Genomic DNA, 57,671 nt, shown 5'->3' on the forward strand with positions numbered 1-57,671 from the left:
GCGAGGTTTGTAACCTAGTGGGCTCGATAACTGCTCCTGCGTTATTCTAATGACTTACATCCATGTAAGAATAAGTAAAAACCGAGCAACAAAGAGTAAATAGCCCCTAGGAAGAACCCTTTGGGCAGCGCCTGTTTGGCATACATGCTACGTTATCGCCCAATTATGGGGAATAACCACACTACATAGGCTCTGCCTTACCTAAATACCAAACAGACTGCTGCAAGTTTAACCTTAAAAGTTCAACAGACCCTATCGCGTTGGCTCGCCCTTTTTTCGGTTCATAATTTTACTGGCGATACTTTGCACTGTGCCTTTTAACAAGCTGCGTTTATTTTCAAGCCTTGGCAGTGGGCGGCTAAGCTCCATTGCTTTGTAACCAATACGCGCTGTAAAAATACCGGCGCTTACACCTTGTGCAGCGCGCCCAGAAAGCTTGCCTAAAAGCTCAGCACTTAACGCTGTGGCTGCTAAATCAGATACAAGCTCAGCACTGCCTACAAACATCACTTGTTTTATAAGCATACGGTAGAGCTTAATACGGCTTGCGTAACCAAAACCAATGCCATAAATCTTACCAATTTGCTCAATCAACTTAGTACCGCGCCAAAGCACCGCCATCATGTCCACCAGCGCAAGGGGGCTTAGGGCAACAAGCAAGGCTGACTCTGTCGCAAAGCGGTTTATCAGCTTCTTAGCTTGCGTGTCTTGCGTTATAAGTAAGCTATTGGCGTAAAGGGTCATTATTTCTTTATCGCTGTGGTGGCTAGCCACTTGATTTTTAAACGCTTCGAAGTTGTCGAGCTGCTGGTGCTTATTTAGTTTTTCAAGCCAAGGTAATGCGCCGCCTACTTGCTCACTATTTAAGAGTCTGTCGGCTTCATGGCGGTGTAACTGATTGCGCTTTAAACTGCGCAGCATTTTATATTCGCGCCAAAGCATGCGCCCAATTAATAGCACACCGCTTACCACCGCCGTTAAATATACGCTGCCTAAAATAATCGACTGCTGAAATGCAAATACTAACGAATATGCAAACTCAAGCAGTACTAACACTAAAAAGCTTATAGCAAACACCCCTTTAAGCGTTTGCCACTTAGATTTTTTATATACCGGCTCTAGGTCTATTTCTTCATCAAGAAGTTCTTCTTCAGGCTCTTCAATGTAATCACTTTGACCTTGAGTAATTATTTTTGCAGGGGCAAGCGTTGCCTCAACCTGCTCATCAGCTTGGGTATCAATTCGCCTACCCGCCTGAAATGTTTGCTGTGTGTCGTTCATGATAATTTGTCTCCTAACAGGTACTGCATCACATGATCAAGGCGAATATGTTTAAGTTGCTTATCGGGGTTTGGCATAGGTGCGAACGATAAAAACTCAAAGCCCTGCGCTGGCCACTCATTTTTATGAAGCATGCGCTTTGGTGGCTGTGGAGGTAAATAAGTAAGCCAGTCTTGCTCGTTAAGTGGTTTGCCATAAATGCAATCTAACGTTTGGCCTTTATCGGCCACTTGGCGCGGCTGCGTTGCAGCAATTGACGACATGGCCATGGTTTCTATTTGTACGCCGTCAAATTTTAAGTGATTACTTTGCTCATGCACGAGTGAATCCAGCAGCAGTGCTAAGTCTTTATGATGTTTAGCACTGATATGATCTGACTTGTTAGCTGCAAAGAGTATTTTATCTATGTTGGGTTTAAATAAGCGCTTAAAAAAACCCGACTCGCCGTAATTAAAGTGAGCAAGTAATTGGTTTATAACACTACTTTGCTCTTGGAGTGTTTCGTGGCCTTCGTTTAAAGCGCTGAGTACGTCTACCAACACAATTTGGCGGTCAAAGTGTTTAAAGTGCTCATTATAAAATGGCTTAACCACTTCTTTTACATAGGCGTTAAAGCGCTTAATTAAATGCGCTAAGTTAGAGCCAGGCACTACCCCATCACTTTTTATATGCTGTGCATTTACTGGAAAAAACAACAAAAGCGGCGCACCTTGTAAGTCGCCTGGCATAAGCATTCGCCCAGGTTGTAACATGGCAAGCTTAGTATCTTTTTTAAGCCCTACCAGCATACTTTGATAAAGCGCTGCAATGTGCGCAAGTAAGCTTTCATCTACAGGGGCATCTAAATCAAGCTGTTCAAGCGCGTTTATAAATTCAGTAGAGGCGTTTACACGCGGGTACTGCAATAACAGCGGGTATTGTTGCTCGCACCACTGACTATAACTTTGCTCAAGCATGGGTAAATCAAGCAGCCATTCACCTGGGTAGTCAATAATATCTAAATACAGCGTAGATTGCGGCGAAAAATGCCCACGTAACCCTGAGGCACTTTGGTATTTAATGGCCAAACGCAGGGTGTTAATACGCTCGGTTGATGCAGGCCATGTAGGCTCCCCATCACTTGGGAGTAAGGCATTAAGCGCCCGCGGATAGTCAAATGTAGGCACTTTTAACGCCTCTTGCGGTACCACTTTAGTGGCTATGTGGCGGTGCTCTCGCATTACATCAAAAAACGGTAGGTTTTTATCATCACTTTGTGTGGTTAAGTGCTTAACAAGTGCAGTAATAAACGCGGTTTTACCACTACCACTTAGGCCGGTTACGGCCAATTTTACGTGTTGATCTAAACTACGATGAAGGGCTTTTTGGGCTGAACCTTTAATGCTTTTAAAGGTTTTTTTGGCAAATGAAGTGCTACTCATAATGGGCTAGCACTTCATTGATGCTGTTAATCACCGAATAAAGTGCTATTAAATCCTTTAAAGTTTGTTGATTTCACGGCTAACCGTAAACTCGCTTGAAGTAACATGGCGCTCCATATCTTGAAGGCGCGTGTCTATTCGCGCTAAACGCTCTTTTAAGTCTTGCAAAGCGCGGCGCGGTGGCTCGCCTTTTTGCCAAACTTTAAATTTAACCTCTAGCGGATCGTCAGTTTTAGTTGAGCTACTTGCATGTATAGTTGTGGGGTCTTTTTTATCTAAAATAAACCACGCTGCAATATACGCTACCACAAATAATGGGCCACCCGTTAGCAGTACCGCACTAACAAAAATAATGCGAACTAACCATAACTCCATATTAAAGTAGTCACTTAATCCCGCACATACACCGGCAATTTTACCGCGCTGTGGGTCTCTTAATAATTCGCGTTTGGCACTCATACTTTGCGTCTCCATTGTGGTGACTCTTGATCGAGTAATGCTTCAAGAGTTTCTACTCTGTCAGCCATTTTTTCGGCCTTGTGGGCAAGTTCCAATAACTGGCGATGTTCATGCTCACTTAACCCTTGGCTCACTTGCTTTTTGCTCCGGTAATGTAAAATTAACCACAGTGGCGCAACAAAAATCATGAACAAGATAAAAGGTGCAATTAGTATCTCTGGATCAAACATAATCCTCTCCTGACAATCCGTATTCGATGTTTAAGCAGTGGGGCACTTAAAGTACCCCTTTATAAGTTATTTATCAGCTAGCTTCTTTTTAAGTTCGGCAAGCTCATCATCTATCTTTTCATTTTTTTGTAGGTCGGCAATTTCATCAGCAAGCGACTTTTTACCTAAATCGTAAGACTCTATTTGAGATTCTAGTCCATCAATTTTAGTTTCGTAACGCTCAAAGCGATTAAGTGCATCTTCTACCTTAGAGCTATCAAGCGCTTTTTTCACTTCAAGGCGCGACTCAGCCGAACGTTGGCGTAAAATAATTGCTTTTTGACGTGCTTTAGCATCGGCTAGCTTTTCTTGTAGTGTGGTCACCTCTTGTTGAAGTTTCTCAATGTGAGACTCTACATGCTCAAGCTCAGACTCTACTGCCGCCACCGCTTCTGCCGATTTTTGCTTTTCAAGTAATGCTGAACGCGCTAAATCGTCGCGGTCTTTACTCAGTGCAAGTTCTGCTTTGTCTTGCCAGTCGCTTACTTGTGCTTTTAGTGTGTCTACACGACGTACTAATTCTTTTTTCTCAGCCAGTGTTTTAGCTGACGTAGAGCGAACCTCTACCAATGTGTCTTCCATCTCTTGGATAATAAGACGAACCATTTTTTCTGGGTCTTCTGCTTTATCTAAAATGGCATTGATATTAGAATTAACAATGTCTGCAAAACGCGAAAAAATTCCCATAACATTTACCTCTGTAATATAAACTTAGTTGGTCTGCTGTAACTAGTATCAATATGCTTGCCAACTTTTTAAAATCTAAAATACACTTTATTTTCATTAAGTTAAACTAAATATACAAATTCCTTTAGTTATCCCTGATTATGAAATACACTAACTGTTAGCAAAAATGACCAAGAGTTAGGAAAAATGAGCCAATATCGCCAACAGGATAATTTACTCGGCCAATCTGATAGCTTTTTAGCTGTACTTGATCAGGTATCGCAGTTAGCTAATTTAGATAAGCCGGTGCTTATAATTGGCGAACGAGGAACCGGTAAAGAGCTTATAGCCGCCCGTTTGCATTTTTTATCAAAGCGCTGGGATCAAAACTACGTAAAGCTTAACTGTGCAGCCCTTAACGAAAACCTCCTCGAAAGCGAATTATTTGGTCATGAAAGTGGTGCATTTACCGGAGCAAGTAAACGTCACGAAGGCCGATTTGAGCGCGCTAACAGCGGTACTTTATTTTTAGATGAGTTGGCTAATACTTCCGCTATGGTACAAGAAAAGCTTCTTCGTGTTATTGAATACGGCGAATTTGAACGTGTGGGCGGTAAACACACCGTAAAGGTAGATACGCGTTTAGTGTGTGCCACCAACGAAGATTTACCCCACCTTGCTGAGCAGGGCGAATTTAGAAGTGACTTACTTGACCGCTTAGCTTTTGATGTTATTACCCTGCCCCCACTGCGAGAGCGTCAAGACGATATTATGCTACTTGCCGAGCAATTTGCGATGAATATGGCCCGCGATTTAGAATGGGAGTTGTTTAGTGGCTTTACCCGCAGCGCCACCGAAACCCTGCTAAATTACGACTGGCCAGGTAACATTCGGGAGCTTAAAAATGTAGTTGAGCGAAGTTTGTATCGTCATGGTAATGAACATATTCCCGTTCACCAAATTATTTTAGACCCATTTGAAAGCCGGTTTAGGCCCAAAGCGCGTATTAAAGCCCCAATTGCTGCACCAAGTGCATCGCCTGAGCCTATAGTCGTTACTGCGCCTAGTAGTGAAGCAAGTAACACGCGTAGTGCCCCGATTGAGTTTCCTTGTAGCTTAAAAGAGCGCTCTAACGAATTTGAAATAAATATGATTAATAAAGCGCTTGAGCATAGCCAATTTAATCAAAAGAAAACTGCAGAAATCCTCGGTTTAACGTATCATCAATTACGTGGTTATCTTAAAAAATACAATTTATTAGAAGATAAATAGTTAGAGGTTATGCGAGTGCATAAAATACTACTTGTTTTACTAGCCAGCACACTAACCGGTTGCTTTGATAGTAAAGAAGAAATAATTGAAGAAAAAAACCAAGGCCTCGTTTATTGCGCCGAAGCGAACCCTGTATCGTTTAACCCGCAAGTAACAACCACCGGCTCAACGATTGATATTATTGCTAATCAATTGTTTGACCGTCTAATTAGTATTGACCCTGTTACCGCAGATTTTAAAAGCGAGTTGGCTACCGACTGGAAAATTAGCAACGATGGTAAGTCGGTCACTTTTACGCTGCGTAAAGGCGTTAAATTTCATACAACGTCTTATTTTACCCCTACTCGCGACTTTAATGCAGACGATGTTATTTTTACTTTTAGCCGATTGTTTGACGTGTACAACCCGTACCATTTTGTTGGCGATGCAAATTACCCGTATTTTCAAAGTGTGGGGCTAGACCAACTAATTCGTAAAATAGTACGCGTGTCTGACTATCAAGTACGCTTTGAGCTATTTCATCCAGAAAGCAGCTTTTTAACTAATATGGCCACTGACTTTGCCGTGGTACTGTCGCAAGAATACGCCATGCAATTAAAAGCCCGCGATCAAACTAATTTGTTTGATCAGTACCCTATTGGTACAGGCCCTTATATTTACAAAGAATACCGGCGCGATCACTTAGTGCGCTTTTATCGTAACCCACTTTATTGGAAGCACGATGTTGCCCTTGAACAGCTGGTTTACGATATTACGACTAACGGCACTACGCGCATTGCAAAAATGCTGACCAAAGAGTGCGATGTAACCGCGCACCCAAGTAGCGCGCAATTGAGTATCTTAGCGCAGCGAGATGATATAAACGTTGAAAAAGAAACCAACCTTAATATTGGTTATTGGGCCTTTAATACAGAGCGCGCCCCTTTTGATGACATTAGAGTACGCAAAGCCCTTGCACATGCAATTGATATAGACAAAATAATGCAAGCTGTTTATTACGGAAATGGCATACGCGCGCAATCGATTTTACCGCCAACCTCGTGGGGGTTTGAGCCACAAGAAAACATTCCTATGTTTGACCCAGAGCTGGCTAAAAAACTACTTATAGAAGCGGGGTTACCGAATGGCTTTGATATGACCATTTGGGCCATGCCGGTGAGTCGAATTTATAACCCTAATGCCCGCAAAATGGCAGAGCTGATGCAAAGCGATTTACGCAAAATTGGGGTTAACGTAAGTATTGTAGAGTACGAGTGGAATACTTTTATTCAGCGTATAGGTGAGCACCGCCACGATAGCGTATTACTTGGTTGGGCTGCCGATACCCCCGACCCAGATAACTTTTTTAGTCCATTGCTGAGCTGCACCGCCACGTTTAGCGGTAAAAACCCTGCTAACTGGTGTAACCCGCAATTTGACTTATTGCTTACCCAAGCGCTCGACACCACTGATTTAAGTTTACGTAAACAGTATTACGAACAGGTTCAAGCGCTCATTATGGATCAGCTCCCTTTAGTGCCTATTGCTCATGGCATGCGTTTTCAAGCAAATAGTGCCGATGTAGAAGGGATAACTCTTGGCCCATTTGGGGCTATTTCACTCGCAAACGCGAGGAAAAAATAATGATACTTGATTATATATTACGCCGCCTTGGCTTGTTTTTATTCATGATTTTAATGCTCAGCATATTTACCTTTTCGCTGAGCTATTTATTCCCTGGTGATCCGCTTAGTAATTTAAGTGGCATTCCTAGTGGTAATTTTTCTCAACACAGTGAACTTGAAGATAAATACATGTATGACAGTAACTACGTTATGCAGTATTTAGCGTTTTTAGGACGTATATTCCAAGGAGATTGGGGCGTGTCGTTTGCCTCAGGAGATAACGTTTTTCAGCATATTTTAGATTTAATACCCGCAACATTAGAGCTGTGTGTTTATGCTCTTATTGTATCGGTTGTGGTAGGTGTACCAGCAGGCATTTTGGCCTCAGCATACACACGCCGCTGGCCGGATAAGTTAATTAGCTCTACCACCATGATTGGCTACTCTATTCCCGTTTTTTGGTTAGCGCTGTTACTTATTATGATTTTTTCGCTCAAGCTGGGCTGGTTTCCTATGTCGGGTAGAATGGGGTTACTATTTGAAATACCATCTAATACCGGGTTTATATTAATCGATATTATGCTCGCGGGTTTCCCTTACAAAGGTGAGGCTTTTATAGATGCGCTGCATCACTTAACACTACCAACCATAGTACTGGCCATGTTTCCTACCACTGTTTTAGTGCGCTTTACCCGCGACTCTATGCTTAAAGTAATGGATCAAAGCTTTATTAAAACAGCCAGGGCAAAAGGCCTTAATCGTCGTCAGTTAATCATGCATCATGCGCTACGCAATGCATTACTGCCGGTAATAAAACAAATAGGACTGCAATTTAGTACGCTTATTACGCTTGCAATGATAACTGAAGTCATTTTTTCTTGGCCAGGTATAGGCCGTTGGCTAATCGATAGTATTTACCAACGTGACTACCCTGCTATTCAAGGCGGTTTAATGGCGGTCTCTATGTTTGTTATTATTGCCACTATTGTTGCCGAGCTTACATATACTCTGTTCGACCCAATTTCGCGGAATCAGGCACATGGTAAAGTTTAAATTATTTTCTGAAGAGTCGAATAAATCGCCGCTGGCGCGTTTTTGGCGCAAATTTAAAAATAATCATCCTGCGTTAGTGGGATTATGGATCTTTATTGCGTTTGCATTATTAGCAGCCAGTGCGCCCTTTTTAGCACCTTATGGGGTTAACCAGCAACATAGTGATGCATTACTTATACCGCCGTCATGGCGAGAAATGGGTGATGTGCGCTTTATTTTAGGCACCGATGATTTAGGCCGCGATGTGCTCTCGCGCCTAATGAATGGGGCAACCTACACGTTTGGCTTGTCGGTAGTGGCTGCATTTATTACCACCATTATTGGCGTTTTAGTGGGGACGTTTGCAGGTATAAGCCGCGGCCTTCGTTCAAGTTTTTTAAATCATTTACTTGATATCACACTCTCTATTCCTTCTTTGCTATTAGCGATTATTATTATTGCTGTTCTTGGCCCAGGGTTAATGAACACGGTATGGGCAATTATACTGGCGTTGTTACCGCAGTTTATTCACTCTATTCGTAATTTAATTGTTGATGAGCTAAGTAAAGACTATATTACCGCTTTTAGGCTTGATGGCGCCTCTAATTGGCATATATTGTCGCGGGGTATTTTTCCTAATATTTATGAGCATATTGTGGTTATTTTTACCACCGCGCTTTCTACTGCTATTTTAGATATTGCCGCTTTAGGCTTTTTAAAACTAGGTGCACAGCCGCCCACAACCGAATGGGGCGCCATATTGGCCGAGAATTTAGGCCTAATATATTTAGCGCCTTGGACCGTTGCACTACCGGGTGTATTATTATTTTTAGCGGTTTTGTCTACCAATTTAGTAGGTGATGGCCTACGAAAAGTGCTCAAAGCACGTAAGGCTGATTAAATGCAATTACTCGACGTTAGAAATTTAACCATAGAGCTGCGTACCTCTGAAACCGTAATTAGAGCCGTAGACAGAGTCAGCTTTAGCCTAAAAGAAGGTGAAGTACATGGCTTAGTGGGTGAATCAGGTTCAGGTAAAAGCTTAATTGCTAAAGCCATTGTTGGAGTACTTAACGAACGCTGGGACATAACAGCTGATAGAATGCATTGGCGTGGGGTTGATTTAATGCGCTTAACCCCAGAGCAACGCAGAAAAACAGTGAGCCAAGATATTGCCATGATCTACCAAGATCCTAGCCGCTGCCTTGACCCGACCGCTAAAATATTTGACCAAATCGCCGAAACACTGCCTGAAATATCCACCAAAGGCTTTTTTTTAAAGCGCAACAGAGAGCGCAAAGACCGCGTGAAAGCACTGATCCATAAAGTAGGGATTAAAAACCACGACGCGGTGCTTGACAGTTACCCTCACGAGCTCTCTGAAGGTGTGTGCCAAAAGGTAATGATTGCTATGGCCATAGCACGCACTCCTAAGCTACTAATTGCTGATGAGCCTACTACAGCGCTTGAAAGCACCACCCGTGCTCAGGTATTTAGGTTGCTAAAAAGCTTAAATCAATTAAAAAACATGTCTATTTTGATGATTTCTCATGAGCTTGAAGAAATAGCCGACTGGTCACACGGTATTCATGTTTTATATTGTGGGCAAATGGTTGAAGCCGGCCCAACACAGCGTATTTTTCGCCAGCCTCGCCACCCTTACACGCAAGCGTTATTAAAAAGCCTGCCCAATTATGAGCAAGGTTTAGCACATAAAGAGCCCTTTTACGCACTTAAAGGTACTATCCCTACTTTGCAACATTTACCTATAGGGTGCCGATTAGGCCCACGCTGCCCACAAGCACAAAAAGAATGTGTAATTACCCCTGCACTTACTAAGCAGCATGGACATAGCTATGCGTGTCATTTTCCACTTATCAAAGAGGTGAAATAATGCAACCAGTATTGAAAGTGCAAGCGCTTTGTAAAACTTTTAACGTGCGAGCTGGTTTATTTAGTCGCAAAAAATTTGAAGTCCTAAAAAATATTTCATTTTGTGTTGGCAAAGGCGAAACAGTAGCAGTCATTGGTGAAACCGGTGCGGGTAAAAGCACGCTCGCTAAATTACTTGCAGGGGCCGATAATGCCGACAGTGGGCAAATTTTATTAGAAAGTAATATTATTGAAGATGGTGGCGTGCGCGATAACCAATGCCGACATATTCGTATGATTTTTCAAGACTCCGCAGCATCGCTCAATCCAGGACTGACCATAGGTGAAATGCTCGATGATTGTTTACAATATAACACTGACTTTGATGAACCCGCTCGCCAAGAAAAAATAGATGCCACGCTGTCTAAGGTGGGGCTGTTAATTGATCATCAACATTACTATCCACATATGTTCAGTGTAGGCCAATTACAACGTGTAGCGTTGGCGCGAGCACTCATTTTAGACCCTAAAGTGGTTGTGCTTGATGAAGCGCTGTCGGCTTTAGACCCATCTGTTCGTGCGCAAACTGTTAACTTATTGCTTAAGCTGCAAAAAGAAACAGGCTTAACATACGTGCTAATTACCCACCACTTAAGCTTGGTACGGCACATTAGCGACCAACTGGTTGTGCTTGAAAAAGGTCAAGTCGTTGAGTACGGCGCTACAGAAGCCATTTTTAAAGACCCACAATCTAAAGTTACACAACGCTTAATCTGCTGCTAGAAACGGTTCATAAAAAAAGGCGCGTTACTTTGAAAGTCACGCGCCTTTTTTAATATTTAGTGCAATTATTCTGCTGCTTGCTCAACTACAGGTAGGTTAAGCTCAGCTTTAGCCTTTAAAGACTCAATAAACGCTGAGTAGTTTTTGTTAGCTTGCGCAATAGTAATGTTTTGCTGTAGTTGCGGGTCGATATTTGCGGTTGCTTGCGCATCGCTTACCGACTTAAGTGCAACAATGGCCGCATCACCGTTGTTTAAATCAACCACGTCTGTGCTTGGTGCATCAGTAGGACGTGGCATTTTAAACGCTTGCGTTACAATAGCAGGCGAAACCGTGTAGCTTTGACGCGTTAAACTTGCTTCTTCGCGTACAGTTAGGTTTTGCTCACTGGCAACATCGCTTAGTGTTTTACCAGCCTGAACTTGTGCAAATAATTCACGTGCTTTTTCTTTAGCAAGTGTAGATGCTTTTTCGTTAACTAAACGTGTTTTAATCTGCTCGCTTACTTGTGCAAGCGGTTTAGTCGCAGATGGCTCGTATTTATTTACACGGACTACAATAACGTGTTCATCACCTAGCTCAATAACTTCTGAGTTTACTTTATCTTCAAGTAATTCTACTGAGAATAGCTGTGAAATTACCGCAGGTGTATTAAGTGGCTCTGGCAATGCATTGCGTGCAACAAGTGGTGTGGTTTTAACTTCAACGTCTGCCACTTCTGCTGCATCGTCTAAACGGTCAGAAATCTCAAATGCTAAAGCGCCCATTTCTGTTTGCTTTTCGTAAAACGCATCCACTTTTTCAGTTTGCTCAAGCTCTGCACGTAAATCGGCTTTTACCTCGTCATACGCTTTTACTTGCTCTGGCTGTAAGTCAGTAAGTTTAATAATGTGGTAACCAAACTCTGATGCTACAACTTCTGAAATATCGCCTTTGTTTTGAAGTGCAAATGCTGCCTCTTCAAACGCTGGGTCCATTACATCGCGCTCAATCCACTCTAGGTCACCGCCCATTTCGCCACTCACAACATCATCAGATGATGTCTCTGCAAGCTCTGCAAAATCAGCACCTTGTTCTAACTGCTCATGTAATGCATTGGCTTTTTCAAGCGCGGCATCATCATCTTCGCTGTTATCAATTAAAATGTGCGATACACGGCGTTTTTCAGGCTCAATGTATTGCGCTTTATTTTGCTCATAATACGCTTTTACATCGTCTTCGGTTACCGACTCTACGTTAATATCTTCGGCTTTAAGCTCTATGTAATCAACCGATACACGCTCAGGTGACAAAAATTGTGAAGCATTTAGTTCGTAGTAATCAGCAATTTCTTGCTCAGATACGTCTACGTTTGCTTGTAACGCTTCTTTACTTAACACCAAGTAGTCTATGCTACGCGTTTGCTGCTGTAGGGCTGCAGCGCGTTTAAGCTCGTTTTCAAGTGCAAACTCAGTACCAGCAACCGCAGACACTAATTGGCTGCGTGTCATGTCTTTACGTAGGTACTCACGAAAAGCATCTGGTTGAAAGTTCATTTGACGAATTACTTGTAGGTAACGGTCGTTATTAAATTTTTCACCAATTTGAAAGTACGGAAGTTCTAAAATTGTTTTACGTACGCTGTCGTCGCTTACGCGAAGGCCTAAATCTGCCGCTAATTGTGATTGCAATTCTTGTTGTACTAAGCGGTCAATTACACCTTGACGAATTTGCGCCATGTAATTTGGATCTGCACTGATTTGTGCAAAGTATTCGCCAAATTGTTGCTCTAAACGACTACGTTCGTTTTGATAAGCACGATTAAATTCGGTTTGGCTAATTTTAATTCCATTTACTTCAGCAACGGGTTGTTCTGGGGTTTGACCTAAGTAACTACCGATCCCTGCTAAGGCAAAAGATAAAATCACCGCGCCTAAAATTATTTTGGCTACAGGACCCTGTGAGCCCTCTCTGATTTTCTCAAGCATTTGTTTATCTCTTATTGATCAAGGTATTTTACCTTGTCATATGTAAAAAAAGCGTATCTTACCAGATACGCTTTTTCACTTGAAGTAACTGGCGGTGAAGTTACTTAATTCATCGATTAGGATAATTAAGTTTATGTACACTCGCCATAACTAATCTGTATTTAAACAGTGATTAGTTTACTGCGTCTTTCAGCGCTTTACCGGCTTTGAAAGAAGGAATATTTGCCGCAGCGATTTGGATAGTTTCACCAGTTTGTGGGTTACGGCCTGAACGAGCAGCACGCTCGCGTACTGAGAAAGTACCAAAACCTACAAGTGCAACTGAATCGCCATCTTTAAGCGCTCCAGATACAGACTCGATGAATGAATCTAGTGCACGACCTGCAGCCGCTTTAGAAATGTCAGCGTCAGCTGCGATTTGATCGATTAATTGAGATTTATTCACAATATCATCCTCTTTCATTGTTATTATCAAGAGCGATTGTTTTTTAAACTAACATCACTTTTTTGAAAATTTTAGAGCAAACTTTTAATGCTCACATGATTATATTTTTCTTAAGCCTAGGCCCCGTAAGGGCTAGGCTCGAAAACCAGTGCTTAACTTATCATACCGATTAGATTTGAAAAGCCCTTTAAAGCACTTTTTTTGGGTTTTTTATTGGTTTTTCGGTGTTTCGACTGAAAAACTCTCAACAGGGTGCACTAAAGCTAACTTTAATACTTCATCAATCCATGTAACTGGGTGAACATCTAAGCCTGCCAGTACGTTATCTGGGATCTCTTTTAAGTCACGTTCGTTAATTTTAGGAATGATGACTGTTTTAATTCCACCACGGTGTGCAGCAAGTAGTTTCTCTTTTAAACCACCAATAGGCAGTACTTCACCGCGCAGTGTTATTTCACCTGTCATGGCTACATCGGCTTTAACGGGGTTACCTGTTAAGCTCGATACTAAACCCGTTACCATTGCTGCACCGGCACTTGGGCCATCTTTAGGGGTCGCCCCCTCTGGTACATGCACATGAATGTCGCGTTTTTCGTAAAAATCGCTATTAATACGGAACGTATCAGCACGATTTCGAACTACCGTCATGGCCGCTTGTATCGACTCTTGCATTACATCGCCCAGTGAGCCGGTGTAACTTAATTTGCCTTTACCTGGCACAGCCGCACATTCAATGGTCAGTAAGTCGCCGCCTACTTCGGTCCACGCTAAGCCTGTTACTTGGCCAATGCGGTCGCCATCTTCTGCTTTACCGTAGTCGTAGCGCTGTACACCTAAAAACTCTTCTAGGTTATCTTGACTGATAGTGACCGTTTTAGTCTCTTTATCTAATAAGATATTTTTAACAGCTTTACGGCATAGTTTAGAGACTTCGCGCTCTAAATTACGTACACCTGCTTCACGCGTGTAATAACGAATAATACCAATAATTGCACTGTCTTCTATTACTAGTTCAGACGGTTTTAAGCCATTGCGTTTAACTTGCTTAGTAATTAAGTGCTCTTTTGCAATGTTTAGCTTTTCATCTTCGGTGTAACCCGATAAGCGAATAACTTCCATACGGTCTAATAGTGGACCAGGAATATTAAAGCTGTTTGATGTTGCTACAAACATTACATCCGATAAATCGTAGTCTACTTCTAAGTAGTGGTCAGCAAAATGACTGTTTTGCTCCGGATCGAGTACTTCTAATAGTGCTGATGCTGGATCGCCGCGCATATCTGATGACATTTTGTCGATTTCATCTAACAAGAATAATGGGTTTTTAACGCCCACTTTTGTCATGTTTTGAATCAGCTTGCCTGGCATAGAGCCAATGTAAGTACGACGATGGCCACGAATTTCAGCTTCGTCACGTACACCACCTAATGCCATGCGCACATATTTACGACCCGTTGAGCGGGCAATAGACTGTCCTAGCGACGTTTTACCTACACCCGGTGGCCCTACTAAACATAAAATAGGTCCTTTGAGCTTATTGGTGCGTTGTTGCACCGCGAGGTATTCAATTATGCGTTCTTTAACTTTATCTAAGCCGTGGTGGTCGCTATCAAGAATTTTTTGCGCGCCTGCTAAGTCTTTTTTCACTTTAGAGCGTTTTTTCCAAGGTACGTTAATTAACGTATCAATGTATGAGCGCACTACCGTGGCCTCTGCAGACATTGGCGACATCATCTTAAGCTTATTAAGCTCAGCTGATGCTTTTTCTTTTGCTTCTTCTGGCATCCCTGATTCTTCAATTCGCTTTTTAAGCGCTTCAAATTCGTCAGGTACATCATCAAGCTCACCAAGTTCTTTTTGAATGGCTTTCATTTGCTCGTTGAGGTAGTACTCGCGCTGAGACTTTTCCATCTGCTTTTTAACGCGGGTACGAATTTTTTTCTCAACTTGCAATAAGTCTATTTCACCTTCCATTAGTGCCATTAGGTATTCTAAACGCTCTGTAACGCTTGAAATCTCTAACACTTTTTGTTTTTCAGGCACTTTTAAGGGCATATGTGCTGCCATTGTATCGGCAAGGCGAGCTGGCTCATCAATGCCTGACACAGAGGTTAATACCTCAGGCGGAATTTTTTTATTAAGTTTTACATAGCCTTCAAATTGGCTAACAGCGCTTCGAATGAAAATATCTTGTTCTTGCTCATCCACTGAGTCAGATTCGATGAACTGAGCATTCGCTACAAAAAACTCATCGTTATCTACAAATTCTTCAATTTGTGCGCGCTGCGTACCTTCGACTAAAACTTTAACTGTACCGTCTGGTAATTTTAATAACTGAAGTACAGTCGCAATAGTACCGATACGGTAAATATCGTCTTGTTCAGGTTCGTCTACAGTTGCATCTTTTTGTGCAACCAAGAAAATTTGTTTGTCTTTATCCATTGCCGCTTCGAGGCATTTTATTGATTTTTCACGGCCAACAAAAAGCGGGATCACCATGTGCGGATATACCACAACATCGCGCAGTGCTAACACTGGGATTTCGACTCGATCGGTTCTCTCAAGCGTCATTATAGTTTCTCTTCGCACTTCATTTATTTAAAAGATTACTCAAGTATATGGGGATAATCTAATTAAAGTTCAACAAATTTCCCCAACTCGTTCAAATTAATTATAAAAAAAGGAGCCTAAGGCTCCTTTTTTATACAAATAGCTTAAAAACTACTCTGATGCAGCTTTATCTTGATTATTATTTTCATAAATCAAGATTGGGTCAGATTCACCTTTTATCACGGTTTCATCTATAACCACTTTGCTTACGTCATCCATTGATGGAAGTTCATACATGGTATCAAGTAGCACGCCTTCAACAATTGAGCGAAGTCCGCGAGCACCTGTTTTACGTTCCATTGCTTTGTGAGCAATAGCGCTTAGTGCATCGTCACGGAACTCTAACTCAACGTCTTCCATACCAAACAATACAGAGAACTGTTTAGTAATGGCGTTTTTAGGTTCACTTAATATTTGTACAAGTGCCGCTTCATCAAGCTCAGTTAATGTAGCAACAACAGGTAGACGACCAATAAATTCAGGAATTAAGCCGTACTTCACTAAATCTTCTGGCTCTACGTCTTTAAATGTTTCGCTTAAAGAGCGGCTCGACGCTGACTCTTTAACGTTTACACCAAAGCCAATTCCGGTATTTTTGTGGCTACGCTGTTCGATTACTTTATCTAGGCCTGCAAATGCACCACCACAAATAAATAAAATCTTAGAGGTATCAACCTGTAAAAACTCTTGCTGCGGGTGCTTACGACCACCTTGTGGTGGGACTGAGGCAACCGTGCCTTCAATTAGTTTAAGCAGCGCTTGCTGTACGCCCTCACCCGACACGTCACGTGTAATAGATGGGTTATCTGATTTACGCGAAATTTTGTCAATTTCATCAATGTAAACAATACCACGCTGGGCTTTTTCTACGTCGTAATCACATTTTTGTAGTAGTTTTTGAATGATGTTTTCTACATCTTCACCTACATAACCTGCTTCGGTTAATGTAGTTGCATCTGCCATAGTAAACGGTACATCAAGTAAACGCGCAAGTGTTTCTGCCAGTAATGTTTTACCACTACCTGTAGGGCCAATAAGCAAAATGTTACTTTTACCTAGTTCTACTTCTTGCTTTGTAGATTGGTTGCGTAGGCGCTTGTAGTGATTGTATACCGCTACAGACAATACTTTTTTAGCATGGTCTTGACCAATTACGTAGTCATCTAAGTGATTACGAATTTCTTTTGGCACAGGTAGTTTATCAGACGAATTATGCTTAGGAGCAATGTCTTTGATTTCTTCCCTGATAATATCGTTACACAGCTCTACACATTCATCACAAATGTATACTGAAGGACCTGCAATTAATTTACGCACTTCGTGTTGGCTTTTGCCACAAAAAGAGCAGTATAACAATTTATTACTTTTGTCGCCGTCTGTAGGAGTGTCAGACATTCAGCTACCTCTTTTATACGTTGGCTGCCAAATAAGGTTGGCAACTATTTCAAATTCGCTTTTAACTATACCAAAATTTACTGGTTTTCGCATAGTAACTCAAAGTGGCAAGCAATTATTTGCTTGCCTACACGCTTACTTGCTTTCGCGATTTGTAAACACTGAGTCAACCAGGCCGTAATCTACAGCTTGTGATGCACTCATAAAGTTATCACGGTCAGTATCGCGTGAAATAACCTCTAGTGGCTGGCCTGTATGCTCTGCCATTAAGCGGTTAAGTTTGTCTTTAATAGACAGAATTTCTTTTGCGTGTATTTCAAAGTCAGATGCTTGACCTTGGAAACCACCTAACGGCTGGTGGATCATTACACGTGAGTTTGGTAAACAAAAACGCTTACCTTTAGCGCCAGCAGTAAGCAAGAATGCACCCATGCTTGCAGCTTGGCCAACACAAATAGTACTTACATCTGGTTTGATAAAGTTCATTGTATCGTAAATTGCCATACCAGCGGTTACCGAACCACCTGGTGAATTAATATATAAAAAGATATCTTTTTCAGGGTTCTCTGATTCTAAAAATAGCATTTGCGCTAAAATTAGGTTTGCCATGTTGTCTTCAACTTGGCCCGTTAAAAAGATAATTCGCTCTTTTAATAGACGCGAATAAATGTCATACGAGCGCTCACCTTTAGCTGTTTGTTCAACAACCATAGGGACTAATGCATTTAGGGGATCTGTCATACCAGTGTTCATACTTTTTTAATTCCTTATGCGCTTATGCTTTTTCTTACTAAAGGAAGCATAGTTATCATTTTTCGCAAATTATGGGGCACAAACTAAAATGGCCCGGGCACACTGCATAAACAGAGTAACACGAGCCATTTAATCGTTAGCGAGCGCTTAAGTCAATGACTTATTAAGCACCTTGCTGAGGATTCATGATGTCATCAAATGCTTTTTCAACGTCAGACACGTTTGCTTTAGCTAAAATAGCTTCAACAGCTTGCTCTTCCATTGCAACATTACGCATTTGCTGCATAAGTTGATCATTTGATTTGTAGTATTCTACTACTTCAGTTGGATCTTCGTAAGCAGATGCAACTGTAGCAATTAATGCTTCAACTTTTTCATCATCAACTTTGATATCGTTTGCTTTGATCACTTCACCTAGTAATAGGCCAGTTTTAACGCGAGTTACTGCTTGCTCGTGGAACAATTCAGCTGGAAGCTCAGGCATGTTTTTAGCGTCGCCGCCAAAACGTTGAGCTGCTTGCTGACGTAATGCGTCAACTTCTTGATCAACAAGTGCTTTAGGCACTTCGATTTCGTTGTTTTCTAAAAGACCTTTAATTGCTTGGTCTTTCACGTTAGCTTTAACCGCTTGGTCTAGCTCACGTGTCATGTTCTTTTTAACTTCTTCTTTAAGCGCGTCTACACCGCCTTCGGTAACACCGAATTTAGTTGCAAACTCTTCGCTTAATTCAGGTAGCTCTTGTGCTTCAACTTTTTTCACTGTGATAGTGAATTGAGCTGCTTTACCTTTAAGATTTTCAGCGTGGTAATCTTCAGGGAAAGTTACATCAGCAACGACTTCTTCGCCTGCTTTTTTGCCAACGATGTTGTCTTCGAAACCTGGGATCATACGACCTTGGCCAAGTTCAAGTGGGAAGTCTTCAGCTTTGCCGCCTTCAAACTCTTCGCCGTCAATAGTACCTACGAAATCAACTGTTACACGGTCGTTTTCGCCAGCGGCTGCATCAACATCAGCCCAAGAAGCGTGTTGCTTACGAAGTGTTTCTAGCATGTTTGCTAAGTCTTCGTCAGTTACTGTTACAGCTGGTTTTTCTACTGCAATTTTGTCTAAACCTTGAACTTCAATTTCAGGGTATACTTCAAATGTTGCAGTAAATTCTAAATCTTTACCTGCTTCAAGTGATTTTGGTGCAAATGATGGTGCGCCAGCTGGATTAATTTTTTCAGAAACAATTGCTTCAATGTAATTACGCTGCATTACTTCGCCAGCTACTTCTTGACGAACCGCAGGTCCAAAACGCTTGTTAATTACTGAAACTGGTACTTTACCAGCACGGAAGCCATCAATACGCTGCGTTTTTGACAGTTGTTGTAAGCGTTTTTTTACTTCGGTCTCAACGTTCTCTGCAGGAACGGTGATGGTCAGACGGCGCTCAAGGCCTTGAGTCGTCTCAACAGAAACTTGCATGATTTACCTCAATATTCAATTTTGGCGACTGTTCGCCTTCCTTACAAACAAAGTAATCTTCATGAGTCTTGATAAATTTTAAAGCGATTTTTCACTAAAAAGCATCCGTCACTACCATGAGATCCCATTGCTGCTCTGCCCTTCGGGCACTATGTTAAACAATAGACGCAGCATTATAACCTAATAATTATGATAGTCGAGTGTAGGGGGCAATTATTTGGACTAGTTTAGCTACGAACGAGACTAACTGCGTAAAAAACAGACTAACAAGTACGTTAAAGCGATATTTTAGTAGGAAGTAAATAGACGTTATTGCTGAGTGATTACTCGTTTACTTTCTTTAAGGTTAAGAAAGTGGTCGGCGATGCAGGATTTGAACCTGCGACCCCTTGGACCCAAACCAAGTGCGCTACCAAACTGCGCTAATCGCCGATAATTATGTTGAATACTTAAATGTTGAATTTAAAGCCACTTATAAGAAAGTGGTCGGCGATGCAGGATTTGAACCTGCGACCCCTTGGACCCAAACCAAGTGCGCTACCAAACTGCGCTAATCGCCGATACTCGAAGTAAATTGGGGTGACTGATGGGGCTCGAACCCACGACAACCGGAATCACAATCCGGGGCTCTACCAACTGAGCTACAATCACCACGGTATTTACTTTGTTTTCAAATGGCGCACCCGGAAGGATTCGAACCTTCGACCAACGCCTTAGAAGGGCGTTGCTCTATCCAGCTGAGCTACGGGCGCATCGAAAACTTCATAGTTTGCCAGTAAGCTTTTCAATTATAAAAATAAAAGAAGTGGTCGGCGATGCAGGATTTGAACCTGCGACCCCTTGGACCCAAACCAAGTGCGCTACCAAACTGCGCTAATCGCCGATGCTTACGATTGTCTGCGAGTGACCTCGTTGACAACGGGGTGCATAATAGTGATTTGCCTAAGAGAGGTCAAACGTTTTTTGCATAAAATAAATCAATCGGTCATTTTTAGTTCATAATGGTTAAATATTGCAAAATCCAGCTGAAATTTAGACGCTTTTTTTGAAAACACCGGTTTATAACTTAAAAGCACCTTGGCGCTTCGGGCCTTTTCTGCGAAAATAGCCTGCATATTAAAAAAGCATTAATAAAATTAATTTTTTGCATACACCCCACTTTATATGCTGGTGCTTTTAGAATATAAGTATCGAAGTTTATTTAACCCCAATTAAAGGTCCCCCATGACGGCAAACATCATTGATGGTAAGGCAATCGCAAAACAAGTACGTAGTGCAGTGGCTGAGCGCGTAAGCGAGCGCGTTGCAAACGGTTTACGTGCACCTGGTTTAGCAGTAGTACTGGTAGGGCTTGACCCTGCAAGCCAAGTTTACGTTGGCTCTAAGCGCAAAGCGTGTGAAGAAGTAGGATTTATTTCAAAGTCATTTGATTTACCTGCGCAAACCAGCGAAGAAGAACTACTAGCATTAATTGATGAGCTAAATAACGATGGCGAAGTAGATGGTATTTTAGTACAACTACCGCTACCTGAAGGCCTCGATGCAGAAAAGATTTTAGAACGCATTACACCCCATAAAGATGTAGACGGTTTTCACCCGTACAATATTGGCCGCTTAGCGCAACGTATGCCGGCGCTTCGCCCATGTACACCAAAAGGGATTATCACCTTACTTGATTCAACAGGCGTGCGTTACAAGGGAATGCATGCGGTAGTGGTTGGCGCCTCTAATATTGTTGGTCGCCCTATGTCGCTTGAGTTACTACTTGCCGGCTGTACTACAACGGTATGCCATAAATTTACACAAGATTTAGAAACCCATGTTCGCCGTGCAGATTTATTAGTAGTGGCCGTAGGTAAACCTGAATTTATTCCGGGCGATTGGGTAAAAGAAGGCGCGATTGTGATTGATGTAGGTATTAACCGTTTAGATACAGGTAAATTAGTCGGTGATGTTGAGTATAGCATTGCAGAGCAAAAAGCTGATTTTATTACTCCTGTACCAGGTGGTGTTGGGCCAATGACTGTAGCAAGTTTGATTGAAAACACACTTGAAGCATGTGAAAAATACCACAGTTAAGCATTTAACTGATACCAATAAAAAGGGCTGCCAGCTGGCAGCCCTTTTTAGTTTAAAAACTATTTTAACACGTTTACGCTTTACGCCACGTTGTTTTACCGGCTGAGTCTTCAAGCACAACACCGAGTGCATTGAGTGCATCACGTGCTTCATCAGCGGCGGCCCAGTCTTTATTTGCGCGCGCTTCGTTACGTTTTACAATCAGCGCTTCGATAGTGGCTACTTCATCATCATCTTGCCCACCTTGCAAAAACGATTCTGGTGCTTGCTGAGCAACGCCAAGTACTTCGCCTATGCTGCGTAGCACAAATGCTAATTGCCCTGCTTGCTGTGTATCGGTGTCTTTAACACGGTTAAGCTCTTTAGCCAGTTCAAATAAAACCGGTAACGCCTCTGGTGTATTAAAGTCATCGTTCATCGCTTTTCTAAATTTAGCCACGTACTCATTGCTTTCAATGTCGCACGCTAATGGCTCTACACCACGAAGTGCTGTGTAAATACGTTCAAGTGATGAGCGTGCTTGATCTAAATTCTCTTGCGAGTAATTTAGCTGGCTTCGGTAATGCCCTGATATTAAAAAGTAACGAACCGATTCAGCATCATATGTTTTTAATACCTCACGCACAGTAAAAAAGTTGTCTAATGATTTAGACATTTTTTCTTTATTTACTTGTACCATACCGGTGTGGATCCACGTATTTACATACTTACCATTGTTTGCACAGCATGATTGGGCAATTTCGTTTTCATGGTGCGGAAACTGTAAGTCAGAGCCGCCACCGTGAATATCAAAATGCTCGCCTAAATGCTTTGAGCTCATTGCTGAACATTCTATATGCCAACCTGGGCGCCCTTCTCCCCACGGTGATGACCAAGAAGGTTCGCCTGCTTTTGCTTTTTTCCACAATACAAAATCAAGCGGATCGTCTTTATCTTGTGCAACTTCTACGCGAGAGCCTGCTTGGAGCATACTTAAATCTTGTTGCGATAGTGCGCCGTACTGTTCAAACGTAGAAACATCAAAAAGCACGTCGCCGTCGTTTGCTACGTACGCATGGCCTTTTGCAATTAAGCGCTCAACCATTTCGATGATTTCGTCCATATGGTTTGTAACCGTCGGTTCAATATCTGGGCGCAACATGTTTAGGCTATCAAAGTCTTCGTGCATGGCTTTGGTCATACGCAAAGTTAGGTCATTAATTGACTCGCCATTTTCGTTTGCGCGTTTAATTATTTTATCATCTACGTCGGTAATATTACGTACGTATTTTAAGTCGTAACCAAGATGGCGAAGATAGCGGACAATAACATCAAACCCGACAAATGTACGCGCATGACCGATATGACAAAAATCATAAATGGTGATACCACACACGTACATGTCGATTTTGCCTTCGACCATAGGTTTAAACTGCTCTTTTTGTCGCGTGAGTGTGTTGTATATTTGTACCATTTACTTTAAGTCCTTGACTGTTTGCTGAGTTGGCTATGTTAACACTTGAAAAGCCCCCGCTCTAGCGCTTTTTATACCCAAACCTCTTCAATACAGTTGTTTAAGCTGGAATTAAAACCAATTTAGGTTAGGCCTTGATTGTGTGTCAGAGAGGTTCTGTTGTTAAAATTAATAACACTGTAAAAATCGGTTTTAAATCACCCTGTTTATTGCTCAACGGGCTTTTGTTCTGTGCATAGCTACATATTGAGAGAAAATACAACAACGACAAAATACCACCTCGATATTAACCCCCTGTAAAACGCACAAGTATATACCCTGAGCAGCTTTGGATATATTGAACAAGCACTTTGTTTATCTTAGTTAACTAAGATAAAATAGCGCGACTAATTAAACCAGATATAGGAAACCACATGGTTGTTCTACACACTAATTTTGGTGACATCACCATTAAAATGTTTGAGCAAGAAGCTCCAAACACAGTTAAAAACTTTTTAGAGTACGCAAACTCAGGTTTTTACAACGGCACTATTTTTCACCGCGTAATTGACGGCTTTATGGTGCAAGGCGGTGGATTTGTACCTGGTATGGAACAAAAAGACGTTAACGACCCAATTCAAAACGAAGCTAATAATGGCCTATCTAATAAAGTAGGTACATTAGCAATGGCACGTACGCCTGATCCACATTCAGCAACGGCCCAATTCTTTATTAATGTTAACGACAACGACTTTTTAAACCACAGCAGCGAAACGTCGCAAGGCTGGGGTTACTGCGTATTTGCAGAAGTAGTTGAGGGCATGGACGTAGTAAATAAAATTAAAGGTGTAGCAACAGGCAGCGCTGGTTTTCACCAAGATGTACCGCTTGAAAATGTAATCATCGAAAACGTTACTGTAAGCTAAACGTTCACTCTTACACTGAGTAATTAAGCGGGCATGGTACATTAATGTATTCGCCCGCTTTTATTTAACCTAACTAGATGCCTTTATGACTTCTCAAACCTACTTTATTGCAGATTTACATCTAAGTGAAAACCGCCCAGATATTAGCGAGGCCTTTTATCGCTTTATAAATACGCATATTCTCGGTAAGCCCGTAGATGCACTGTATATTTTAGGTGATTTTTTTGAAGTATGGGTTGGGGATGACTACGTAACAGAATTGGCCAGTGAAGTTGCAAAACATTTAAAAGCCGTTAAAGATGGCGGAACGCCAGTGTACTTTATACATGGTAATCGTGATTTTATTATGCGTGAGCAATACGCTAAACGCGCTGGTATGGTATTGCTAAACGAGCAAACAGTTATAGATTTGTATGGCACACCCACTGTTATTTTGCACGGTGATGAAATGTGTACTCAAGATATAGAGTATCAAAAGTTTCGCAAAAAAAGCCGTGGCTGGTGGTGGCCTAAATTAATGTTAGCAATGCCACTTTGCTACAGAAAAAAAATTGCGCGTAATGCCAGAGAAAAAAGTAAATTAAGTCAAGCCGACAAACCCATAGAAGTTTTAGACGTAGTTGATGACGCCGTACTGGCGATGTTTGCAAAACACAATGTGAGCAACATGATACACGGGCACACGCATCGCCCTAATGTGCATAAGTACACTGTAGGTAAGCAAACACTAACACGCACTGTGCTTGGAGATTGGTATACTCAGGGCTCATACTTAGTGGTTACACCAGACAGTCAAAAACTTATTAATACGCCCTTCGCATAATCTCAAATCCTGACTATTATTTAAGTACTTTTTGGTAATAGGATAAGGATATATGAATAAAGCTATTTTTTGCTTATTGCTTTGTTGCATTTTTTCCAAAGGGTACGCCTCTGAAAATTGGCAACTCGTCGCTGAAAACTCTCCTCCTTATATTGGTGAGCGATTAATGGATAATGGTTGGGTGACAGCCTTAATTAAAGCGGCTTTAATAAATCAAAATATTGATAACGATATAGAGTTTACCAGTTGGAACAGAGCCCTAAAGCTAACCAAAATAAATAAAAAAGATGCAATTTTAGGCGCTTTTTTTACACAATCTCGCACTGAGCTTTTTTACTACTCACGCCCGCTGGCTAACGTATATGTCGGCTTATTTAAGCTCAAAGGCAGGCAAATAAACTATGACGGCAGTATGAACTCTTTACAGCCATACAGTATTTGTAAAGGCGTTGGCTATGCAGTTAGCGAGGCTTTTTCTGAAAGTAATGGCCTGGCTGTAACCTCCACTCGTGGGTTAATTAATAGTTTATACATGCTACAAAAAGGACGGATAGACTTAGTTGCAGGCACTAAAGAAGTGGGGGAATATTGGTTAAAAAACACCGAAAAGCTTAATGAGCCCGGCGCGCCACAAGTTGAATATATTTCGCCGGATTTAGAGCACCACCAACTCCATGTAATGTTTCCCAAATCTGACCCTAATGCAAAACATAAAAGGGACGCACTTGAGCAAGGCTTTACCGCTATTTTATACAATGGCACCGCAAAAAAAGTGTTGGTGAAACATGGTTTTTCTCAAAGTGCAGCACTTGAACTTATAGACTTTATAGAAAGAAGTAGCGCACCAAACTAGCCAGTGCGCTTGAAGAGCAAATAGCACCGATTTAGTTAGTGACTTGTGCAGGTGCACCACTGTGAAACTTAAAGTCTTCATCGGGGCTGGTAATTAAATCAGCCTCAACTTTACCAAAAAAGTCGACTCGCTCAGTAATATCAAAATCAGCAATTTCTTGTGCCAGTGTTAAGTAATCTTGATAATGGCGTGCCTCAGAGCGAAGCAACGAAATATAGAAATCGCCTAAGCGTTTATCAACATGCGGCGCAAGCTTTGCAAAACGCTCACACGAGCGAGCCTCAATATAAGCGCCTACAATAAGCTTATCGACGAGAGCATTAGGTTCAAACGTTTTAACGTTACGTAGCATCCCCTTAGCATAGCGACACGGTGTGATACTTCGGTACTCTACGCCATATTCGTCCATTATTTCGAGCACTTGGTAAAAGTGATGTAACTCTTCTTTTATTAGCATCACCATTTTATCAATTAAATCTTGCCCGTATGGCGAGTTTGACTTTGGAATAATAGATTTTGTCAGTTTATTTTTAGCCGCCAAATCACGCCAATTGCCTTCACGCTTATAAATAAGTGTTTCAAAAGGTTTTAGCCATTCGAGTAATGCATCACTGCTGTCTTTATCGACCGCGTACTTACGGATTAAAAACATTGCACTTTGCGCTGCTTTTAACTCACAAATTAAATGGTCGATTAAGATAACCGATAAATTCTCTTTTTTTACTGCTTCATCTACCCAGGCATTCGGGGTTTCGCACAATAAAAAATTATTAATAGGGGCTAAAAGTTCGCTATGTGGCACAGGGCTGCTCGTTACTTCAAATAATAAAACGCCATTTTAACACGAAAAATAACGAAGAATAAAACAAGCAAAAACAACTGACTTAAAATGTTAATAAGCAGTTAACTTGACTTTATATCTGAACTAAACCATAAATATAAGTGCTGTATAAAAAACAAACTAAAAATAAATTATAACCAACAGTAAACCGTTCCTTTTATGGAGTACCGCTATGATACTGAATCACCTGTGGGGCATTTATGCTCATCCACTCGAAGAATGGCAAACAATAGATAACCGCCACGAAAGCCTAACTTACAGCTTGTCGCATATTTTACTTATTGCATTATTTCCATCGATTATGGGGTATTACTCATCGGTGTATTTAGGCTGGAGTATTGGTGCAGGCAACCCAGTATTTTTAACGCATGAAAGCGCACTGCTAATTGCCGTGGCTATGTATGGTGCGTTAATAGCCGGAGTGTTTGCTTTGGCCTATTTAGCCCATTGGATGGCCGTTACATTTGGTGCTAAACCTACGTTTACACAAACGCTTGAGCTTGCCGCTTATACTGCTACACCTGTGTTTATGTCGGCCTTAGCCGCTTTTTTACCTGAGCTGTGGTTTGTTGTTTGCGTAGGTATGATTGCCCTAGCCTACTCGGTGTACTTACTGTATACGGGCGTGCCAATACTTATGCATATTCCGCAAGAGCGCGGCTTTATTTATGCCAGCTCTGTTGTCACCTGCGGGCTAATTTTATTGGTAATAATTTTAGCTGTAACCGCAATTCTTTGGACTAACGGTATTGTGAGTCCAATGTTTACCTAATCAACCACGTTGTTTGATATGAAGTGTTCCCTTTCTTTCCTTCGCAAAAAAGGAGCTAATTAGCTCCTTTTTTTATGTCGATTATGTTTAGTTACACATTAGTCAGCTTCGTTGGCATCTTGATTATGTATTTCAAGGCCTGATGACATGGCATTTTCGCGGTTGCTTTTAGCCGAGTCGTTACGTAGTTGATCAATATGATTTAGGTAATCTTGATCAATATCGCCGGTGATGTACTGCCCATCAAATACAGAGGTTTCAAACTTAGTAATTTCTGGGTTTTCTTGGCTCACCGCTTCAATTAAATCGTTTAGCGATTGAAAAATTAAGCCATCAGCACTGATGCTTTGGTTAATGTCTTCAACTTCGCGGCCATGTGCAATAAGCTCTGCTGCAGAGGGCATATCAATACCATACACATTCGGGAAGCGGATTTCAGGAGCGGCTGAGGCAAAATACACATTTTTTGCTCCGGCTTCACGGGCCATTTCTACAATTTGCGCAGAAGTAGTACCGCGCACAATTGAATCATCAACCAGTAAAACGTTTTTACCTTTAAATTCACGGTCAATCGCATTTAGCTTTTGACGCACTGACTTTTTACGCATTTCTTGGCCAGGCATGATAAATGTACGACCAATATAACGGTTTTTAACAAAGCCTTGGCGGTAAGGTAAATCAAGCATGCGGGCAATTTCTAATGCTACATCGCATGAGGTTTCAGGAATTGGGATAACTACATCAATGTCTTTATCGCTCCACTCACGCGCAATTTTTTCACCCAGTTTAGTACCCATGTTTACACGCGTTGCGTAAACCGACATACGATCGATGGTTGAATCAGGGCGAGCGAAATAAACAAACTCAAAAATACAGGGCGCATAAGAGGCTTTTTCTGCACAACTTTGTGAATGAAATTGACCGTCTTCAGTCACATAAATAGCTTCACCTGGCGCTACATCTCGCACAAATTCAAAGCCGTCAGGCTTTAGTGCTACGCTTTCTGATGCAAACATGTACTCAGTGCCTTTAGGCGTTTCACGCTTACCAAATACCAGCGGGCGAATACCATTAGGGTCACGAAATGCTAAAACACCGTGACCAATAATCATCGCAATAGCGGCGTAGCCACCTGTAACCTTGTTGTTTACTTCGGTTACTGCGGTGAATATATCTTCAGCGTCTAAATGTAATTTGTCAGATTTACTCAGCTCATGCGCCATAATATTAAGCAGTATTTCTGAGTCTGACGTTGTATTAACATGGCGACGCGCTTCTGAAAACAATTGCTGCTTGAGCGTTTCAGCATTCGTTAAATTACCATTGTGCGCAAGCGCAATACCAAATGGTGAATTAACATAAAACGGCTGCGCTTCAGATGAACTTGACGAGCCAGCAGTAGGGTAACGAACGTGGCCAATACCAATTGTGCCTTGTAGTCGCTTCATATGGCGGGTGTGAAACACATCCTTTACTAGGCCATTTGCTTTGCGCAAGCTGAACGTATTGTTTTCAATGGTAATGATGCCCGCGGCATCTTGACCTCGGTGCTGCAAAACAGTTAAGCCATCATAAATCGCCTGATTAACAGGAGATGTTCCGACTATCCCAACGATACCACACATGTAATTTATCCTCGCCGATTAACGGTTTACTGAATTTAAAAAGCTCGAGTTGTTTTCTAGGTACGAAAAAAACCATTCAACAACAAAGCCAAATTCTGGAATCAAAATAGAATTGCCCCACCAGTGCGTGTTTGGTGCACCAGTAAAAGCATCAAGAAAGAAGAGTAACGCGCTCACGACCAACACGCCTCGTAGCGCACCAAAAACAATGCCAAAGACACGATCGGTGCCAGATAAACCAGTACGCTGTACAAGCTCACCTAAAATGTAGTTTAGTAAACCGCCTAACAGTAGCGTCGCAAAGAAGAGTATGGCAATGGCCGCCGCATTTCTTAAAAGGGGTTCAGAAATACTTGTTAGGAAGGAAGCTAAATATTGGTAGAACAAACTAGAGATGATAAATGCGCAACCCCATACTGCTAATGACATAGCTTCTTTAACGAAGCCGCGTATTAAACCTATGATGGTAGACAGTGCAATGATGCCAAGAATGGCGTAATCAACCCAGATCATATTAACCAATTAGTCGCTATTTTGGGGCGCATTCTATACCCAAACCTCCTAAATATGCAAGTTAAAGCGGGAGATAACCAGCAACTATCTAATACAAAAAATTAACATTTAAGAGGTGTGTTTTTTAGCGCTAAATTAAAAAGGCCTTACTAAGTAAGGCCTTTAAAAATCAGTGAGTGACGGTATATTGCGTTACTTTGCCGTTGAGCTTGGTCAGCGCTTTTAGCTCAGGTAACTTTTTAGTAAGCTCAGCCTTATCAAGCGAAGGACCCACAAACACTTTAGTCAATGTACCATTAGGCGTTTTGATGGGCTTTGTAAACGTTTTAAAGCCTTTTGCTTTGAGCTTTGCTTGTAAAGCCTTTACATTAGCCGCATGAGAAAAGCTACCAAGCTGAATTACATAGGCCATATCAGTGAGGTTTTCTTCACTCTTGCGTGGCGCAATAGGGTTGGCTTTGACAGGCTCTGGCACTTTAGCAACAGGTTTGCTTGGCACACTCTCACCTTCTATGCTGCCCTCGACTACTTCTCGATCTGCCGCGAATTTGCTTTCTTGGCTTGTGAGCACGTCGTCATCAGCAGCTACATTCTCTATTGGCGCTTGCTTTAAGGGCTCGGCTTGCGCTACTTTTTCATCTATAGACTCTTGAAGGTCGATAGTTTTAAACTCAGAGCGTTCAGGAATAGCTTTAAAGCCCTCTTTATAGTGGACCTTTTCGCCATCGAGTATATTAGGAATAAACACAATTGCTGCGATCACCACAATACTGGTTCCAACTAAACGATTTATAAAACCTGAGTTCACCGACTTTCTCTCTATTTTTTAAAGTAGTTTATAGCATCTGCAACAGTAAAAAATGACCCAAACACAATTAAAAGCGTATCACTTTGCTGTGTAGGCATAATTACATTAAGCGCATCGTGCACACTATTATAGCGTTCATGCGTGCCTGTATGAGGTATAGTTTGCAACGCGGCGGCCATATTTTCAACGTTATCGCCACGTGGTATGTGTAAGCTAGTAAGAGACCATTGATCAATTACAGAGCTTACCTCTTTAAGTACACCCGCTTTATCTTTATCAGCAAGCATAGCGACTAATGCATGAATTTTAAAGCCTTTATCTTTATAGCTTGCAAGCTTTAGTGCTAAATAACGAGCAGATTCGGGATTGTGCGCAACATCAGTAAACACTAAAGGTGTAGTATTGAGTTGCTGAAATCGGCCCTCAACAACTAAATTAGCTAAACAACGTTTAATTACCTCATCGCTTGGTAGTAAATTTAACACTGCTAAAGTAGTTAAAGCCGTTGCGGCATTTTGTGCAGGAATTGCTGGTTTGTCTAACGCCAGATCATAATGCTTATATTGCCATGTGAAATGCGCTGGGTGCTCTTTGAATATAAAATCAGTGCCCGATATAACCATATTGGCTTTAATCTCAGTGCCGTAATCGGTCATAGTGTGGGGTATGTTCAAATCACCAATAATAGCTGGCGTATTTTCACGAAATATACCTGCTTTATCATAAGCAACCAGCTCGCGTGTATCGCCTAGGTATTCTTTGTGATCTAAATCGATAGTGGTGATCACACTTGCATAAGGTGTAACGATATTGGTGGCATCAAAACGCCCACCCAAACCAACTTCAAGCAGCACATAATCAACCTCAAAACGCTTAAAAATAGCTAATGCACCAAGAGTGCCATATTCAAAATACGTCAGTGCCGTGCTACCGCGACCTTGCTCTAGCGTGTTAAAGGCATCAACATGGTATTGATCTTCAAGCTCTTGAGCATTTATGCGCACACGCTCGTTGTATTTAATTAAATGAGGAGAGGCATAAGTGCCAACAGAATAACCTTGAGCCAACAATAAAGACTCTAAACAGCGTGCTGTTGTCCCTTTGCCGTTTGTGCCGCCAATCAAAATGATTTTGCTGGAAGTGTTTAATAAGCCAATGTTGTTTGCAACAGTAGCGACGCGTTCGAGGCCCATTTCAATATTTGCAGGGTGAACACTCTCTAAATAACAAAGCCAATCATCAAGGCTTGATGATTGGCTAGGAATTATATTTGTCATAGCGTGTAATCAGTAAAGCTGAAATTTACGCTACTCTATGCTCTTGTTCAGTAGAAGGCAAGTTCATAAATTTAGCAAGCACACGTGCTAACGTGTCACGCATTTCGCGACGGTCAACAATCATGTCTATCGCACCGTGCTCTAATAAGAACTCACTACGCTGAAAACCTTCAGGCAGAGTTTCACGTACTGTTTGTTCAATAACGCGCGGACCAGCAAAACCAATTAAGGCTTTTGGCTCTGCAACGTTTATATCACCTAACATCGCAAGTGATGCTGATACACCGCCCATGGTTGGGTCGGTCATAACTGATATAAACGGCAGGCCTTTTTCGCTCATTTTAGCAAGTGCAGCACTGGTTTTAGCCATTTGCATAAGCGACATAAGTGCTTCTTGCATACGTGCACCACCTGAAGCTGAAAAACACACTAATGGCATGTTGTGCTCTAAACATTGGTCTACGGCATCAACAAATCGTGCACCTACAACCGAAGCCATTGAACCACCCATAAATGAGAATTCAAAAGCAACCGCTGCAACAGGAATACCTTTTAAGCGGCCTTTCATCGCTACTAGTGCGTCTTTTTCGCCACTTGTTTTTTGGGCTGCGCTAATACGATCTGAGTATTTTTTTGAGTCTTTAAACTTTAATACATCTTTAGGCTCGTGCTCAGTACCTAGCTCTGTGCGGTCGGCTTCATCTAAAAAGTGCTCTAAACGCTTACGGCCGCTCACACGCATGTGGTGGTCGCATTTAGGACATACGTTTAATGACTTCTCTAGTTCAGCTTTATATAAAATTGAATCGCAAGCTGTACATTTAGCCCAAACGCCCTCTGGAATTTCTTTACGACCTGATGACTTAGTCGTTTTAGGTAAGATTTTTTCTAACCAACTCATTTGCAACTCTCTTAATGCTGTTCTGTGTCGCGAGCCTGCTAATAAGTAGCAGACAGATTTTTTCAATTAAAACATGAATTACACAAACACGGTATAAAAAACTGGTCTTAGTAGTTAGATAAACGCTTATAAATTCAGCACTAACATTCCGTATCAGGTAAAAATAATGGCCCTAACGGCGTTTTAGGAATGTTAAAATGCGCTGGGTAATCAACATCCACTAAGTACAACCCTGCCGCTTTTGCCGTGGCACTGGCTTTAGCGCGCTCTTTTAAATCTAATAGCTCTTTTAACCACACTGGCTGATGTTTATGTAAGCCTATATCCATTAGACAGCCGGTAATATTGCGCACCATATGGTGTAAAAAAGCATTCGCTTTAATATCAATAATAACGTAATCACCCTGTCGCTGTACCGATAAATGATGAATTGTTCTGTTTGCTGTATTAGCTTGGCAATGCAGTGCTCTAAAAGAAGTAAAGTCATGCTCACCAATTAAGTACTGACACGCTTCTTGCATTTTTGTTTCATCAAGTGGGTGATGAAAATGTGTAACCCCTTCATTCATCACTGCGCCCCTGTAGGCGTAATTATAAATAACATAACGGTAACGACGCGCTGTTGCGCTAAAACGTGCATGGAAGTCTTCACTTACGGGCTGTGCAAAACGAATTGCTATGTCTTTAGGTAGTAGCGTATTCATCCCCATGGTAAACGCCACCATTTCACGCGGAGCATGAGTTTCAAAGTGGATAACTTGGCCAGTGCCATGCACCCCAGCATCTGTGCGCCCCGCGCACACTATTTCAACCGGATGATTACAAATGCGCGATAACGCTTTTTCTACTTCTTGTTGTACGCTATTTACGTGAGACTGGCGTTGCCACCCACTGTAACGCGCGCCGTTGTATTCAACTCCAAGTGCTACTCGCATAATTACTGCTTTACCTACTGTGCTAATGAACGAGGCATTTTATGCTATCTCGCGGTGCAATAAAAGCCAGTGTGTTGTGATCCAATAAATACCTACAAAAAAGCCGCAATAATTACCTTATTGCGGCTCAAATCGCGTTTACAACGCTACTTTAATTTTGCTTTTAAGCTTTGGGCTTCTTCTTGCACATCTTCAGGGCCACTTTCAATAACATCTTCAATCACTTTTAATGCTGAGTCAAAGTCGTCAATTTCAATATACGCCCTCGCCAAATCGAGCTTGGCAGAATAACCACCGCTCTCTAAGTCAACATCTGTAGGATTGTCTCCAGCAAGTAAGGATTCAAAATCACCTAACCCTACATCCATATTAACTTCGTCATAAGGTTCGTGCTCAAGTACCGAGTCGTCACTTTGTTCGAGTAGCGCATCAATATCAACAAAATCGTCGGCAGTAGGCTGCTCTGTATCTTGTATAGGGTTATCTTGAACCGCTTTCGTTTCAATCTCACTATCTAAATCTTCATTAAGTAAGCTATCGAAATCGACGTCAAATTCACTGCTGTCCTCTAAATTTAACTCATCTGGTTCAGCTAGTTCACTGAGTAACGCATCAAAATCGGTTTGCGTTAGATCAGCCATAAACTCATCGTCTAGCTGCTCGTCGGGTATAACCTCTTCATTAGTTTGCTCATGAGGAGCTTGCGTTAGCTCAGCTTCTATCTGCGAGTTTGTTATTTCATCTTCAACGTCTTCAGAAAGTGCTTGTTCTAAAATTGCATCGTCAAAATCAGGCTGTTCTTGCTTGCTGTCCGTAATCTGCTCTTCACTGAAAGACTCCTCTTGCGAGAGAGGTGTCTCAACATCATCGTCAATCAGCGGCTCGTCATCTAAGTCAGCATCTAATGCATCAATACCAGTGTTACCAGCAAGTGCATTCGCTAAATCTTGCTCAGCTTGGCTTGGGGCCATACCGCTTGACTGTCCATCAAGTTCATCACCTTGCAACTCTTGGGGACTATATGATTGCTGATCATCTAAATCAAAATCGTCGTTATCAAGCTCTAATTCAGGGTATTCATCAAGCTCTTCGCTTGGGGTGACTTGCTCATCTAATAATGCATTAAGCTCTTCGTCTAACCCATCAATGCTTTGCAGTAAATCGTCATCGAAAACCCCTTTGTCTTCATCCGTATTTTCAGGTAAATCTAGCTCGCTTGCGACATCCGTTAATTCATCCGCCGATAAATCCGTTTGAGCCCGGCTATCATCTTCACCGATTTCTTCAGCGGCAAGCTGTGGCTCTAATTCCAGCTCTGAAAAATCATTATCAATGAGTAATTCATCATCAAAGTCGTCTTCTAGGCTATCTAATTCATTGCCCGAAAGTGCGTTTGCTAAGTCTTGTTCAGCTTGGCTTGGCTGCATGCCTGTAGCCTCACCATCAAGCTCATCGCCCAATAACTCATCAGGTAAGTATTGCTGTTGTTCTGTTACATCTAACGCGTCTCTCTTCTCATCTGAAAAGTCTATATCATCGCTGATTGTATCATTTACAACCTCATTTTCAGGTTGAGTATCTAAAAGCGGATTCGCTGGTGTTTCCTGTGAATCTAGCGGATCGTCACCTAAATCGACCTCTACCTCTTCAATATCATCATCAAGGTCATCAAGTGCCCAATCAGGGTTTTCAACATAGTCTTCGTCTGTAGCTTGCTCTAGTTCACTGAGTAATTCATCAACACTTTTTAGGGTATCGTCAGTGTACTCACCCTGCGCATCTTCTGGGTCAAGTAATGTTTCTGAACTATCTGTGAAGACGGTGTTTTCAAGCAAATCATCACTAAGCTCAGGCTCTTCTTCAAGCTCAGGCTCCTCGAGAAGCTCAGGCTCCTCGAGAAGCTCAGGTTCTTCTACAAGTTCAGGTTCTTCTTCAAGCTCAGGCTCTTCTGCAAGTTCAGGTTCTTCTTCAAGCTCAGGCTCTTCTACAAGTTCTGGTTCTTCTACAAGTCCAGGTTCTTCTTCAAGCCCTGGTTCTTCTGCAAGTTCAGATTCTTCTACAAGCTCTGGTTCATCTTCAAGCTCAGGTTCTTCTATAAGATCAGGCTCATCTTCAAGCTCAGGTTCATCTTCAAGCTCAGGTTCTTCTAAAAGATCAGGCTCATCTACAAGCTCTGGTTCATCTTCAAGTTCAGGTTCTTCTACAAGCTCTGGTTCATCTTCAAGCTCAGGTTCTTCTACAAGCTCTGGTTCTTCTAAAAGATCAGGCTCATCTTCAAGCTCTGGCTCTTCTACAAGTTCAGGTTCATCTTCAAGCTCAGTTTCTTCTAAAAGCTCAGGCTCATCTTCAAGCTCTGGTTCTTCTAAAAGATCAGGCTCATCTTCAAGCTCTGGTTCTTCTACAAGCTCTGGTTCTTCTACAAGTTCAGGTTCTTCTACAAGCTCAGGTTCTCCTAGCTCTGGTTCATCAATAAGTGAAGACGCTAAAGTTTCAATATCATCTTCGTTAAAATCGCTCTGTGCATCAGCCAGTTCTTCAACAGAATCAGCCAAAGCGCTATCTATATCTCGCTCTGTATCATTATCTGTTGTTACTTGAGCTGCAGGTGAATCTTCAACTTCATCAATTAGGCTGTCTATGTCATCTAAATCAAAGTCATCACTTTCTTCAACGAGTGCATCAGCCGGGGTTTCATCAGGTGTGTCGCCCGCGTCATCAATTAGACTGTCTATGTCATCTAAATCAAAGTCATCGCTTTCTTCAACGAGTGCATCAGCCGGGGTTTCATCAGGTGTGTCGCCCGCTTCATCAATTAGACTGTCTATGTCATCTAAATCAAAGTCATCGCTTTCTTCAACGAGCGCATCAGCTGGGGTTTCATCAGGTGTGTCGCCCGCGTCATCGATTAGGCTGTCTATGTCATCTAAATCAAAATCATCGCTTTCTTCAACGAGTGCATCAGCCGGGGTTTCATCAGGTGTGTCGCCCGCTTCATCAATTAGGCTGTCTATGTCATCTAAATCAAAATCATCGCTCTGTTCAACGAGCGCATCAGCTGGGGTTTCATCTGGTGTGTCGCCCGCTTCATCAATTAGGCTATCAATGTCACCTAAATCAAAGTCGTCGTTTTCTTCAACAAGTGCATCAGCAGAGGCCGTATCGGTGGTATCACTCGCTTCATCAATTAAGCTGTCTATGTCGTCTAAGTCAAAGTCATCGTCTTTTGGTGAGTCTGTATCAGCTTGTTGATCTAATAATTCATCAATATCAAAGTCATCGCCTTCTTCTTGGGCAAGCTCTTCGCTTAAGGCGGCCAACTCATCATTGCTTTCGACATTACTATCAGCACTCGGTTGCTCAACCTCAGGCAAGTCAATTTCAGGTAAGCTATCGTCCTCATCAAATAAATCGTCAAGATCATCGCTGCTTAAAATATCGTCTGACTCTTTTGCATCACCTAAATCGAGGTCAATTTCATCCTCTGGTTTCTCATCTACAGGCTCATCAAAGCCCTGCTGCATGAAAATATCTAACTCGTCTCCTGCACCGCCTTCATCATCAAAAACAATATCATCACTTAATAAGCTTTCTAATTCGTCTTGATCGAGCAAGTTTTCAGTATCAGAAAACTCCTCGTCTAACGCATCATCAAGAGAATCGTCAAATGCAATATCACCCTCTGGCAAAATATCGTCGCTATGATTGTCATCAAGTTGAATATCTAAATCATCAAGAGGGTCAGGAATGATTGGATCGTCTGGCGCATCATTACTTTGCGGCTCGCCTTCGGTAAAGCTGGGCGTTTGTGGTAGAAAGTCGTCGTCATCTTGCGTTTCCTCATCTTTGTTGGTGCGCTTACGTAAAAACATCACCACAGCAAAAATAATTAATAATGCAGGAATGGTCATTAATAAAATAAGTACAAGCGGTTTAGACATGAAAGCGCCTAAGTCAAAAGGTTCTTCTTTTGGTACTTCTTGTACTTTTTGTTGCGCAATTATTTCATTTTGCTTTTCAATGAGTTCTTTTAACTGTTTTTGAATTTCGCTGTCTTGGCCTAGTTGCTCTTTTACATTAGCTAGTTCTTTTGAAATGCCCGACAGTTGCTTTTTGAGATTATTATTTTCAGCTAATATTTCTTCTACATTATTAACCGAACTTTTAAATTGCTGCTGCAGCTCTACAAGTTTATTACCTTGCTGCGTTTTTATTTCATTTAATTCTTTTTGAATTTCTTTTTTAGCGTCGTCAACATCGGCTTTACGTGCTTGAGTAACTTTAGTTTGCGCAGCGTTAATTTCACTCGTGGTTAGTGTGCCATTTTTCTTTTTTTCCCACAGCGCGTCGTCTTGCTCTGAGCGCTGTTTAGCAAGCTGTGGATCTACGCGTCTAATTTCCGCTAAAGTGGGTATTTTTAAATAGGCACCACTTTGCATGTGGTTTAGGTTTTGTTCTAAAAATGAATTAGGGTTTTTGTTATACAAGGCTTGCATAACTTGGTAGATACTAACTGAATTATCTGGGCGTACTTTGGCAGCAATACGCCATAGTGTATCGGTTGGCTTTATAGGCCCTATTGATCGCCCTTGCGCACCATAGTCAGCGCCTTTTGGCCCCTTTAATTGGGTGCTGTCTTGAGAGTAAATTGGAGTTACTACCAATGCAGACGCTAATATAATAAGTGAAGCTAAACCGCGCATGCTGATCCTTTAATGTGTAAATGTTAAATGCTTTGCTATTTATTAAGCTGCTCAACATTAATTATTCTTGCCGTAACCAGCCAAACAGCTGATCTACATTTGTTATTACAATCTATTTTTATTGCAAGCTCTATTCCAGTTACAAACTATAAACCAGTTACGGTCTAATATCCATTGCAACGCTTTGAAAATAAATACCTTAAAACTTTATTCTTAATACTATTTTATCGTGATAGATCAAGGCGTTTAGCTTAGTAGCAACGCTAAGCGGCAATAATTTGGCTTCTCCAAAAACAAAAGCGGCAAACTCTTAAAGTTTGCCGCTTAATTTACACACAATATTAGCTGCTATTTATAAGTAGTTAGCGATTAACTCTTCAGCTATTTGTACGCTATTTGTTGCAGCCCCTTTGCGGGTGTTGTCACTCACAACCCACATATTTAAACCATGCGGGTGCGAAATATCGGCGCGCAAGCGGCCAATGTAAACCGTATCATTACCACTGGCATCTGACACCGCTGTTGGGTAATCTCCTTCGTCTTCAATAAGTTCGACTCCTGGCGCATCATTTAAAAGCTGCTTAACGTGCTCAAAGTCATACGGCATGCGTGTTTCAATATTGATTGACTCTGAATGGCCAAAAAATACAGGTACACGTACACAGGTTGGGTTAACCGCAATGGTAGTATCGCCCAAAATTTTATGTGTTTCGTTTACCATTTTCATTTCTTCGCGTGTGTAGCCGTTATCTTCAAAGGTATCGATTTGAGGGATAACGTTAAATGCAATTTGCTTAGGAAAAATTTCGTTTTCCATTGGACGCGCATTCATCAAATTGGCGGTTTGTTTTGCCAGTTCATCGACTGCTTCTTTGCCTGCACCAGATACAGCTTGGTAGGTAGATACATTAATGCGGTCAATACCATAAGCATCGTAAATGGGTTTAAGGGCAAGCATCATTTGAATAGTAGAGCAATTAGGGTTTGCAATAATATTGCGGTTTCTAAAGTCTTCAAGGCTTGCTGCATTCACTTCTGGTACCACTAGCGGCACTTCAAAATCATTTCTAAAATGTGAAGTGTTATCAATTACAACACAGCCAGCGTCGGCCGCAATTGGCGCGTATTTTTCTGACACACTGCCACCGGCTGAAAACAAACCAATGTGTGCTTGGCTAAAGTCAAAGCCTTCTACGTCTTGTACTTCAATGGTTTCGCCACGAAACTTTATGTCTTCACCTGCGCTGCGGCTACTGGCTAGTAAAAAGAGTTGGTCTACCGGAAACTTACGATCTTCCAGGGTTTCAATAATTTGACGACCTACTAAGCCTGTAGCGCCAAGCACAGCAACATTATATTTTTGCGACATATTTTATCCTCTTTAAGCACTGTTATAACAACAATGCTAGTTAAATTAGTTTGCGGTGTTAAAACCAAGCTGAGCGAGTGTATTTGTATACTGCCCATTCCCTTGCACTGTTAAAGTGCTAAACTCACGCCTTACTGGGTAGTTTTTACGTAAACTATCAAACCCATCTTTTGCTAAGTGACGTAGCAAAATGCCATCATCGCGGCGTACGTCGTAGATTAAATGCACTAAGCGCGCAATATCAGCCTCAGTAAAGGTGCTTTCTAAATTTAAGTTTGTAACAGCAGGTTGTGGTAAAAAATCAGAAAGCGATTTTTCTGCGGTTACGTCTTTTAATTTACATAGAGCCTGATACAGCATTTGTGTGCCGCGGGCTTTTCCTTCAAGGGTATGCCCGGCAATGTGCACGCTGGCATAGCGCACATGATCAAGCAATGGAATTAAAATGTTAGGCTCGTTTTCCCACACATCAAGAACCAAATCTAAGTCTGCCCCTTGCTCCATAACCGATAACAAAGCCTGGTTATCAATCACTTCTCCACGGCTAGCATTTATAACAGCCAACCCAGGCTTTAACGCGTTTAGGCGTTTTTCATCTATTAAATGATGTGTTTTATGCTCACCAGTTTTAATCAGCGGCACATGAAAAGTAACCGCATCTACACGCTCAAGTAGGTCATCAAGTTCTACATGCTCGGTTAATAAGCCCTGCTCATGTTTAATTGGGTCACATAATAAAACATCAACATCAAGTGCTTTTAGTTTTTGAGCTAAACAGCTGCCAATATTACCCACCCCAACAATACCTATTGTTTGCCCACTCAGTGAGGTTGCGTTTTCTTGGCTTAAAGCAAATAAGCTACTTATTACATATTCAGCCACCGCGATTGCATTACAGCCAGGGGCACTGCTAAAAGCAATGCCTTTCTCGTTAAGTAAAGGTGTATCTATATGATCAACACCAATGGTGGCGGTACCTACAAAGCTTAATTTATTAGCCTTTGCAAGCAGATCACTGTTTACTTTAGTAACCGAGCGCGTAAGGAGTACATCAACATCAATCAACGCATCAGGTGTTAAATTTCGTCCATCAAAGCGCGTTACCTCACCAAAGTCTGCAAAATACTGCTCAACTAAAGGCATGTTTTGATCGGCAAGAATCTTCATTGGGGAGTCCGTATGGCAAAATGAGGCGCTATTGTAACGAACAACCAAGCAATTACACAAACTAAAAAGCCGAGCAATGCTCGGCTTTTAATCACTATAAAGAGAAAACGAATTAACCTTTATATTTACTCATAACTAATGTGGCATTTGTACCACCAAAGCCAAAGCTATTAGACATTACCGTATTAAGCTGTGTATCGCGGCGCTCTGTTACAATGTTAAGGCCTTGTGCTTGCTCATCTAGCTCTTCTACGTTAATAGATGGCGCTACAAAGTCGTTTTCCATCATTAAAATTGAGAAAATAGCTTCGTGAACACCCGCAGCACCCAATGCGTGACCCGTTAATGATTTAGTCGCACTAATAAGCGGCGAGTTACCACCAAACACTTCTTGAATGGCGCCTAGCTCTTTAACATCACCTACTGGCGTAGAGGTACCGTGCGTGTTTAAATAATCAATGGGTGCATCAACGCCTTGCATTGCTTGGCGCATACAGCGTACAGCACCTTCACCTGACGGTGCTACCATGTCGTAGCCATCAGATGTGGCGCCATAGCCTACAATTTCTGCGTAAATATGTGCGCCACGAGCAAGTGCATGCTCAAGCTCTTCTACGACAACAATACCGCCACCAGCAGAAATAACAAAACCATCGCGGTTTGCATCGTACGTACGTGATGCTTTTTCTGGTGTTTCGTTGTATTTAGTAGACAACGCGCCCATTGCGTCAAATTCCATTGCAAGGGTCCAGTGTAGCTCTTCACCACCACCGGCAAAAATAACATCTTGCTTGCCTAATTGAATTTGCTCAACCGCGTGACCTATACAATGTGCAGAAGTTGCACACGCAGAGCTTATAGAATAGTTAACACCTTTAATTTTAAATGGCGTTGCTAAACAGGCCGATGTGGTGCTCGCCATTGTACGCGGTACCATATATGGGCCTACACGTTTTACACCTTTTTCGCGCAAAATATCGGCTGCTTCTACTTGCCACTTTGAAGAGCCACCACCTGAGCCTACTAATAAACCCGTGCGCTCATTAGATACTTGCTCATCTGATAAGCCAGCATCTTCAATTGCTTGCTTCATAGAAATATAAGAGTAAGCAGCAGCATCTCCCATAAAGCGCATTGCTTTACGGTCTACGTGTTCTTTAACATCAATATCAATTTTGCCCGATACATTACTGCGTAAGTTGTAATCGGCAAATTCTTGGTTAAAAGCAATACCGCTTTTACCCGCTTTTAATGACTCTAAAACTTCTTGTTTGTTATTACCGATGCTTGATACAACACCGATACCCGTAATTACGGCTCTTCTCATGGGTAATTCCCTTAGCTTGAAACTAAATTACTGTGTATTTTACGCTGTTTTTAGGTGTTAAGTGGTCAGCTTTCTAGCGTACACCTGTACTCTGAATTTAATAGCTTATAAATAACGCCAGACTATTTCAAAGAAAACCCGTAAAATAATAAAAAAATACTGTCTAAAAATTTAATAAGTCATGATAAAAAACGCCCAAATACACTTTAATGAAGTAGGCACACCGGTAGCCGATAACTTTGACGATGTTTATTTTTCTAATGACGACGGCCTTGCTGAATCGCATTACGTGTTTTATCAACAAAACAATATACAGGCGCGGTTACAAAATCATGACCAAGCGCATTTTGTTATTGCCGAAACCGGTTTTGGCACGGGTTTAAACTTTTTAAATGCATGGCAGCACTTTAATGACCACCTTGCCAATCAACAAGTTCAAAATCAAGTAGACAAACGTGTTAAGCGTTTGCATTTTATTTCGTTTGAAAAATACCCGCTTAATGCTGATGATCTAAAAAAAGCATTACAAGCGTGGCCAACACTGCACAAGCTAAGTGATGAATTAACAACGCATTACCCAATTAATTTAGCTGGCTGCCACCGTATTGAATTTAATAACGGCCAAGTTATTCTTGATTTGTATTTTGGCGACGTGCTTGATTCCATAAACGCGATGAGCTACCCGCAATCGGGGGTGGTCGATGCATGGTTTTTAGACGGCTTTGCACCGAGTAAAAACCCCGACATGTGGCAACAAAGTGTGTTTAATGCCATGGTTGATATATCACGCAAGCAAGCAACACTAGCCACCTTTACCGCGGCAGGCTTTGTACGCCGGGGCTTGATAGCCGCAGGCTTTAATATGCAAAAAGCAAAAGGTTTTGGCCGCAAACGGGAAATGCTAATAGGCCAATTAGCCGATGCTAATAGTGCACAGTCATCACCCCCGTACTTTGAACACCCCCCTGCCAAGCTAGAGCATGTTGCTGTAATAGGCGGCGGAATTGCAAGTAGCTGTATTTTACACAGTTTGGCTAAGCGTGGCATTAAAAGCACCCTATTTTGTCAAGATGAAAAACCAGCTATGGGGGCTTCACATAATGTACAAGGTGCGGTTTACCCGCACTTACAAGCTAAAAATTCACCGCACAGCGAATTATTTGCGCATAGTTTTTTATACGCTAAACGCAGCTACCAGCAACTACTTAAAAACGGCTTTAATTTTGATCATAGTTGGTGCGGTGTGTTGCAACATGCGGTAAAAAAACCACTTGCCGATAAACACCAAAACTTAGAACAAAAACAGCTATGGCCTCAATCCTTAATGCGCAATGTAACTGCCGAGCAAGGAGACACACTTGCAGGCGTAACAACCGGCTACCCCGGCGTTTATTTTGAGCAAGGCGGTTGGGTAAACCCACCACAATTAGTAGAAGCAATGCTTCAGGCTGCCCACACTTTACAGCCTTTTAGCCGCCATTTTAACTGTCATGTTAAGCAGCTTAACAAAACACCCGAAGGCTGGTATTTAGCCGCTAATAACATTCAGTACGGCCCATTTAGTGATGTAATAATATGTGCTGGTGAGCATAGCGATGCGTTTGAGCAAACAAACGCACTACCTATTGTAGGAGTACGCGGCCAAGTATCGCATATTCAAGCCAGTGAACACTCTAAAAAGCTTAAAACTGTGTTGTGCCATAAAGGTTATTTTACACCCGCCTATTTAGGTAAACACTGTATGGGCGCTACATTTGAAAAAAACACAAAAAGCCGCGCTGTTACAGAAAAAGATAACCAATTAAACCACGAGCAACTCCTTAGCTTTTACCACCAAAGCGACTTTGCCACCACATTAGGTGACATTACCAGTGCTAAAGCAGCTGTGCGCTGCACATTTATAGATCATTTGCCAATGGCGGGGCAATGGTGTGAGCAAAGTGATTACATCAACGCCTTTGCTAATTTACGCTTAGGTAAACGCTATCAATACTTGCCTTTGCAAAAGCCACAACAAGGCTTACATATTTTTACCGGATTTGGAGCGCGTGCATTATGCAGTGCACCGCTATTAAGTGAGCACTTTATTAGCACCTTAAATAACGAGCCACGTCCATTAAGCGAGCGTGTAAGCCAAGCTATTCACCCAGCGCGTTTTATAGTGCGTGATTTAATACGAAATAAAATTTAAATGACATCATTCTTTTTTTGCGTAAAATAATACCTATAAAAGGAATTTATATTACCCATGCGCAGCCTATGTACGAATGCGAATGGGTATAAATAAAAGGAAAAAAATGAAAGCTTTAACTTATGCTGTAGCAATACTTGCTGCTATATCGTTTAACGCATTTAGCCAAAACGCAAGCGAGATCCCCTTACCCGAAGAGTTTGTCACTACCATGGATGTAACTAACGAATACCCAAAGGTACGCACTGGGTATTTAGCCGCCTCTATCAATGATATTGCTAAATTTTATCAACACGCACTTGGTGAGCCTCTCAACATTAAAGGCGATAACAACTACCGCACCCTTTACTATAACTATCAAAGTCATGCCGTACGCATTAGCTTATACCATCATAATTATGTTACCGAAGTCAGTATAATGATTGAATAAACACGGCAAAAAGCGGCTAATTTTCACGCTCAGTTCAGACTCCTACTTTATTCACCAGCAAATTTACTATTTGTGAAGAATAATCATGTTTTACCCTTTAAAAACGCATGCCTACCCCAAGGTCTATTTGTACTAAACACCTTTACACTAAATTGAGAAGGAATTAATTATGAGTAAGACCCTAATTATTGGCGCTAGCGGACAAATAGGTAAAATGGCCACCGAGCTGCTTTTAAACAATGAGCAAAATGTATCTGCATTAGTGCGCGATAAAAGCAAGTTAAGTGATTTAGATAGCCCGTTTTTAACTATTGTAGAGCAAGACCTCGAAGGCGATTTTTCTACTGCGTTAAAAGATTGCGACCAAGTAATATTTGCTGCAGGCTCTGGCGGAAGTACAGGCACAGATAAAACTGTGCTAATTGATTTATGGGCGGCTACCAAAGCAGCCACGTATGCTAAAGAGCATGGCGTTAAGCATTTTATTATGATCAGCTCTATTGGCGCTGACGATCCAGACTCGATAGAAAGCGACTTAAAACCTTACTTAGTTGCCAAACATATGGCCGATGAGCACCTTATCAACAGTGGTTTAAACTACACCATAGTGCGCCCTGGTACTTTAACCAATGAAAGCGCCTCGATGAAAGTAACCACAGAGCGCCCAAGCGATCGTTCTAAAGCTAAAATTAGCCGCGAAAACGTAGCCAATGCCTTGTTGCATATTGCTAAAAATACATTTAATGGCAACCGCGTTTTTGAGTTATTTGATGGTGAAACACCGATTAAAACAGCTGTAAAATAAATTAGGCCTTATTGCCCTTTGCAACTCCCATGCAAAGGGCAATCTATTTAAATGCTACAGAGCACGCTAACCGTCTTTCTCACTATATTAATTAATGTAAACAACTCACAAAAATTGCTTTTTAAAAGCCTATATACCGCGTACCCAATAAAATAACATAAAAACAATCACTTCCATCAAAACTACCGCAAAACAATGCGTTAAAAATCAAATAAAACAAATTTTATTCAGGCTTTTTTACTAGTTTAATAAGGTTAAATACTAGAAACCCCTTATTTTATCTGGTAAATTAACAGCGTGTTAAAACAATAATAAAAATTCCTCAACGGAAGTTGCACGAATAAGGACATAGCGTGAGCGCCTCATTTAAAATTATTTTTAATGGTCAGTTACATCAAAATGCTGACATTAGTACCGTACAAGAGCAACTTTGTCAGTTTTTAAAAATCCCCCATAATGTCGCTGTAAAATTATTTGATGGCCGAGCCTACGCACTCGTCAAAGACCTATCGAGTATTGATGCAGTTAAAACAGAATCTAAACTAAAAAGTTTTGGTTTAATAACCAAAGTAGAGCCACATGCAAGTGTAAGGGCACCTCAAAGCGCCACAGGTACTAAATTGGTTGTTTCACCTAGCGAGCCTGCGGTTAAAAACATAGATCGTAAATTAACCAGCATAAAAAAGTCCGGCATAAATAGCCCTGCCGCCTTGCCCAAATTAGCACTGCAAAGCGCATTATTTTTTTGTTATAGCTTATTATTCATCTGCCTTATTTGCTCAGCAGTAATAAGCTTTAACACATTTAAAATGAGTATGATAGACAGCTCAATAGCTTCACCCTCTACAACATTAAATTACGTTAATTATAAGCAGTACTTAGCAAATCAAAAAAAGCACCCAGAAGTCACCTTGCCTAGCACCCACAGCACAGATGAGCTTAACCAAAGGGCGCAGCAAAAAATTGATAGCTATTTTGCTCGCTTTTCAGCGCACATAAACAGTTACGCAAAAATTCTAAAGCAACCAAACATAAACAGCATGGGCGCAGGAAAGTTAAAGCAGCACTTACAAGAAATAGACGCGCTAGGCACGGAATATATATTTTGGGAGCAATTAATTAACCTTGCTAAATCGCTCAACAACGACGCCCATGTAATGAGCAAGCTTGCTAATGATAACCCAGATAAAATTCAGTGGATCAACGCCGTTGACTGGATAAGCCAAAGCTATATTAGGCAACAACAAAATAAGCCTGACGCTTTGCCCGTCAGGCCTACAAACACACAACTCGCCAAGTCACCAATTTTAGATTTAACTCTGCTAATTAGCTTAATGTCGTTCTTAACGCTTATTATTATTAGTATTAAAATGAAAGTAAGATCGTTAAAAATGAAGCTAGCCACTATAAGCACAGAATAAATTAAACCCATAAAAAAACCGCCAACTTGATTGCTCAAATTGGCGGTTTTTTATGGTTTTTAAGTAACGAACTTAAATACCTGTATTGGTGGAGCTGGGGGGATTTGAACCCCCGTCCGAAAAGCCTCGACCGTCGGTACTACATGTTTAGTATTGTCATTTAGTTAACCTTTAAATCCCGGACAAACACGGTAGATAAAGGCGAGGCCGCTTAGTTTTAACGCTTCAACCCCGGCCAGGGTTTCCGTCGCGATCAGGTGTTAGGGTGACACTCCAAAATCCAGTCCACAAGAATACATGGAAGGAGCGCTAGCCAGCCTAAGCTGCTAGAGAGTAGTTATCGTCGTTTGCGATTACTTTAAATTGCGGCTTTTTTACGAGGCAAACCGCACCTCGACATGCACCTCAGGCTTCTTGAATTCCGTCGAATCCTAATCAGCCCCTGAAATATGAATTTCTTTCAGTGAGGGCAGTATAACTGAGTAAACGTCTGATACTCAAGGGGTGTGACACTTTTATTTTAGCCTACAGAATCAAGTGAACAGTTAATAAGCACAAGTTTGCAAAAAAGCAAACAAATACTGAACATTTACTTAACATACCGTTCAAGTTGTGCTCAAATAAGGAGTTAATTTTTACGCAGAGGCTTAAGTTTTTGTAGTGAAAGTAATAATCATAATAACAGGCATAATCGTAGGGAATTTATAAATGTCGGTTTTTTTATTTAATGAACAAACGGGTGAGCTGGCGTTATCTGCGCACCCTATTGATAATGGATTTCCGGTAACAAGCGCTCAGCTTATTGAGCTACTTGAGCAGTCGGATTATTGCGAGTTTGAAGTGCTCTCTGGCAATATTGGTAAGTTATTTTCACCAAGTAAAAATTATCAGCAAGAGTCATTAGTAATTGCCAAAGCAACGGACGCGAGCCTTGTTATTAATGTTGATGAAAAAAACATGGTTGCTGAGGCAACACTTACCACGGCCAGAGGCGGTGCTTTACTTTCTATGGAAGCCGCTCAAGCCGCGCTGGCTGAAGCTGGTGTGAAAAAAGGGATTAGCCCTCGTGCACTTGATACGTTTTTAGGACAGCAATTTTCTCATCCTGCAGGTACAGCATATAGCGCTATTGTGGCCCATGGCCGAAACCCCAAAGAAGGCAGTGATGCGAGGTTTGTTCGCCTCTGCTCTACTGCGCAAGACCGCGTACTTAGCCCTCAAGCAAAAGAAGGTGGTAAGGTGGATATGAAAGACCTTGGCGCCATTATTACCGTAAAACCCGGCACTCCTTTAATGCAGCGTGTGGCTGCTACACCCGGGGAGGATGGCTATACGGTTTTTGGCGACCTAATTAAGGCCACGCCAGGTAAAGAGCATGAATTACAGCCCTTTGAAGGCACAAAAATAGACCCTAACAACCCAAACATGCTCATTGCCGATTGTAAGGGCGTGCCTGTTGCACTACCCAGAGGCATGCGGGTGGACGACGTTTTATGCTTTCATAATGTAGATGTAAGCACAGGCCATGTTGATTTTGATGGCAGCGTAATTATCTCTGGTGATGTTAAAGATGGTATGCGGGTTAAAGCCAATGGCGATATTACTGTATTAGGGTTTGTTGAATCAGGCACGATTGAAAGCCAAAGCGCGGTCACTATTATGCTTGGCGCTATTGGGCGCAAGCGCGAAAATGAAGAAGCATTTACTTGCGAAATTTCAGCTAAGCGTACCATTTCTATTGGCTATGCCCAGTACTGTAATATTAAAAGTGCACAGGATTTGTTTATAGAGCGCCAGGCCTTGCATTGTAATTTAAGTGCAAGGCGCTTAATACGGGTAGGTAAAGCAGGTAACCCGCGCGGAAAAATAATTGGGGGTAATATTCTTGATGCTATGCGTATTGAAACAGGGGAGCTAGGTGCACCTGCAGGCACTAAAACACGCGTGTTTTTAGCTCAAAACTGGCATGAACTGCGCTCAAAGCAGTCTCAGATAATTGATTTTGAAAAGGTGTTAGCAAGTAAAACATCGGCGCTTAATCAAGCTAAAGAAAAAGCGATAAAAATTCCTGTTGCAGCTCAACGACAACAGCTGTTAGATAAAATTGCCGCTAATGAGCAGCATATAAAAACGCGTGCTATGCACGTACAACGTCAAAAAAGATTGGTGAAGCAAAAAATTTCTCAGCTATTAGCCACTAGCCGCTTAAAAATTAATGAAATAATGCACCCAGGTGTGGAGCTTAAAATAGCAAAAGACACAAAACAGTTTTCGCGTATTTACCCCCCCCACTTGGTAAAACTGTCTGAGGGGAAAATCACTCAGTCGTTTTAGTATCCTCTTGAGTGTTTTCAGTTTCTTGAGCGTCACTTTCAGGTAGTGGCGCTAACGGCCAGCCCCCTAATTCTTGCCAACGATTTACTATTAAACAATACAGCTCTGCTGTGCGCTCTGTATCGTAAAGTGCAGAGTGTGCTTGGCTGTTATCAAACTCAATGCCCGCGGCTCTACATGCTTTAGCCAGTACCGTTTGGCCTAACGCTAAGCCTGCAAGCGAGGTTGTGTCAAAGCTTACAAACGGATGAAATGGCGTACGCTTAATATTGTTACGCTCAATGGCTGCATTTAAAAAACCATGATCAAAGGCAGCATTATGTGCCACTACAACTGAGCGTTGACACCCGGCGGCTTTTTGCGCTTTACGTACTGCTTTACAAATTTCTTTTATTGCTTCTTCTTCAGGTACAGCGCCACGCAGTGGACTAAACGGATCTATGCCGTTAAATTCAATGGCAGCTTGTTCTATATTAGCACCTTCAAAAGGCTCTACATGAAAATGAACGGTATGATCTATGCTGAGTAACCCTTGGTCATCCATTTTTAAAATGGATACGGCAATTTCAAGTAAGGCGTCGGTTTCTTTATTAAAGCCGGCGGTTTCTACGTCGATTACAACAGGAAAAAAGCCGCGAAAGCGTTGTGCGAAAAGTGTTTGCTCAGTATTTGCCATAGTCTTCTTGGTTTGTGAGGATAAGCTCACTATTATGTCAAAATTGAGGGCGACTCGGCTAGGGCTTTATAAATTTTTTAATGAATATATTGTAGGCATGCTATTTGCTTTCTAATAACTGCTACCCGTATTGGCTATTAATTGAGCCTAGCTTTTGTAGCACGCCAAAATATTGGCTTAGTAGATTAACTGGAGCGTTTTATGAAGTGTAAGTTGTTTTTTATTAGCGTAAGCCTTGGCACCGTCCTGATGAGCTATTCATCGCAAGCGGCTATGCGTCAATACAGCGCAAATCAAGATAACTCTAACTGGGAAGTTATAAAAACAACACGCTTACAGTGCCAGCTAAACCACGAAGTGCCCTACTATGGCGAGGCTATTTTTAAGGCATCGGCAAGTAAAAATAAAAATTTAACTTTTAATTTAGATATGGTTGTGCGTCCGGAAAATTATGATATAGCAGGTTTAAAGGCGGTGCCACCAGCATGGCGAGCAGGCTTGCCCACGCGTGATATAACTTCTATGAAGTTACTTAAAAAGTTTGATGGTGAGCTTGGTAATAAAACCGCATGGGAAATGCTGAGCGAACTTGAAAAAGGGTTTCATCCTACCTTTTACTACCAAGACTGGCAAAATAGTGCCGACAAAATTGCCGTTGGTATTTCAAGCGTTAATTTTAAACAAGCCTATTGGGCATTTTTGCAGTGCCGAGATGAGCTTTTACCGTACAGTTTTGAGGATATTTCATTTACCGTAATGAACTACCAATCAAATAGCAGCAAGCTCACTAAAGAGTCGCAAAAGCGCTTAGATAAAATTGCTGAGTATTTAAAAAATGACACGAGTATTGAATCTATCAGTATTGATTCGTATACCGATAGTTACGGTGGCCGCTGGAATAACTTAGACTTATCGCGTAAGCGTGCCAATGCGATAAAAGACTATATGGTCAGCTTAGGTGTTGATGAAAACAAAGTACAAACCACAGGCCTTGGTGAAAAACGCTTTGTTGATACCAATGAAAATATTTTAGGCCGAAATAAAAACCGCCGCTTAATTATTCAAATAGCGAAAATGTAACTACTTTAAGCCCGTAAATACAGCTGTAAATTCATGGTTACATTATTATTTACGCGCATTTATTACAAAACTATTTATGTTTTAAGTAACTAGTTATATCTTGAGTGCCTCTCACACATTTTAGGATAGTTAAGTGCTTAAAAATAAAACAATAGGCAGCATGTTAATTGTTGCAGGCACCACCATAGGCGCTGGTATGCTAGCATTACCCATTGCCTCTGCTGGGCTTGGCTTTAATACTGCACTTGCACTGATAATAGCCAGTTGGTTACTAATGACCTACACCGCTTTATTAATGCTAGAGCTCCACCAACACGCTCCCAGAGATGCAACTTTGAACACCTTAGCAAAACGCTGGTTAGGAAAGCGTGGGCAATATATTGCTAATTTCTCGATGGTATTTTTATTTTACGCCCTGTGTGCAGCTTATATTGCCGGTGGTGGCGCACAGTTACAGTCGCGGATTAGTAGTGATTTAAGCATAAACATCGCACCACAAATAGCCTCTGTGGTTTTGGCCGCTGTAATTGGTAGCGTGGTTACTTTAGGTACCAGTAAAGTAGATAAACTCAACCGCGTATTATTTACCATTAAAATTATAGTATTAGGCAGTTTGTTTTATATGCTTACGCCCCATGTACAAGGTAAGCATTTACTTGAAATGCCCGTAGAGCAAGGGCTTATTTTATCTGCCTTGCCGGTTATTTTTACCTCGTTTGGTTTTCATGGCTCTATTCCGTCAATTGTTAAGTATGTAGGGCTAGAAACAAAAGTATTGCGTAAAGTAATGATTGCAGGGGCTGCTTTACCTTTAGTGATTTATATTTTTTGGCAACTGCTTAGCCAAGGTATTATGCAGCAAAGTGATTTACTCAATAGTAATGGCTTAACTGGCTTTGTAGAGAGTGTCGCGAATATTGCGCATAATCCGCAAGTAACAAGCGCCGTTACACTGTTTGCCGACTTAGCATTAGCCACCTCTTTTTTAGGTGTTAGCTTAGGCTTATTTGATTTTTTTGCTGATGCATTTAATAAAGGCGATACCAAATCAGAGAGAATAAAAACCGCACTAATTACCTTTATTCCTCCTTTAGGGTTTGCGTTGTTTTACCCTCAGGGATTTATAATGGCGCTGGGTTATGCAGCCATCGCCCTTGTGGTACTAGCTATATTTTTACCCGTGTCGATGGTTTATAAGCAGCGTAAGGTGGGCCCGCAATCAGGGTATAAAGTACGAAGTGGTAATGTTGGTTTAGCCGTTGCTGGGCTGTGCGGTATTGCAATTATTGTCGCCCAATTTATGCAAATGTTGGGATTAGTACCCGCTATTGGTTGATAAATTAAAGGCTAACCCCTTTAGCTTAAAGGGGTTAGCTCCAAGCCTTTAAAAAACGCGAGACTCACCGCGACCTGTAGCCTGAGACGCAGCTTGTAGCTCACCGTCTTTGTTTACAATAACCTGCAAGTCACCAAAGCCTCGCTCATCCAGTGTGTAGCCCATTTTTATAAGCTCAGTTTTTGTGTTTTCACTAAGCCCTGCATGCACTCTGATCACGTTTTTAGGCCACAACTGATGATGAAACCGCGTGCTGTTAACAATCTCCTCGGCGCTCATGTTAAATTCAACCGCATTTAAAATCGATTGATACACCGAGCTAATGATTGTTGTACCCCCAGGCGACCCCGTAACCATTTTAACGCGATTGTTTTTAAGCAGTATGGTTGGCGACATTGAGCTAAGCATACGCTTTTTTGGCTGAATTTCGTTTGCTTTACCACCGAGCGCGCCAAAGGCGTTCATTACCCCAGGTTTAGCGCTAAAGTCATCCATTTCGTCATTTAATATAAAGCCCGCACCTTCAACCACAACGCCACTACCAAAGCTTAAATTAATTGTTGTGGTATTGGCCACCGCATTACCCATTTTATCAATAATAGAAAAATGTGTGGTTTGCTCACTTTCTTTAAGCCCAGGTTTTATATTTTCGGTGGTGGAAATAGCGGTTAAAGAAATATCTTTACTGCGCCCTTTTAAATAATCAATATCAGTAAGCTCAGTCACTGGTACGTCAAAAAAGTCAGGATCGCCCAAGTACTCTGCTCTATCGGCAAACACACGTTTGCCTATTTCAGCAAGTAAATGTACGTATTGAGTAGAGTTATGTACTAGCCCCATTTCGCTTTTTTTAAGCTCAAACATTTTTAGCCACTGTAAAATAGCTATTCCACCAGAACTTGGTGGTGGAGCAGTTAATACTTCATAGCCATTCCAATTAGCCTTAATAGGCGTGCGCGACACAGCAGAGTATTGAGCCAAATCTGCTTCATTAATAATACCGCCATGCTGGTGCATAAAGTTGGCAATAATGCGGGCTGTTTCACCTTTATAAAATCCGTCTTGGCCGTTATCTCTTATTCGTTTTAAAGTAGCCGCTAGCTCGGGTTGTTTAAACACCTGATTTGCTTTTATATCTGCAAAATAGTGCTTAAAATTTACATTTATTTTTTGCTTGTCTAAATGAGCAATGTATTGCTTAACGCCTTTGGCCAATTTGGGCGGCACCTTAAAGCCTTGCTCTGCTAAGGTAACCGCCGGCTGTACTAATGTTTGCCATTTTAAGGTGCCGTGTTTTTTGTGAGCCAACCACATACCAGCTACACTCCCCGGTACGCCACTGGCGTGAATACCATAAATTGACTTGTTTTTAATTACATTGCCCTTGGCATCTAAATACATATCTCTGTGCGCTGCTTGGGGGGCGGTTTCACGATAGTCTATAAAATCACTTTTTCCTTCTTTTTGTATAAGCATAAAACCTCCCCCGCCAATATTACCTGCCTCGGGAAGTGTTACCGCCAATACAAATTGCGCAGCTATAGCTGCATCAACAGCATTTCCACCTTGTTCTAAAATAGCTTGCGCGACATCTGCACTGAAAGCGTCAGGCATTGCTACCGCGCTTTTAGCAACTTGCTCTGCCTGCACGCTAAATATGCAAAATTGTGCAATCAATACACTCTTAACAATGAGCCTGCTTGGTCGAAAAAATAACCCCATAAAACATCCTTACTTTATTATTTTAATCTCGCTTGGCTCATTTATGCATACCATAGAATGCTAGGTCAATGTTTATACACGTTAATTTTTGTATGCTATAACGGCTTAGCATATAAAACGGCATTTAAGTCGCCTTGCTCATCGGTATGCACATAATTTTTGACCCACCTAAGCCCAAGCTTTTGCATGACGCTAATTGAAGCTTTATTATCGGCCAGTGCCATTGCCGATAATGTTTTTATCTCTGGCTGCATTTTTAAAGCGTTACATAATGCGCTCGCAGCCTCAGTTGCATAGCCTTGCCCCCAACTAGATTGTTTAAAGCGCCATCCTATTTCAATATTTGAAAAATCGGGCGTTTGAGTAAAAAAGTGCATAGGCCTAATAAGTACCCACCCTATAAAAGAGCCGTCTTTTTTTAGGGTGATTTTCCACAGCCCCCAACCTTTGTTTGCATTTTTGTAGGCAAGCATTCTGGGGATTCCTATTTCTTTAATTTGCTTTAATGAAGAAGGGGTGCCCCGATTTATATATTTCATTACCGCGGGGTCTTGATCTAGTTCATACAACAAAGGCCAGTCGTGTTCATTCATTAATTCAAAATTTAAGCGTGTTGTTACAGGTGTGTTCATTTTCGTTGTTCTATTATTAGGGTGAATTAATTACTTGTCTCTAAGGAGAGATAGCACATGAACAAATTAGCAGGTTTAGCTTTATTAGGCACTTTAATTACACTTACGGGCTGTGAAGATGCCCAACAAGCACAAGAAGATGCAAAAGATAAAAGCGCACAAATGCAAGAGCAGCTTGGTGATACATGGAACGATGTAAAAGATAAAGCCAACGAGCTTAAAAACGATGAGTCGTTAAATGAGCTACTTGAGCAAAGTAAAGCGATGGGCTTAGACATGTACGACGATGGCAAAGAAATTGCCGTTGATGCATGGATAAAAAGTAAAGAAGCCGCAGGCGAGCTAACTGAAAAAACAAAGCAAAAAGCGCAAGAAATTGCACAAGAGATTGAAGAAGCGCGTGAAGCGCATTCTCAAGAGCAATAAGCTTTAGTAGTTTTACTACTTAAAGATTAGTACCTTACAAAAAAGGCTGCAAATATAACTATTTGCAGCCTTTTTAGCTTTATATACAAAATGTTTTGCGCTATAAAATTAAATTGCTTCTTCGTCTTCTTCTGCTGTACGGATACGCACTACACGCTCAACATCAGTGACAAATATTTTACCATCACCAATTTTGCCGGTTTGCGCTGTTTTTACTATTACTTCTATTGCGCGCTCAACGTCTTCATCGGTTAGTACAATATCAAGTTTAACTTTAGGTAAAAAGTCCACCATGTACTCAGCGCCACGGTAAAGTTCTGTGTGCCCTTTTTGACGGCCAAAGCCTTTTACTTCACTTACAGTCATACCCGTAATACCTACATCTGATAAGGCTTCGCGTACATCGTCTAACTTAAAGGGCTTGATGATTGCTTCTATTTTTTTCATGCTCACTACTTATTAAAGCTTTAGTTGCCTCGATTTTAGACAATCATGGGGTTCATAGCAAACAAAGCAATTGAATTCGATGATAAAACAACCAAGCATGGTATAATTACTTACAAGTCCAATTTATAAATATTCTCAACTCGCTATAACAATAACAAATGTAGTAGGTGTAAAAAATATGAAAAAATTCCAAACCGGTTTAACTTTATTAGAGCTTATGGTGGCAGTGGCCATAGTGGGTATTATTGCCTCTATAGCGCTTTGGGACAGCAGCGATATGCTTGAAGAAAACCGCGCTGAAAACTTCTTACTTGAACTAAAACGTAATATTAGTTTTGCCCGTTCGCAAGCCGCCAGTACAGATGAAATTGTTGTTGTATGCCCTACCGGTCAAGGTAAAATTAAAAACAGCAAAGACACTTTCAATTGCAACAAAAAGTGGGACGAGAATAAGATTATTGTTGTGTTTATCGATTTAGATAACGACGGGCACTATAATGGTGCTACCGATACATTGCTGAGAGTAATGGAAGAAATTTCAGATAACGACAAACTAACCTTTACAGGCAATGAGCGTCGCTTACGATTTAATACCAGTGGACGAATTACCACTAACCCAGGTGACTTTGTTTTTTGCCCCAATGGTGGTACTGAAAATAATAAAGCCCTTACTTTATCGCAATCTGGCACCGCTTTTTATGCCGGTGACAGCGCACTCAGCTGCGGTTAAAAAATATACAATTTAAGTTGTCATATTTTTATCATTTACTACACTGAGCTAATACATTTTTTGACTCAGGGCTTCAGGGATGAGGTTATCTACCCAAACTCAGGCTGGCTATACGCTTTTAGAATTGATGGCATCTATTGCTATTGTGAGTATTGTTAGCCAAATTTCTCTATCGGTTTTTCCTGACTTTTTAGCGAAAAACCGCGCCGATAACCATGTTAGTTTGCTGCACCGAAACATTAATTATGGCCGCCTTTACGCCATTGAAAATGGCACTTATGTTACTTTGTGTGCTTTAAAAAATAATCAATGCACTAAAGATGAGTGGGATGGACAAATGTCGTTATTTATTGATAACGACAAGTCTACATCATTAGACACCGACGACTTGTTAATAAGCACTTTTGAAAAAATCCATAATGCCGATTCTATGCAGTACCCTCGAAGTGCAATTACCTTTCGGCCCGATGGCTCTTTAAATGGTTTTCAAAATGGAACATTTATATACTGCCCAAATAAAGAAAAAGCCAACCTTGAGGGGCTGGCTTTATCTGTTAGTCAAACAGGGCGTATACGAATTAAATCAACCGACAAATGTCAGCGCGACTAGTTAACCAGATTAAGTTAACGTCCCCAACAGTACTCAACGTCTGAGTTACCTTTAGTGCCTTTTGCGCCTTTATAGCCCGTATCAGTGATTGTAATTTGTGTGCAATCACCGTCGCCTTTTACTGCACCTGCAATAGGTTTAGCTGTAATTACAAAGGTATTGTCGTCCTCTTCCACATCAATCGACAGCTCAAAATGGCCGTTTTCTGTGGTGTCTTGTATACCTAAGTCTGAAAATGACTCTGTGTACTCACGATTGTCTACAAAGTATTGCTCTTGTTTGTTTGCGGCATCTAAAAGCGCTGCTGCAGCCTCTGCGCGAGATGAGCGTTTTACATACTCAGTATAATTAGGCAGTGCTATTGAGGCTAAAATACCTACAATAGCCACGGCTATCATTAACTCTATCAACGTGAATCCGCGTACGTGTTTATTCATTAATATTCCTTAATCATCAATTTCATCATTCTCTTCACGTTTATAAATATAGGTTTGTTGGGTTTTAAAACCAAACCCTACATTATCGTCGTCATTAACTAATTGTACTGTACCATCTACAACCGTTAAGCCTGGGCCCATTATTTCTACTGGCTTCATTGGGTTTTGCGCATTTTCGCCTTTTATTCCCGGCCCAATTAGGTAAAACTGGCTTTCTTCGGTCACTTCAATGGTTGGGTTATCATCACACATGCCATCACCGTTGCCATCCGCACACGATGGGGCTTCACCGAAGTACAATTGTGGTGTATCGGGTACATCATAACTAGTGGTAAATTTTAGGTCATCGTAGACTTTGGTGCCATAATGTAGATGGAACGCATATAACGAGCCGCCACCGCCACTTAACGAACATTGGTTCTCTGTGGAAGTTTCAGATGAAGGTGTAAAGCTTGTATAATAAGCGACACCGCCAACCACTGTTGCAGCGGCTAAAGATTTTTCGCCCGTGCTTAACTCATAACGCCACCCTTTGAATTTAGCTAAATCAACTTCTAAATCAACAAACTCATCTACATCGTCTAATGCATTACCAAACGGGTCGCTGTTCATTAGCATTAGATCTGCTGGTTTAATCGCTGCTGGTGCAGTCGTGAATGACTGAGTTACTGTGTTTTCGTCTCTTATCATAAACAGTTGATCGTCTTCATTGGTCCCGGTGGGTTTTGAGCGGTTACCGCTACCAATCA

The 57,671-nt window shown here is 41.5% G+C and carries 50 protein-coding genes, 5 tRNA genes and 1 other RNA gene (1 of these 56 running past the window's edge); 21 read left to right on the forward strand and 35 right to left on the reverse strand.

What is annotated here, in order from left to right; genetic code table 11:
- Positions 1–252: 252 nt before the first annotated feature.
- The 5 genes from AN391_RS12890 to pspA all read right to left on the reverse strand — a co-directional run bounded on the left by AN391_RS12890 (position 253) and on the right by pspA (position 4,117).
- Positions 253–1,281, reverse strand: a complete 1,029-nt coding sequence (locus tag AN391_RS12890; RefSeq protein WP_055015782.1) for a YcjF family protein — start codon at positions 1,279–1,281, stop codon at positions 253–255.
- Positions 1,278–2,702: a YcjX family protein gene (locus AN391_RS12895; protein WP_055015783.1), complete on the reverse strand. Its 1,425-nt coding sequence runs from the start codon at positions 2,700–2,702 to the stop codon at positions 1,278–1,280. The genes AN391_RS12890 and AN391_RS12895 overlap by 4 nt, the downstream gene beginning before the upstream one ends.
- Positions 2,703–2,759: 57 nt before the next feature.
- Positions 2,760–3,161, reverse strand: a complete 402-nt coding sequence (gene pspC / locus AN391_RS12900; RefSeq protein WP_055015784.1) for an envelope stress response membrane protein PspC — start codon at positions 3,159–3,161, stop codon at positions 2,760–2,762.
- Positions 3,158–3,391: an envelope stress response membrane protein PspB gene (gene pspB, locus AN391_RS12905; protein ID WP_004586907.1), complete on the reverse strand. Its 234-nt coding sequence runs from the start codon at positions 3,389–3,391 to the stop codon at positions 3,158–3,160. The genes pspC and pspB overlap by 4 nt, the downstream gene beginning before the upstream one ends.
- Before the next feature lie 66 nt (positions 3,392–3,457).
- Positions 3,458–4,117, reverse strand: coding sequence for a phage shock protein PspA (gene pspA / locus AN391_RS12910; RefSeq protein WP_004586906.1), 660 nt, complete (start codon positions 4,115–4,117; stop codon positions 3,458–3,460).
- A 186-nt stretch (positions 4,118–4,303) separates the two neighbouring features.
- Here pspA and pspF point away from each other — a divergent pair, with 186 nt between their 5' ends.
- From pspF to AN391_RS12940, 6 genes are read left to right on the forward strand one after another with little or no spacing between them, the layout of a single operon-like run.
- Positions 4,304–5,368, forward strand: a complete 1,065-nt coding sequence (pspF, locus tag AN391_RS12915; protein WP_055015785.1) for a phage shock protein operon transcriptional activator — start codon at positions 4,304–4,306, stop codon at positions 5,366–5,368.
- A 15-nt stretch (positions 5,369–5,383) separates the two neighbouring features.
- A complete protein-coding gene (locus AN391_RS12920) occupies positions 5,384–6,991 on the forward strand; it encodes an ABC transporter substrate-binding protein (RefSeq protein ID WP_055015786.1) in 1,608 nt (535 codons plus the stop codon).
- On the forward strand, positions 6,991–8,025 hold the full coding sequence (locus AN391_RS12925; RefSeq protein ID WP_055015787.1) for an ABC transporter permease subunit: 1,035 nt from the start codon (positions 6,991–6,993) through the stop codon (positions 8,023–8,025). The genes AN391_RS12920 and AN391_RS12925 overlap by 1 nt, the downstream gene beginning before the upstream one ends.
- Entirely contained in the window at positions 8,012–8,905 is an 894-nt protein-coding gene (locus tag AN391_RS12930; protein ID WP_055015788.1) for an ABC transporter permease subunit, read from the forward strand. Before AN391_RS12925 ends, AN391_RS12930 begins: the two co-directional genes overlap by 14 nt.
- Positions 8,906–9,898, forward strand: a complete 993-nt coding sequence (locus tag AN391_RS12935; protein WP_055015789.1) for an oligopeptide/dipeptide ABC transporter ATP-binding protein — start codon at positions 8,906–8,908, stop codon at positions 9,896–9,898.
- The gene (locus AN391_RS12940) at positions 9,898–10,659 is read left to right on the forward strand and encodes an ATP-binding cassette domain-containing protein (protein WP_055015790.1); all 762 of its coding nucleotides are present in this window, start codon (positions 9,898–9,900) and stop codon (positions 10,657–10,659) included. The genes AN391_RS12935 and AN391_RS12940 overlap by 1 nt, the downstream gene beginning before the upstream one ends.
- Before the next feature lie 65 nt (positions 10,660–10,724).
- Here the strand turns inward: AN391_RS12940 and AN391_RS12945 are convergent, their stop codons facing one another.
- The 11 genes from AN391_RS12945 to AN391_RS12995 all read right to left on the reverse strand — a co-directional run bounded on the left by AN391_RS12945 (position 10,725) and on the right by AN391_RS12995 (position 20,180).
- Positions 10,725–12,626: a SurA N-terminal domain-containing protein gene (locus AN391_RS12945; protein ID WP_055015791.1), complete on the reverse strand. Its 1,902-nt coding sequence runs from the start codon at positions 12,624–12,626 to the stop codon at positions 10,725–10,727.
- Positions 12,627–12,798: 172 nt separating this feature from the next.
- Positions 12,799–13,098 (reverse strand): HU family DNA-binding protein, encoded by a 300-nt coding sequence (locus AN391_RS12950; protein WP_286247754.1) that lies wholly within the window; start codon positions 13,096–13,098, stop codon positions 12,799–12,801.
- Positions 13,099–13,281: 183 nt separating this feature from the next.
- A complete protein-coding gene (gene lon, locus AN391_RS12955) occupies positions 13,282–15,642 on the reverse strand; it encodes an endopeptidase La (protein WP_055015792.1) in 2,361 nt (786 codons plus the stop codon).
- Positions 15,643–15,792: 150 nt separating this feature from the next.
- Positions 15,793–17,076 carry an ATP-dependent protease ATP-binding subunit ClpX gene (clpX, locus tag AN391_RS12960; protein ID WP_004586896.1) on the reverse strand — a complete coding sequence of 428 codons (1,284 nt, stop codon included), beginning with the start codon at positions 17,074–17,076 and terminating at the stop codon, positions 15,793–15,795.
- Between the two features lie 135 nt (positions 17,077–17,211).
- On the reverse strand, positions 17,212–17,829 hold the full coding sequence (gene clpP / locus AN391_RS12965) for an ATP-dependent Clp endopeptidase proteolytic subunit ClpP (RefSeq protein WP_055015793.1): 618 nt from the start codon (positions 17,827–17,829) through the stop codon (positions 17,212–17,214).
- Between the two features lie 163 nt (positions 17,830–17,992).
- Positions 17,993–19,297 carry a trigger factor gene (gene tig / locus AN391_RS12970; RefSeq protein ID WP_055015794.1) on the reverse strand — a complete coding sequence of 435 codons (1,305 nt, stop codon included), beginning with the start codon at positions 19,295–19,297 and terminating at the stop codon, positions 17,993–17,995.
- Positions 19,298–19,652: 355 nt separating this feature from the next.
- Positions 19,653–19,729, reverse strand: a tRNA-Pro gene (locus AN391_RS12975).
- A 51-nt stretch (positions 19,730–19,780) separates the two neighbouring features.
- Positions 19,781–19,857, reverse strand: a tRNA-Pro gene (locus AN391_RS12980).
- Between the two features lie 15 nt (positions 19,858–19,872).
- Positions 19,873–19,948 (reverse strand) — tRNA-His (locus AN391_RS12985).
- 24 nt (positions 19,949–19,972) lie between these two features.
- A tRNA-Arg gene (locus tag AN391_RS12990) sits at positions 19,973–20,049 on the reverse strand.
- A 54-nt stretch (positions 20,050–20,103) separates the two neighbouring features.
- Positions 20,104–20,180 (reverse strand) — tRNA-Pro (locus tag AN391_RS12995).
- Positions 20,181–20,521: 341 nt separating this feature from the next.
- Between AN391_RS12995 and folD the strand changes: the two genes are divergently transcribed.
- Positions 20,522–21,376 (forward strand): bifunctional methylenetetrahydrofolate dehydrogenase/methenyltetrahydrofolate cyclohydrolase FolD, encoded by an 855-nt coding sequence (folD, locus tag AN391_RS13000; protein ID WP_055015795.1) that lies wholly within the window; start codon positions 20,522–20,524, stop codon positions 21,374–21,376.
- A 73-nt stretch (positions 21,377–21,449) separates the two neighbouring features.
- Here the strand turns inward: folD and cysS are convergent, their stop codons facing one another.
- A complete protein-coding gene (gene cysS, locus AN391_RS13005; RefSeq protein ID WP_055015796.1) occupies positions 21,450–22,829 on the reverse strand; it encodes a cysteine--tRNA ligase in 1,380 nt (459 codons plus the stop codon).
- A 413-nt stretch (positions 22,830–23,242) separates the two neighbouring features.
- On the opposite strand from cysS, the gene AN391_RS13010 reads away from it, so the two are divergent.
- The 3 genes from AN391_RS13010 to AN391_RS13020 all read left to right on the forward strand — a co-directional run bounded on the left by AN391_RS13010 (position 23,243) and on the right by AN391_RS13020 (position 25,410).
- Positions 23,243–23,734, forward strand: a complete 492-nt coding sequence (locus AN391_RS13010) for a peptidylprolyl isomerase (RefSeq protein WP_024032242.1) — start codon at positions 23,243–23,245, stop codon at positions 23,732–23,734.
- 85 nt (positions 23,735–23,819) lie between these two features.
- Positions 23,820–24,557, forward strand: a complete 738-nt coding sequence (locus AN391_RS13015) for a UDP-2,3-diacylglucosamine diphosphatase (RefSeq protein WP_055015797.1) — start codon at positions 23,820–23,822, stop codon at positions 24,555–24,557.
- Positions 24,558–24,609: 52 nt separating this feature from the next.
- Positions 24,610–25,410, forward strand: a complete 801-nt coding sequence (locus AN391_RS13020) for an ABC transporter substrate-binding protein (RefSeq protein ID WP_055015798.1) — start codon at positions 24,610–24,612, stop codon at positions 25,408–25,410.
- Positions 25,411–25,441: 31 nt separating this feature from the next.
- Here the strand turns inward: AN391_RS13020 and miaE are convergent, their stop codons facing one another.
- Positions 25,442–26,212, reverse strand: a complete 771-nt coding sequence (gene miaE, locus AN391_RS13025; protein ID WP_055015799.1) for a tRNA isopentenyl-2-thiomethyl-A-37 hydroxylase MiaE — start codon at positions 26,210–26,212, stop codon at positions 25,442–25,444.
- 211 nt (positions 26,213–26,423) lie between these two features.
- Between miaE and AN391_RS13030 the strand changes: the two genes are divergently transcribed.
- Positions 26,424–27,023, forward strand: coding sequence for a Yip1 family protein (locus AN391_RS13030; RefSeq protein ID WP_004586887.1), 600 nt, complete (start codon positions 26,424–26,426; stop codon positions 27,021–27,023).
- Between the two features lie 98 nt (positions 27,024–27,121).
- Here AN391_RS13030 and purF read toward each other — a convergent pair whose 3' ends face one another.
- The 10 genes from purF to fabB form a co-directional block, all read right to left on the reverse strand.
- Entirely contained in the window at positions 27,122–28,648 is a 1,527-nt protein-coding gene (purF, locus tag AN391_RS13035) for an amidophosphoribosyltransferase (protein WP_055015800.1), read from the reverse strand.
- Between the two features lie 18 nt (positions 28,649–28,666).
- A complete protein-coding gene (locus AN391_RS13040) occupies positions 28,667–29,161 on the reverse strand; it encodes a CvpA family protein (RefSeq protein ID WP_055015801.1) in 495 nt (164 codons plus the stop codon).
- 169 nt (positions 29,162–29,330) lie between these two features.
- On the reverse strand, positions 29,331–29,969 hold the full coding sequence (locus AN391_RS13045) for an SPOR domain-containing protein (protein WP_055015802.1): 639 nt from the start codon (positions 29,967–29,969) through the stop codon (positions 29,331–29,333).
- 11 nt (positions 29,970–29,980) lie between these two features.
- Positions 29,981–31,246 carry a bifunctional tetrahydrofolate synthase/dihydrofolate synthase gene (gene folC / locus AN391_RS13050; RefSeq protein WP_055015803.1) on the reverse strand — a complete coding sequence of 422 codons (1,266 nt, stop codon included), beginning with the start codon at positions 31,244–31,246 and terminating at the stop codon, positions 29,981–29,983.
- 25 nt (positions 31,247–31,271) lie between these two features.
- Positions 31,272–32,147, reverse strand: coding sequence for an acetyl-CoA carboxylase, carboxyltransferase subunit beta (accD, locus tag AN391_RS13055; RefSeq protein ID WP_055015804.1), 876 nt, complete (start codon positions 32,145–32,147; stop codon positions 31,272–31,274).
- 140 nt (positions 32,148–32,287) lie between these two features.
- Entirely contained in the window at positions 32,288–33,082 is a 795-nt protein-coding gene (truA, locus tag AN391_RS13060; RefSeq protein ID WP_055015805.1) for a tRNA pseudouridine(38-40) synthase TruA, read from the reverse strand.
- Between the two features lie 146 nt (positions 33,083–33,228).
- Positions 33,229–37,782 carry a FimV/HubP family polar landmark protein gene (locus AN391_RS13065; protein ID WP_055015806.1) on the reverse strand — a complete coding sequence of 1,518 codons (4,554 nt, stop codon included), beginning with the start codon at positions 37,780–37,782 and terminating at the stop codon, positions 33,229–33,231.
- 352 nt (positions 37,783–38,134) lie between these two features.
- Positions 38,135–39,151, reverse strand: coding sequence for an aspartate-semialdehyde dehydrogenase (locus tag AN391_RS13070; RefSeq protein ID WP_055015807.1), 1,017 nt, complete (start codon positions 39,149–39,151; stop codon positions 38,135–38,137).
- Positions 39,152–39,196: 45 nt separating this feature from the next.
- Positions 39,197–40,318 carry a 4-phosphoerythronate dehydrogenase gene (locus AN391_RS13075; RefSeq protein WP_055015808.1) on the reverse strand — a complete coding sequence of 374 codons (1,122 nt, stop codon included), beginning with the start codon at positions 40,316–40,318 and terminating at the stop codon, positions 39,197–39,199.
- A gap of 112 nt (positions 40,319–40,430) precedes the next feature.
- Entirely contained in the window at positions 40,431–41,645 is a 1,215-nt protein-coding gene (fabB, locus tag AN391_RS13080; RefSeq protein ID WP_055015809.1) for a beta-ketoacyl-ACP synthase I, read from the reverse strand.
- A gap of 181 nt (positions 41,646–41,826) precedes the next feature.
- Between fabB and mnmC the strand changes: the two genes are divergently transcribed.
- The 4 genes from mnmC (at position 41,827) to AN391_RS13100 (ending at position 46,492) form a co-directional block, all read left to right on the forward strand.
- Positions 41,827–43,836 carry a bifunctional tRNA (5-methylaminomethyl-2-thiouridine)(34)-methyltransferase MnmD/FAD-dependent 5-carboxymethylaminomethyl-2-thiouridine(34) oxidoreductase MnmC gene (gene mnmC, locus AN391_RS13085; RefSeq protein ID WP_055015810.1) on the forward strand — a complete coding sequence of 670 codons (2,010 nt, stop codon included), beginning with the start codon at positions 41,827–41,829 and terminating at the stop codon, positions 43,834–43,836.
- A 106-nt stretch (positions 43,837–43,942) separates the two neighbouring features.
- The gene (locus tag AN391_RS13090; RefSeq protein WP_055015811.1) at positions 43,943–44,266 is read left to right on the forward strand and encodes a hypothetical protein; all 324 of its coding nucleotides are present in this window, start codon (positions 43,943–43,945) and stop codon (positions 44,264–44,266) included.
- Positions 44,267–44,435: 169 nt separating this feature from the next.
- Positions 44,436–45,071 carry an NAD(P)-binding oxidoreductase gene (locus tag AN391_RS13095; protein ID WP_055015812.1) on the forward strand — a complete coding sequence of 212 codons (636 nt, stop codon included), beginning with the start codon at positions 44,436–44,438 and terminating at the stop codon, positions 45,069–45,071.
- A 353-nt stretch (positions 45,072–45,424) separates the two neighbouring features.
- The gene (locus AN391_RS13100) at positions 45,425–46,492 is read left to right on the forward strand and encodes a hypothetical protein (RefSeq protein ID WP_055015813.1); all 1,068 of its coding nucleotides are present in this window, start codon (positions 45,425–45,427) and stop codon (positions 46,490–46,492) included.
- Between the two features lie 86 nt (positions 46,493–46,578).
- On the opposite strand, the gene ssrA is transcribed toward AN391_RS13100, so the two are convergent.
- Positions 46,579–46,935, reverse strand: a transfer-messenger RNA (tmRNA) gene (gene ssrA, locus AN391_RS20410).
- A gap of 265 nt (positions 46,936–47,200) precedes the next feature.
- Here ssrA and AN391_RS13105 point away from each other — a divergent pair.
- Entirely contained in the window at positions 47,201–48,826 is a 1,626-nt protein-coding gene (locus AN391_RS13105) for a DUF342 domain-containing protein (protein WP_055015814.1), read from the forward strand.
- On the opposite strand, the gene rnt is transcribed toward AN391_RS13105, so the two are convergent.
- The gene (rnt, locus tag AN391_RS13110; RefSeq protein ID WP_055015815.1) at positions 48,810–49,502 is read right to left on the reverse strand and encodes a ribonuclease T; all 693 of its coding nucleotides are present in this window, start codon (positions 49,500–49,502) and stop codon (positions 48,810–48,812) included. The two genes, AN391_RS13105 and rnt, sit on opposite strands and share 17 nt — an antisense overlap.
- Before the next feature lie 201 nt (positions 49,503–49,703).
- Between rnt and AN391_RS13115 the strand changes: the two genes are divergently transcribed.
- Both AN391_RS13115 and tyrP read left to right on the forward strand, forming a co-directional pair.
- Positions 49,704–50,582 (forward strand): OmpA family protein, encoded by an 879-nt coding sequence (locus AN391_RS13115; RefSeq protein WP_055015816.1) that lies wholly within the window; start codon positions 49,704–49,706, stop codon positions 50,580–50,582.
- 133 nt (positions 50,583–50,715) lie between these two features.
- Positions 50,716–51,918 (forward strand): tyrosine transporter TyrP, encoded by a 1,203-nt coding sequence (gene tyrP / locus AN391_RS13120; protein WP_082422720.1) that lies wholly within the window; start codon positions 50,716–50,718, stop codon positions 51,916–51,918.
- A 48-nt stretch (positions 51,919–51,966) separates the two neighbouring features.
- Here the strand turns inward: tyrP and ggt are convergent, their stop codons facing one another.
- Together ggt and AN391_RS13130 are read right to left on the reverse strand one after the other, a co-directional pair.
- Complete coding sequence (gene ggt / locus AN391_RS13125) at positions 51,967–53,640, reverse strand: gamma-glutamyltransferase (protein WP_055015817.1); 1,674 nt, start codon at positions 53,638–53,640, stop codon at positions 51,967–51,969.
- Between the two features lie 95 nt (positions 53,641–53,735).
- Positions 53,736–54,272 carry a GNAT family N-acetyltransferase gene (locus AN391_RS13130; protein ID WP_055015818.1) on the reverse strand — a complete coding sequence of 179 codons (537 nt, stop codon included), beginning with the start codon at positions 54,270–54,272 and terminating at the stop codon, positions 53,736–53,738.
- A gap of 57 nt (positions 54,273–54,329) precedes the next feature.
- Between AN391_RS13130 and AN391_RS13135 the strand changes: the two genes are divergently transcribed.
- Entirely contained in the window at positions 54,330–54,698 is a 369-nt protein-coding gene (locus AN391_RS13135; protein WP_055015819.1) for a hypothetical protein, read from the forward strand.
- Between the two features lie 108 nt (positions 54,699–54,806).
- Here the strand turns inward: AN391_RS13135 and AN391_RS13140 are convergent, their stop codons facing one another.
- The gene (locus AN391_RS13140; protein ID WP_004588371.1) at positions 54,807–55,145 is read right to left on the reverse strand and encodes a P-II family nitrogen regulator; all 339 of its coding nucleotides are present in this window, start codon (positions 55,143–55,145) and stop codon (positions 54,807–54,809) included.
- 178 nt (positions 55,146–55,323) lie between these two features.
- Between AN391_RS13140 and AN391_RS13145 the strand changes: the two genes are divergently transcribed.
- Together AN391_RS13145 and AN391_RS13150 are read left to right on the forward strand one after the other, a co-directional pair.
- Positions 55,324–55,875, forward strand: coding sequence for a GspH/FimT family pseudopilin (locus tag AN391_RS13145; RefSeq protein ID WP_055015820.1), 552 nt, complete (start codon positions 55,324–55,326; stop codon positions 55,873–55,875).
- A gap of 79 nt (positions 55,876–55,954) precedes the next feature.
- Positions 55,955–56,485 (forward strand): GspH/FimT family pseudopilin, encoded by a 531-nt coding sequence (locus AN391_RS13150; protein ID WP_055015821.1) that lies wholly within the window; start codon positions 55,955–55,957, stop codon positions 56,483–56,485.
- Between the two features lie 14 nt (positions 56,486–56,499).
- On the opposite strand, the gene AN391_RS13155 is transcribed toward AN391_RS13150, so the two are convergent.
- Positions 56,500–56,922, reverse strand: coding sequence for a type IV pilin protein (locus AN391_RS13155; RefSeq protein ID WP_055015822.1), 423 nt, complete (start codon positions 56,920–56,922; stop codon positions 56,500–56,502).
- A 9-nt stretch (positions 56,923–56,931) separates the two neighbouring features.
- Positions 56,932–57,671, reverse strand: partial view of a PilC/PilY family type IV pilus protein gene (locus AN391_RS13160; protein WP_055015823.1) — the end only. Its footprint extends 2,497 nt past the window's final position; the window shows 740 of its 3,237 coding nt (coding positions 2,498–3,237); its start codon lies beyond the right edge, outside the window; the stop codon is at positions 56,932–56,934.

This window comes from Pseudoalteromonas sp. P1-13-1a (genome assembly GCF_001401875.1).
Classification (GTDB): domain Bacteria; phylum Pseudomonadota; class Gammaproteobacteria; order Enterobacterales; family Alteromonadaceae; genus Pseudoalteromonas.

Excerpts from the sequence above, each read along its gene's own strand:
- AN391_RS13075 (WP_055015808.1), bottom strand. The coding sequence starts at position 40,318 with ATGAAGATTCTTGCCGATCAAAACATGCCTTTAGTTGAGCAGTATTTT.
- lon (WP_055015792.1), bottom strand. The coding sequence starts at position 15,642 with ATGACGCTTGAGAGAACCGATCGAGTCGAAATCCCAGTGTTAGCACTG.
- AN391_RS13140 (WP_004588371.1), bottom strand. The coding sequence starts at position 55,145 with ATGAAAAAAATAGAAGCAATCATCAAGCCCTTTAAGTTAGACGATGTA.
- clpP (WP_055015793.1), bottom strand. The coding sequence starts at position 17,829 with ATGAACACTGGTATGACAGATCCCCTAAATGCATTAGTCCCTATGGTT.
- AN391_RS13020 (WP_055015798.1), top strand. The coding sequence starts at position 24,610 with ATGAATAAAGCTATTTTTTGCTTATTGCTTTGTTGCATTTTTTCCAAA.
- AN391_RS13150 (WP_055015821.1), top strand. The coding sequence starts at position 55,955 with ATGAGGTTATCTACCCAAACTCAGGCTGGCTATACGCTTTTAGAATTG.
- AN391_RS13105 (WP_055015814.1), top strand. The coding sequence starts at position 47,201 with ATGTCGGTTTTTTTATTTAATGAACAAACGGGTGAGCTGGCGTTATCT.
- AN391_RS12930 (WP_055015788.1), top strand. The coding sequence starts at position 8,012 with ATGGTAAAGTTTAAATTATTTTCTGAAGAGTCGAATAAATCGCCGCTG.
- pspF (WP_055015785.1), top strand. The coding sequence starts at position 4,304 with ATGAGCCAATATCGCCAACAGGATAATTTACTCGGCCAATCTGATAGC.
- AN391_RS13115 (WP_055015816.1), top strand. The coding sequence starts at position 49,704 with ATGAAGTGTAAGTTGTTTTTTATTAGCGTAAGCCTTGGCACCGTCCTG.
- AN391_RS13030 (WP_004586887.1), top strand. The coding sequence starts at position 26,424 with ATGATACTGAATCACCTGTGGGGCATTTATGCTCATCCACTCGAAGAA.
- AN391_RS12940 (WP_055015790.1), top strand. The coding sequence starts at position 9,898 with ATGCAACCAGTATTGAAAGTGCAAGCGCTTTGTAAAACTTTTAACGTG.
- AN391_RS12895 (WP_055015783.1), bottom strand. The coding sequence starts at position 2,702 with ATGAGTAGCACTTCATTTGCCAAAAAAACCTTTAAAAGCATTAAAGGT.
- cysS (WP_055015796.1), bottom strand. The coding sequence starts at position 22,829 with ATGGTACAAATATACAACACACTCACGCGACAAAAAGAGCAGTTTAAA.
- pspA (WP_004586906.1), bottom strand. The coding sequence starts at position 4,117 with ATGGGAATTTTTTCGCGTTTTGCAGACATTGTTAATTCTAATATCAAT.
- AN391_RS12890 (WP_055015782.1), bottom strand. The coding sequence starts at position 1,281 with ATGAACGACACACAGCAAACATTTCAGGCGGGTAGGCGAATTGATACC.
- AN391_RS13130 (WP_055015818.1), bottom strand. The coding sequence starts at position 54,272 with ATGAACACACCTGTAACAACACGCTTAAATTTTGAATTAATGAATGAA.
- folC (WP_055015803.1), bottom strand. The coding sequence starts at position 31,246 with ATGACAAATATAATTCCTAGCCAATCATCAAGCCTTGATGATTGGCTT.
- AN391_RS12925 (WP_055015787.1), top strand. The coding sequence starts at position 6,991 with ATGATACTTGATTATATATTACGCCGCCTTGGCTTGTTTTTATTCATG.
- rnt (WP_055015815.1), bottom strand. The coding sequence starts at position 49,502 with ATGGCAAATACTGAGCAAACACTTTTCGCACAACGCTTTCGCGGCTTT.
- clpX (WP_004586896.1), bottom strand. The coding sequence starts at position 17,076 with ATGTCTGACACTCCTACAGACGGCGACAAAAGTAATAAATTGTTATAC.
- AN391_RS13065 (WP_055015806.1), bottom strand. The coding sequence starts at position 37,782 with ATGCGCGGTTTAGCTTCACTTATTATATTAGCGTCTGCATTGGTAGTA.
- truA (WP_055015805.1), bottom strand. The coding sequence starts at position 33,082 with ATGCGAGTAGCACTTGGAGTTGAATACAACGGCGCGCGTTACAGTGGG.
- ggt (WP_055015817.1), bottom strand. The coding sequence starts at position 53,640 with ATGGGGTTATTTTTTCGACCAAGCAGGCTCATTGTTAAGAGTGTATTG.
- AN391_RS13010 (WP_024032242.1), top strand. The coding sequence starts at position 23,243 with ATGGTTGTTCTACACACTAATTTTGGTGACATCACCATTAAAATGTTT.
- AN391_RS12945 (WP_055015791.1), bottom strand. The coding sequence starts at position 12,626 with ATGCTTGAGAAAATCAGAGAGGGCTCACAGGGTCCTGTAGCCAAAATA.
- pspC (WP_055015784.1), bottom strand. The coding sequence starts at position 3,161 with ATGAGTGCCAAACGCGAATTATTAAGAGACCCACAGCGCGGTAAAATT.
- AN391_RS13090 (WP_055015811.1), top strand. The coding sequence starts at position 43,943 with ATGAAAGCTTTAACTTATGCTGTAGCAATACTTGCTGCTATATCGTTT.
- fabB (WP_055015809.1), bottom strand. The coding sequence starts at position 41,645 with ATGAGAAGAGCCGTAATTACGGGTATCGGTGTTGTATCAAGCATCGGT.
- tig (WP_055015794.1), bottom strand. The coding sequence starts at position 19,297 with ATGCAAGTTTCTGTTGAGACGACTCAAGGCCTTGAGCGCCGTCTGACC.
- mnmC (WP_055015810.1), top strand. The coding sequence starts at position 41,827 with ATGATAAAAAACGCCCAAATACACTTTAATGAAGTAGGCACACCGGTA.
- accD (WP_055015804.1), bottom strand. The coding sequence starts at position 32,147 with ATGAGTTGGTTAGAAAAAATCTTACCTAAAACGACTAAGTCATCAGGT.
- folD (WP_055015795.1), top strand. The coding sequence starts at position 20,522 with ATGACGGCAAACATCATTGATGGTAAGGCAATCGCAAAACAAGTACGT.
- AN391_RS12935 (WP_055015789.1), top strand. The coding sequence starts at position 8,906 with ATGCAATTACTCGACGTTAGAAATTTAACCATAGAGCTGCGTACCTCT.
- AN391_RS13040 (WP_055015801.1), bottom strand. The coding sequence starts at position 29,161 with ATGATCTGGGTTGATTACGCCATTCTTGGCATCATTGCACTGTCTACC.
- AN391_RS13145 (WP_055015820.1), top strand. The coding sequence starts at position 55,324 with ATGAAAAAATTCCAAACCGGTTTAACTTTATTAGAGCTTATGGTGGCA.
- purF (WP_055015800.1), bottom strand. The coding sequence starts at position 28,648 with ATGTGTGGTATCGTTGGGATAGTCGGAACATCTCCTGTTAATCAGGCG.
- pspB (WP_004586907.1), bottom strand. The coding sequence starts at position 3,391 with ATGTTTGATCCAGAGATACTAATTGCACCTTTTATCTTGTTCATGATT.
- AN391_RS13155 (WP_055015822.1), bottom strand. The coding sequence starts at position 56,922 with ATGAATAAACACGTACGCGGATTCACGTTGATAGAGTTAATGATAGCC.
- AN391_RS13135 (WP_055015819.1), top strand. The coding sequence starts at position 54,330 with ATGAACAAATTAGCAGGTTTAGCTTTATTAGGCACTTTAATTACACTT.
- AN391_RS13015 (WP_055015797.1), top strand. The coding sequence starts at position 23,820 with ATGACTTCTCAAACCTACTTTATTGCAGATTTACATCTAAGTGAAAAC.
- AN391_RS13095 (WP_055015812.1), top strand. The coding sequence starts at position 44,436 with ATGAGTAAGACCCTAATTATTGGCGCTAGCGGACAAATAGGTAAAATG.
- AN391_RS13070 (WP_055015807.1), bottom strand. The coding sequence starts at position 39,151 with ATGTCGCAAAAATATAATGTTGCTGTGCTTGGCGCTACAGGCTTAGTA.